This is a genomic window from Oscillospiraceae bacterium (assembly GCA_035380125.1).
GTDB lineage: Bacteria > Bacillota > Clostridia > Oscillospirales > JAKOTC01 > DAOPZJ01.
Map to the genome: position 1 here is coordinate 20121 of DAOSWV010000020.1, position 41958 is coordinate 62078.

Genomic DNA, 41958 nt, shown 5'->3' on the forward strand with positions numbered 1-41958 from the left:
AGCGCACGAAGCCGAAGAATCTCGGACTCATCCAAGCCACCGGAAACATCACTTTGTCATTCTGAGCGAAGCACACAACCGTGCGCATGAAGAATTTTTCTTCTGAAAAATTCTTTTAGGGAACAATCTGCAGATTGTTCCTTAAAGTCTGAAGGATCTCGGCCTAATCAAGCCACCGGAAATTGCAACGAAAGGAACATCACTATGAAACTGCTGGTCATCAATGGCCCGAATCTGAATCTACTAGGTGTCCGCGAACCGGACATCTACGGCAGCCAAACCCTGTCCGACCTCGAGACATTGGTTAGAGATTACTGTGCCGAAAAAGGCGTCGAGGTTGATTTTTTTCAAAGCAACCATGAGGGTGCGATTGTCGACCGGATTCAGGCGGCTTTCCGTGTCTATGACGGTCTGATCATCAATCCGGCGGCCTACACCCACACCAGCATCGCGATTCCCGACGCCATCAAAGCGGTCGGCATTCCGGCGGTCGAGGTACACCTTTCCGACATTTCCAAGCGCGAGACCTATCGTCAACACTCCTACACCTCCGGGGCCTGCCTCGCCACCATCGCCGGTAAGCATTTTCAAGGATACCTCGATGCGGTAGATATCTTAATAAAACCGTAGGGGCGGATATTATCCGCCCGCTGATCTTAAAGAATATCCCGGAACGAAAAAATATCAACGTAAAATGGAAATTCATAATAAATCCATTTCATTGGTTACGGGCGGATGATATCCGCCCCTACGGTATGCCGACCCCGAGGGGTCGGCACTTGTTTTATTCGGCGGTCATGATATAATAGAGCAAAATTAACCATTCAACCGAAAGGGGACGCACCATGCCCACCGACAGAGAGATTTTAAGAACCCTTGCCAACGAATACGCCGAGGCCGCAGGCCATCCGCGCAACGCCGAAAACGCCAAACTCTACCGCGCCGTCAACGGCCTGCGCATGATCCGCCCGGTCGTTTTGATCAATGAGGAGCCGTGGTGCGAGCTGAACACCGGCGGCGAATTGACTTTATATTGCACCGACCCCGATTTTCGCAGAGCCGAGCAGCACATGCGCCGTATGCTTTATAAATGGCGCCATTACCCCTGCGATATGATTGTGCCGCCCTATATCCCCGTCGACAAGATCATCGGCGGCGAGAGCGGCTGGCTGTCCGTGATCGAAGACACCATCGAGACCGGAGACGGCAATAATATCAAATCGCATGAATATACCGATCAGTTGGCCAATCCCGAAGATATCGACAAGCTGAAAATGCCCAAATTCACCTACGAGGAAAAAGCCACCCTCGCCATTCAGCAAAAACTCGACGAAGCTGTCGGCGACATCATCCCGATTCGGCTCATCGGGCAGGGTGCTTACATCACCCCGTGGGACAAAATCTCGACCTATCGCGGTGTGACCAATCTGTTAATCGACCTGGTCGACCGCCCCGAACACTCCCATGCGATCATGGAAAAGATGACCCGGATGTTTATCGAGCAGTACCGCCAATTCGAAGAACTCGGGCTTTTGGACCGCGACCCGCTCATCCTCCACTGCACCGCCGGACTCTGCGATGAACTGGTAACCGAACCCGATCAACCCGTGCTGCGTAAAAATGTCTGGGGCCGGGGCACGGCGCAGATTTTTGCCAGCGTCTCCAAAGAGATGCACGAGGAGTTCGAAATCGAGTATGAAAAGCGTTTGATGGAGCCGTTCGGATTGGTCTATTACGGCTGCTGCGAACCGCTCGACAAAAAGATCGATATCGTCAAAAAGATTCCCCGCCTGCGCAAAATCTCAATCACCCCGTGGGCCAACGCGGATATCGCCGCCGAAGCCATCGGCAAAGATTACGTCGTCGCCCTGAAGCCGAACCCCGCCAATGTCGGCGCGGCTTTTGACCGCGAGGTCATCCGCAATGAAGTTAAGCACCTGCTCGACGCCTGTGCCCGCAACAACTGCACCTGCGAGCTCACCCTCAAGGACATCAGCACCGTCGCCCATAACCCCAACCACCTCGAAATCTGGGAACAAACCGTGATGGAACTGGTCAGAGCATATTAACAAATTGTAGGGGCGCACCTGTGTGTGCGCCCGCCGCCCTTAACAAGTGCAAAGTGTAAAACGTAAAGTTTAAAGTGACATATCCGTAAAATTGTAGGGAATGGTCTTGACCATTCCGAAATATATCTTTCTCAAATTTATAGTAGGGCGAGATGAACTGCGTTCGCCCGTCTTTTTGTAGGGGTTGGCGCATCCAAAATCCGTAAATCCCCCTACTGTAGAGGGATGATTAATTTTTTGATTTAAACGCTTGACATATGTTAAATTATGCTATATTATGTTGTTATAGGTAAATTGTAAAAAATAGGAGGGTTATTATGAGTAGTCAAAATGATTGGGCAAAAATCCGCGAGGCATTAATAGAAATTCTAAAATCTGTTGATCATTATCGTTCAGAGAACAAAGATGAAACGTGCTTTTTAACAGCATATCAGCTTGCAGTCTTATTAAACAAAGAAAGTTCAACTCTTGTTAAAAACTCTAAATGCCATAAAAATATTGGAGGAAAAAGCGAAGGTAAAAATTATTCTTTATCTCAATACATAGCAATTCAATTATCACAAGACATTAAGGATGAGAATATTGATAACGTCGAAATGAGATTTTTTAATATCGATGGCCTTGAGCAGTTTTCTTTTCTTGATGAGAAAAAAACTATAAGCCAACCCTCAAACACTTGTTTCTCAATGTTCCGCTATATTGGACAATAATCAATGACCTTTATCTACTTCTTGATATCCATTTTTTCCACCATATCATTTGCATACACCATAAAACTAACTGACAAATTTGAAATTAAATTCGATTTGAAAGGAATGATTATGATGATTATTACAATGATTGTGGGCATCCTGGGGTATTCTACGGGCTGGAGTGGGCATTGTAGCAGATGTTTAAGCGAAAAAGTGTAATCCGGAAGTATATTTAGAGGTACTCTAGTCTTGGGGTTCGAATCCTCAAATGCCCACAACAAATAACCACCATAACCCGTTGGGCTATGGTGGTTCCCCGTTTTTGTCATTCTGAGCGCAAGTCGAAGAATCTCGGTCTTATGGTGGCTATTGTAAAACATTCCCCGTAAACTTGAAATTAACGAGATCCTTCGACTACACAAAAAGCGGCCATATCACATGATATGGCCGCTTTTGTTCCGCTCAGGATGACAACTTTTACATGATATAACCAATTAAATAAACAAATTCACATTCGATTCTTCCGCATCGCCGAGGTAAGCGCCCACGCCGCCGAGTTCGACGCCTTCGATCAATTCTTCTTCCTTGATGCCCATGACGTCCATGCTCATCGTGCAGGCCACAATCTTAACGCCGGCCTTCATGGCCTTGCGGATCAGTTCTTCCAGCGAATCGACGTTCTTGTCGCCCATGATCTTTTTCATCATCGCGGTGCCCATGCCGGCCATATTCATCCGTGACAGCTTGAGCTTCTTGCTGCCGCGCGGCAGCATCGCCCCGAACATGGATTCCATAAACGACTTCTTGACCTTTTGCTTCTTGGGTTTGCGCAGTACGGTCAGCCCCCAGAAGGTGAAGAACATCGTCACCGGCCTGCCCATGGCCGCCGCGCCGTTCGCGATGATAAAACTGGCCAGTACCTTGTCGAGATCGCCCGAGAAGACGATGATCGTCTTGCCTTCGGTATTGTCTTTTACGACGGGAGCCGCAGTAGTGGCACTGCCTTTTTTCACGAGCGCTATATAATCGTCGCCGCGCCGATCGTTGGCAACCAGCGTATTACCGGTACGACGGGTCCAGGCCACGATGTCACGCGCAAAGCCCGGGTCAGAAGCCGAAACCTCGACGACATCGCCGTCGCGCATGCTCTTCATGGTCTCGAATACCGTCATGATCGGGCCGGGGCACTGCATGCCGCTGCAATCCAGCCGCATCGACGCCTTCGGAACGTCCTTGGTGTCCATATGGCCGCTGTCGGAAATACTCGCCTGTGCAATCGGGGTGATGTCGGGCTGATAGTGTGTGGACTGGTAAAACCGGGCGCCGCCGGGATAAATCGTCACATGTTTAAAGCCCTCGTTCATCAAAACCCGCGCGGCGTTGTAAGCCCGCACGCCGATGGCGCAGAAAACGACGATATCTTTGGATTTATCCAACTCATTGATGCGGCCGCGCACCTGTCCCAGCGGGATGTGCTTTGCGTTCGGCAGAGCAAACGCCAGCAGCTCGGCGTCCTCACGGACGTCCAGCGCGACCGCCTCAGGTTTTTTTTCGAGTACGTCCCACGGGGAGTACGCCACTTTGCCCGCCAGCACGTTTCCGGCCATATATCCGGCCATGTTCACCGGGTCTTTTGCCGAAGAATACGGCGGCGCATAGGCAAATTCGAGGTCCTGCAGGTCGTGGACGGTTGCGCCCAGACGAATCGCGGTCGAGAGCGTGTCGATGCGTTTGTCAACGCCGTCCTTGCCCACGATCTGCGCGCCGAAAATCTTTTTGCCGTCCATCGAGAACAGCATTTTTAAAGTCAGCGGAACCGCGCCCGGATAATATCCGGCATGCGAGTTCTGCGTAATGGTGATGCTCTCATAGTCCTTGCCCTTGACCATGCCGCGCTTGATCAAAACCTTCTCGTTCGCACCGGTCGATGCGGCAGTCAGATCGAATATCTTCGCCACCGAGGTGCCCTGCGTACCCGCATAGGCCTCGTTGGCGCCGTTGATGTTGTTTGCGGCGATACGGCCCTGCTTGTTCGCGGGTCCGGCCAGCGGAATCATCGTCGGCTCTTTCCAAGTGAAGTCCTCGACCTCGATCACATCGCCCACGGCGTAGATGTTGGGGTCGGAGGTCTTGAGATTCTTGTCGACGACCACGCCGCCGCGCGGATTCATGGCCAGTCCGGCCGACTTGGCGAGTTCGCCGTTCGGGCGCACGCCGATGGATAAAATCACGAGTTCGGCGTTCACGGTTTTGCCGCTCTTGAGAGTGACCGTCACGTCATGTTCGTTATCGGTAAAAGAACTCACGCCGTCGCCCAAAAAGAGCTTGACGCCGTTTTGCAGGAGGTTTTCATGCAGAAGCTGCGCCATCTCGAAATCGATCGGCGACATCACCTGATCCAGCGCCTCGATCAAATTGACCTCGACGCCGGCGTGTTTCAGGTTTTCGGCCATCTCGAGTCCGATAAAGCCGCCGCCGATGACCGCTGCGGTCCTGACGCCCTGATCCTGCACCAGCGCGCGGACGCGGTCGGTGTCGGGCACGGTCCAAAGGGTCTGGATGCGCGAGGAGTCGATGCCCGGAATTGGCGGACGCACTGGAGAAGAGCCGGTCGAAATGACCAGCGTGTCATAGGGTTCGGTATAGGTCTCGCCGCTGTCCACCCGCTTGACGGTGACTTCCTTTTTCTCGCGGTCGATGGAAACGACCTCGTTTTTCACGCGCACGTCGATGTTATATTTTTTCTTCATGGCCTCCGGGGTCTGCAGCAGCAGCGAAGCGCGGTTCTTGATCACGTCGCCGACATAATAGGGCAGGCCGCAGTTGGCGTAGGAAATGTATTCCCCACGCTCCATAATGACAATATTTGCGCTTTCATCCAATCTGCGCAGACGCGCCGCGCAGGTTGCGCCGCCGGCCACACCGCCGATAATGACTACTTTCTTCATATGTTTGATACCGACCTTTCCGAAAATTTAAACCTGTTCCGAATCAGTGCAAATCGGGAAATGTAAAGCTGTCTTCGCGCTCTTTCTCTCTATTATACACCATTTCGTAAAAATTCGTATCCTTGACCGAATTTTTTTCATAAAGCCGCTTCCTCACCGGCATTTATGGATTATCTGTAATTATAACCATCCCGCCGTTTTCATTCTGTAACTATATCACAATGCGGGCGGCGAGACGCCGCTCTCAAACGCGAAGCAGAATCTACAAATTCTATCGCTTCGTAGCCGCGTTTCCGACCTCGCATAAATTCCCCTCTGTGGAGGGGTGGCGCATAGCGCCGGGGTGGTCTGATACCGTCTTTGCGAGGAGTGCCGCGCGCGACGAAGCAATCCAGAAAACAAGCGTCTGGATTGCCACGGGGCTAAAGCCCCTCGCAATGACGATTGAACTGCGAAAACGAACACCGGCGCGGCTCAATCGAGCCGCGCCGGTGTCATATCTGTTTTCCTCATTTTTCACGCTTTTCGTGAATTTATCTCTTTATATCTGTTAATGGATTCTATTTTCCGCTTGCGCCGTAGTTGGAGAGTACGCGTGCCGACGGGTCGTTGACCGCACAGTTGGGCCAGGTCTTGTTGGGCATCCAGAAATCGACGACCATCTCGGCCTGTCCGGGATAGAATCGCTCAAACAACTCGCGGTACAGCAGCGACTCCTTGGTAAACGGTCTTGCGTGGGTATACTTGGCCGAAAGCCGTTCAAATTGCTCGTCGGTATAACGCTGTTCGGCATAGGCCTTGAGCACATCGACCATCGAATGACCCACCGCGTCGGAGAAAGCGGCTTTCTGGCGCATCAGAATCGATTCCGGCAGCCAGTCGCCCTCGAACGCATGGCGCAGCAGATATTTGCCGATGCCGTAGGTGTTCATCTTGGTCTTGGGGTCGAGTTCCATGACGTATTTGACGAGATCGAGATCGCCGAACGGAACGCGCGCCTCCATCGAATGAGAGGAGATGCAGCGGTCGGCGCGCAGCACGTCGTACATGTACAGTTCGCGGATGCGCTTTTCGGCCTCGGTCTGGAACGCCTCGGGACTCGGCGCGAAATCGGTGTATTTATAACCGAACATCTCGTCCGAGATTTCACCGGTCAGCAGCACGCGCACATCGGTATGCTCGCGGATCTGCTTGCACAGCAGATACATGCCGATCGAGGCGCGGATGGTCGTGATGTCATAGGTGGCCAGCGAACGCACCAACTCGGGCAGAACCGCAAGCACGTCTTCGTCGTTCATATAGAACTCGGTATGGTCGCTGCCGATGTATTCGGCGACTTCCTTGGCGTACTTCAAGTCGATGGCGTCGGTTGTCATGCCGATGGCATAGGTCTTGATGGGTTTTTTGAGTTCACGGGCCGCGATGGAGCAGACCAGCGAACTGTCCAGACCACCGCTGAGCAAGAAGCCCAGCGGTGCGTCGGAGTCCAATCGCTTGCTCACGCCCGCGATTAATTTATCATGGATGTTTTTGCAGACGGTTTCGACGTCTGATGTGATGACCTTCTCCGGTTTCGCGATATCGCAGTATTGGGTGAATTGACCGTCTGCGTAATAGCAGCCCGGCGGGAACGGATAAATCCGATCACACACGCCGACGAGGTTATTCGCCTCGCTGGAAAACACCAATCCCGAACCGCGTTTCCCGTAGAACAACGGCCGAATGCCGATAGGGTCACGGGCAGCGATGAACTCATCTTTTTCCCCGTCATAGAGGATCAGGGCGAACTCTGCGTCGAGCATCGAAAACATCTTCAGACCGTATTCGCGGTACATCGGCAGCAGAATCTCACAGTCGCTGTCGCTTTTGAAGGTGTATTTCTTCGCCAACTGTTCCTTGATGGGGCGGAATCCGTAGATCTCGCCGTTACAGACCGCTTTGCTGGATCCCAGCGAAAACGGCTGCATACCCTCGGGTGTAAGGCCCATGATTGACAGCCGCTGGAATCCCAACAGACCTTTTCCGGCGTCCTCAATCCGTTCTCCGTCCGGTCCGCGTCTCCCAGTGCATTCAAGGCAGCGGGAAACCTCGCCTTTAGAGATGTTGTTTTCGGTAAAACCGATGATGGTGCACAAACTCAAAAACCCCCGATCAATTTTAGATCATTAACATTCTGTATCCTGAAGAGCTGCATAGCCCTCTTCACCTGTACGTACTTTGATGACATTTTCAACATCATAGACAAAGATCTTACCGTCACCGATATGTCCCGTATACAATGCTTTCTTGGCCGCCTCGACCACATCCCGAACGGGAACTTTCGAAACCACGACTTCAACACAGACCTTCGGCAGCAGATTGACTTCGCGTTTGACACCGCGATAATATTCCGTGTGTCCGCCCTGGACGCCGCAGCCGAGCACGTTGGTGACGGTCATACCGGTCACGCCCAGTTCGCCGAGAGCCTCTTTGAGGATCGGGAAACGCTCCTGCTTGCAGACGATATCGAGCTTGGTCAGTTTTGCACCCGGATTGACAACCTTGGTAACCGGAACGGCCGCCTCAACTGGCACCGCAGGGGCTTCCACAGCTGCGATAATCGGTGCAATCGCCGCCATGTCGCTTTCGACCATCGGCATGAAGTCGGCATACGCGCTGGCCAAACCGTGTTCGGGCAGATCCAAACCGCTGATTTCTTCAGCGGCACTGACACGCAGACCGGTTGTCTTTTTCAAGGTGACAAACAGAATGGTCGCGGTAATTCCGCACCAAGCGGCGACGGCGAGAACACCGAGGGCCTGTGTGCCGATGGACTGGAGCCGTGTCATGCCCCATGCATCCAGCGAATCCTGTGTCGCAAGCACACCGGTCATAATTGTGCCGAATGCGCCGCTCAAACCGTGGACGCCGACCGCGCCGACCGGATCGTCGACCTTGAGCACTTTGTCAACGAACTCAATACCGAAGACAACCACGAAACCTGCCAGAACGCCGATGATGGCTGCTCCCATAGGAGAAACGGCGTCGCAGCCCGCAGTGATAGCGACCAGACCGGCCAAAGAGCCGTTCAGGGTCATCGAGACGTCCGGTTTCTTATAACGGATCCAAGTGATCAGCATGACCGCGACTGTCGCGCAGGCCGCTGCGAGGTTGGTGTTGACGAAAACCAAACCGGCCACTTCCGCGGCGCCGTTTGTCATGGACACGGTGGAGCCGCCGTTGAATCCGAACCAGCAGAACCACAGAATGAACACGCCGAGTGCGCCCAAGGTGATGCTGTGGCCGGGGATAGCTCTGGATTTGCCGTCTTTGTCATATTTGCCGATACGGGGTCCGAGTACGATGGCACCGACGAGTGCGGCAACACCACCGAGCATATGGACCGCTGTGGAACCGGCGAAATCATGGAAGCCGAGACCGGCCAACCAGCCGCCGCCCCAGATCCAGTGTCCGGAAATCGGATAGATGAGCAAGCTGATCATCGCGCTGTAGATGCAGTAAGAACTGAACTTTGTGCGCTCTGCCATAGCGCCGGAGACGATGGTCGCCGCCGTGGCGCAGAAAACGGTCTGGAAGATCAGGAATGCGGGTAAACTGACGCCCGCGGGAAGAACCGCAGAGTAATCGCCCCGTGTGAACAGATCGATTCCCCCGAAGATCGCGCTCTGGGTTCCGAACATGATGCCGAATCCGGCCAGCCAGTAAAGCGGTGTGCCGATCGAGAAGTCCATCAAGTTCTTCATGATGATGTTACCTGCGTTTTTGGAACGGGTAAATCCGGTCTCAACCATTGCGAATCCGGCTTGCATAAAGAAGACCAGCGCCGCAGCGATCAGTACCCATAGATTGTCGACGTCCGAAAACAGTACCGTGATGTTGTCCATAGTGTTGCCTTCCTTTCATTTGGGGAGCGGTCGTTTCGGGGGTCGCAAAGCAAACTTCAACTACGGCTTTGGCGATTAATCCAAAACTTCCTTCTCCTGTTTATATGATGTGTATGGTTGCGTTTCCTCTTTTTTCGAGCTGCTTTTTCTCTTTTATCTGTCTTTTATATATTTATCTGACGCCGAACAGCATCTCGCCGTAACTCGGCAGCGGCCAAGCGTCTGTAGCAGTCAGACCTTCGGCCTCATCGCACACGGTGCGCAGTTTTTCCATGGTGGGGATGACGGTATCTTTGCAGAACTCGGATGCTTCAAGCGATTCTGAAATTTCTTTGAGTTCAAAGAGACCCGTTTTGAGCGCCTCGCAGCTTTCGAGGATCGAATCGCTGAGTTCGGAGAGCTTGACGGCGGTCTTTGCTTCGTAACCGGCCGCACATTTCAGGCCCTTCTTCAGCTCGGCTGTTTTGCACAGACCGCTGACATAGCCGCTGATTGCGGGGAGAATGTCCTTGTCGGTCATATCGATCATCGTGAGTGCCTCGATGGTGATGATCTTGACGTAGTTTTCAAGGATGATCTCGTAGCGTGACTTGATCTCGGCCTCGGTGTAGATCTTGTGCTGTTTGAAGAGTTTGACGTTCTCGTCGGAGATCAGCAGCGGCAGGCAGTCGGGCGTTGTACGCAGGTCGAGCAGTCCGCGTTTTTCGGCCTCTTCGATCCAGGCGTCGTCATAACCGTTGCCGTTGAAGACAATGCGTTTGTGGGCTTTGATCTCGGACTGAATCAACTCGTGCAGCGCACCGGTAAAGTCCTTTGCGCCTTCGAGTTTATCCGCGTAGATACGGAAAGCCTCGGCGACGGCCGTGTTCAGCATGATGTTGGCGCAGGCGATGGAGTTGGCCGAGCCGAGCATGCGGAATTCGAACTTGTTGCCCGTGAAGGCAAACGGCGAGGTGCGGTTGCGGTCGGTGGTGTCCTTGGGGAAATGCGGCAGCACGTTGACGCCGATTTCAAACTTGGTCTGGCCCTTGCCGTCATAGGCCTTATCTTTTTCAATGGCATCCAAAATACCGGTCAGCTCATCGCCGAGGAAAATCGAGACGATGGCGGGAGGCGCTTCGTTTGCACCGAGACGGTGATCGTTGCCGGCGCTGGCGACCGAGATGCGCAGCAGATCCTGATGCTCGTCAACGGCCTTGATGACCGCGCAGAGAATCAGCAGGAACTGGGCGTTTTCGAACGGGGTATCGCCCGGTTCGAGGAGGTTTTGCCCTTCGGCAGTGGAAATCGACCAGTTGTTGTGCTTGCCGCTGCCGTTGACGCCCGCGAAGGGTTTCTCGTGCAGTAAGCAGACCATGCCGTGGCGTTTGGCGATTTTCTGCATCAGTTCCATCGTGAGCTGGTTGTGGTCGGTGGCGACGTTGGTAGTCGCAAAGACCGGGGCCAGTTCGTGCTGGGCGGGAGCCACTTCGTTATGTTCGGTCTTGGCCGAGATGCCGAGTTTCCAAAGCTCCTCGTTCAAATCCTGCATATACTCCATAACCTTTTGCTTGATGGAGCCGAAATAGTGATCTTCGAGTTCCTGACCCTTAGGGGACATTGCGCCAAACAGGGTGCGTCCGGTGAAAATCAGATCCTTGCGGCGGTCATAGAGTTCTTTGGGTACCAAAAAGTATTCCTGTTCGGGGCCGACGGTGGTCTTGATCGAAGCCGTCTCGTTGCCGAAGAGCTTTAAAATGCGCTGGGTCTGGATGTCGATGGCTTCCATCGAACGCAGCAGAGGGGTCTTTTTATCGAGCGCCTCGCCCGCATAGGAGCAGAACGCCGTCGGAATGCAGAGGATGCCCTCTTTAATAAACGCAAAAGACGTGGGGTCCCAGGCGGTATAGCCGCGGGCTTCAAAGGTGGCACGCAGGCCGCCGGAGGGGAAGCTCGAAGCGTCAGGTTCACCCTTGACAAGTTCTTTGCCCGAAAATTCCAAGATCACGCCGCCGTCACCGTCGGGCGAGATAAAGCTGTCGTGTTTTTCGGCGGTGATGCCGGTCATCGGCTGGAACCAGTGGGTATAATGGGTTGCACCTCTTTCGAGCGCCCAGTTCTTCATCGCGTTTGCAACGACGTTTGCCACTGAAAGATCCAGCGTTTTCCCCTCTTTGATCGTCTGTTTAAGCGATCGGTAGGTCTCTTTGGGGAGCCGTGCCTTCATGACTGAGTCGTTGAACACCATGCTTCCGAAGATCTCGGGAATATTTGTCATAACCATGTCTCCTTTGTAAAAAATGATCGATCATTTTATATAGTAAAAGGAAAAGACGCCACAGAAATTAATCTGCGGCGCCTTTGCCGTAATATGGTAGTACTATACACCATTTTTGAAATAATGTCAATACCCTTTTTAAAAAAATTCGAGTGTGCGCGAAGCAAACGCAAGCAACCCCTGTGATCGGAGGGAACGCAGCCCGTTCGCACACCTGATTTCGTCATTGCGGCATAACCACCGCACCCCTATCATATGCAAGGACATCATCCGTTGTTCTCGAAATTCACGGTGCAGGAGAAACGATTTTAACTGGACATACTTATTATAAATATGTTAAAATAGCCGTAACCCTTGATTCCTGTATCCACCGGATTTGCGGTTTTTAAATCTTTAACTGTTATTTTCTTAAACGTATTTTTTATTCCCGAGCCTGTTATTTAGAACCGTTTACAGGAATATTTGCGGTTTTTATGCTATTATAACGAAATATTTCCTGCGCGGGAGGGCCGTTTTTCATCCAAAAGTGAAAAACTGTTGACAATCCGGAATTCGCATTATATACTATGGTTGTGGACAAAGGCGTTCACCGCGCGATGAGTAAGTCTGCGCGGCGGCGCTTTTTTGCTATCTGTTTTTGTCCCGATTAAACTGTGAGGTACTGTTATGATTCGTGAAGGAGAAGTCCGCATCCCTTCGGGGTGCGCGATCTCAGGAGTATTCGCCAAAGACGGCACGCCCATCAACGGCGGAAAGATCGTTAAATCGATGACCGTGATGCACGAGCGTTCCAATGGCTTGGGCGGCGGTTTTGCCGGTTACGGCATCTATCCGCAATATGCCGACTTGTATGCTCTGCACCTGTTTTATAATGACGCGGCGGCCAGAGAAGAGTGTGAAACCTATCTCGACAAGATGTTCGAGGTGGTCAACCTTTCTCGTATTCCGATCCGAAAATCATCTAAAATCACCGATATCCCGCTGATCTGGCGGTATTTTGTCGCGCCTAACCACAACCGTTTGACAGACAGCGGCATTGACGAGCGCGAATACGTCGCCCGTGCGGTCATTAATATCAACACCAATTTCAAAGGCAGTTATGTCTTTTCAAGCGGCAAGAATATGGGCGTGTTCAAAGCGGTCGGCTTCCCCGAAGACGTCGGCGAATTTTACCGCCTCGACGAATACGAGGGCTACTGCTGGACCGGTCACGGCCGCTATCCGACCAACACCCCGGGCTGGTGGGGCGGCGCACATCCGTTTGCGATGCTCGATTACTCGGTCGTACATAACGGAGAGATTTCCTCCTACGACGCCAACCGCCGTTATATCGAGATGTTCGGTTATAAATGTACGCTTCTGACCGATACCGAGGTCATCACCTATATGACCGACTATCTGATGCGCCGCAAAGGTCTGACGCCCAAAGAGGTCGCGAACGTCTTCTCGGCGTCGTTCTGGACCACGATCTCACGCATGCCCGAAGAGGAACGCGACCGCTGCACCCGTCTGCGTAAGGCGTTCGGCAGCTTGTTGATTACCGGCCCGTTCTCGATTCTGCTCGGCTATGAGGGCGGCATGATGGCGCTCAACGACCGACTGAAACTGCGCTCGATGGTGGCCGCCGAAAAGGGCAAAATCGCCTATGTGGCCAGCGAGGAATGCGCCATCCGCCAGATGGAACCCGACGCAGAAAACCTCTATTCACCGGCAGGCGGCGAACCGATCATCTTCACCCTCGAAAAAAAGCCCGCCAAGGCCAAAGGGTAAGCCTGCGTTTATTAGCGGAAAGGAATTGCTGTAATTATGTCGATTGATTTCAAATATCCCGATTTCGAAGTACTCCGCGACGACACGCGCTGCATCCGCTGCCGTGTCTGCGAGCGACAGTGTGCCAACGAGGTACACTCTTATTTGGCTGAGGCGGATCGGATGATAGCGGATGAATCAAAGTGCGTCGATTGTCACCGGTGCGTCTCTCTTTGTCCCACGAAAGCGTTAAAGATCATCAAGAACAAAAACGAGTTTCGTGAAAACGCAAACTGGCAGTCGAGCCTGATCAAAGAGATTTACAAACAGGCCGAAAGCGGCGGCGTTCTGCTGTCTTCAATGGGCAATCCACAGAATCTCCCCGTTTATTGGGATAAGATTTTAATGAACGCCTCCCAGGTCACCAACCCGTCCATCGACCCGCTGCGCGAGCCGATGGAGACCCGCGTGTTCTTGGGCAAAAAGACCGCCGAACTCAAGCGCGACAAAAACGGCACGTTGCTGCCCGAACTGCCGCTCCAACTCGAACTGTCGATGCCGGTCATGTTCTCGGCGATGTCCTACGGTTCCATCAGTTACAACGCGCATGAATGTCTGGCACGCGCCTCCAAGGAACTGGGCATCTTCTATAACACCGGCGAGGGCGGCCTGCATAAGGACTTTTACGAATACGGACCCAACACCATCGTCCAGGTGGCCTCGGGCCGTTTCGGCGTCTATAAAGATTACCTCGAGGCCGGCGCGGCCATCGAGATCAAGATGGGTCAGGGCGCAAAACCCGGCATCGGCGGACATCTGCCCGGCACGAAAATCGTCGGCGATGTCTCGGCCACCCGTATGATTCCGGTCGGTTCCGACGCCATCTCCCCCGCGCCTCATCATGATATCTATTCCATTGAGGACCTGCGTCAGCTGGTCTATTCCCTCAAAGAGGCCTCGGCTTATCAAAAACCAGTCATCGTAAAAGTGGCCGCAGTGCATAACATTGCGGCGATTGCAAGCGGCATCGCCCGCAGTGGTGCAGACGTAATCGCCATCGACGGCTTCAGAGGCGGCACCGGTGCAGCGCCGACCCGCATCCGCGACAACACGGGCATTCCGATCGAACTGGCGCTTGCCAGCGTCGATTCCCGTCTGCGTCAGGAGGGTATCCGCGACAACGTCTCGCTGGTGGTTGGCGGTTCCATCCGCTCCAGCGCCGACGTGGTCAAAGCCGTCGCACTGGGTGCAGACGCGGTCTATATCGCAACCGCCGCTCTGATCGCACTCGGCTGCCACCTGTGCCGCAGCTGCCAGACCGGTAAATGCAACTGGGGCATCGCGACCCAGCGCCCCGAACTGGTACGCCGCCTGAACCCCGATCTCGGCTATAAGCGTCTGATCAATCTGATGACCGCCTGGAACCACGAGATCAAGGAATTTATGGGCAGTATGGGCATCAACTCCATCGAAGCGCTCAGAGGCAACCGCGCCATGCTGCGCGGCGTCGGCCTGAACGAAAAAGAGCTTGAGATTCTGGGCATCGCCCACGCAGGAGAATGAGCATGAAACGAGTATATGTAAATGAAAAATGGTGCTTAGGGTGCCATCTGTGCGAATATAACTGCGCATTTGCCAACAGCGGCAAAAAGAACATGGCCTTTGCCCTGCGCGACCTGCGGGTCATCCGCCCGCGCATCCGCGTGGAAGAGGGTGAGGAGATCAGTTATGCGGTCTCCTGCCGCCACTGCGACGAACCGCTGTGCGTCAAAAGCTGCATCACCGGCGCGCTGACCCGCAAGGACGGTTTGATCTCCATCGACCGCAACAAATGCGTCGGCTGCCTGACCTGCATGCTGGTCTGCCCCTACGGCGCGGTTTCGCGCGACGACGAGGGCGCGGTGCAGAAGTGCGAACTCTGCATCAAGAACGGCGGAACGCCGGCCTGCGTCACGGGCTGCCCGAACGGCGCAATCGTGTTTGAGGAGAGATAGCCATGAATTATGTTATTATCGGAAATTCGGCTGCGGCAGTCGGCTGCATCGAGGGCATCCGCTCGGTCAGTTCAAAGGGGAAGATCACGGTCATCTCCAAGGAACATTTCCATACCTATTCCCGCCCGCTGATCTCCTATTATCTCTGCGGCAAGACTGACGGTGAGCGCATCAAATACCGCCCCGACAGTTTCTATGCCGACAACGGCTGCGAACTCGTCTACGGCGAGGTAACGGCCATCAACGAAAAAGCGGTCACGCTTTCCGACGGCAAAAAAGTCCCCTACGACAAATTATTGGTCGCAACCGGCTCCCGAGCATTCGTGCCGCCGTTTTCGGGGCTCGACACGGTGCCGGAGAAATTCACCTTTATGTCGTTCGACGACGCGCTGAACCTCGAAAAGGTTCTCGATAAAGATAAGAGCGTCCTGATCGTCGGCGGTGGCTTGATCGGCCTTAAATGCGCCGAGGGCATCTACGGACGGGTCAAAAAGATCACCGTGGCCGATATGGCACCCCGGGTGCTCTCGAGCATTCTCGACGACGATTCTGCGGCTCCCGTGCAGGAGATGCTGACCGAAAAGGGTATCGCCCTGCGGCTCGGCTGCGCCATCAAGGGCTTTGAGGGCAATGTCGCTAAAACAGATGGCGACGACATCCCCTTTGATATTCTGGTTCTCGCGGTCGGCGTGCGTCCCAACACCGAACTGATCAAAGACGCGGGTGGTAATGTCGGGCGCGGCATCCTGACCGACCACAAACAGCGCACTTCGCTGCCGAATGTCTGGGCGGCGGGCGACTGCACCGAGAGCGACGACATCACCTGCTGCCAGAGCCGGATCCTGGCGCTGCTGCCGAACGCTTACCGGCAGGGCGAAACCGCAGGCATCGATATGGCGGGCGGCGAGGCGTCGTTTGACTGCGCCATGCCGATGAACGCGATGGGACTGCTCGGCATGCACATCATGACCGCAGGCAGCCCGGTCGGCGAATGCTATATCGACCGTTCCAACGGCCTGAAAAAGCTGTATTACTGCGACGACCATCTGAACGGCTTCATTCTGGTGGACGACATCGACAAAGCGGGCATCTATACCGCGTTGATCCGCGAGCGAAAACCGCTTTCCTCCATCGATTTCGATCTGGTCTGCAAACAGCCGTCTCTGCTGTGCTTCTCGAAAAAATACCGCGATGAGACCCTTGCGGGTAAAGCCAAATAATATAATAGTAGGGGCGGATCGTATCCGCCCGAGAGATAACCGCATAACTGCCCGCGGGCGGATGATATCCGCCCCTACATGATATATCCGGGAGGATGGAAACAATATGACAATCGACGCTCAAAATTTAACTTATACCGAACTCAACGAACTGGTGCGCAAAGCCGGTAAAAAGTTCGAGATTAAAAACGCCCTCGGACAGCGCTTTATCGCGGCGGGTCTCGGCAAAGCCACCGTCGACATCTACGGCGTACCCGGCAACGCGCTGGGCGCCTATATGGACGGTGCCGAACTCACGGTACACGGCAACGCGCAGGACGCGGTCGGCGACACCATGAACAGCGGCAAAATCGTCGTTCACGGCCTCTGCGGCGACACGGTGGGATATGCCATGCGCGGCGGGGAAATCTATATTAAAGGCAACACCGGCTACCGTTCCGGCGTGCATATGAAGCAATACATGGACAAAAAACCGGTGCTGGTCATCGGCGGAAAAACCGGCAGCTTTTTAGGCGAATATCTGGCCGGCGGCCTGATCATCGTATTGGGTCTCTGTGATCAGGAACGCATCGTCGGCAATTTCTGCGGCACGGGTATGCACGGCGGCAAGATCATTCTGCGCAAAACCTCCTATGAGCTCTCTTTCCCGCCGCAGGTGCACGTCGAACCCGCCGATCTGTCCGATGCAAAATCCTACATCGAAAAATACTGCGCCTATTTCGGCGTCGACCCGGCGCCGGTTCTGGCACGGGAATATATCCAACTCACCCCGAACTCCTCCAATCCCTATAAAGAATTGTACGTTGCAAACTGAAAGGAGCCCCCGCTATGTCATACACAAAACAGGAGGTCATGGATTTCATCCGCCAGGAAGATGTAAAATTTATCCGACTGGCATTCTGCGATGTCTACGGCGTTCAGAAAAACGTCTCCATCATGCCCTCGGAAATCGAACGCGCCTTCTCCGATGGCATCTCGTTTGACGGCTCTGCCATCGACGGTTTTGCCGAGGGTGAGAAGTCCGATCTGATTCTCAAGCCGGACCCCTCGACGCTGGCGGTTTTGCCGTGGCGTCCGACCCACGGGCGGGTCATCCGGATGTTTTGCGATGTCGTAGGCCCCAACGGTGCGGCGATCGAATGCGACTGCCGTTCTCTGCTGCAAAAAACGATCAAAACCGCCCACGAAAAAGGCGTCGACTGCCTGTTCGGCACCGAGATCGAATTTTATCTGTTCAAAACCGGTGAGGACGGCGAGAAAACCTTAATCCCGTTCGACAACGCCGCTTATATGGATATCGCGCCCGACGACCGCGGTGAGAATGTGCGCCGCGAGATCTGTCTTGCGCTCGAGGAGATGGGCATCATCCCCGAGAGCTCCCGGCACGAAGACGGTCCCGGTCAAAACGAGATCGATTTCCGCTGCGCCGACCCCCTCACAGCGGCCGACAACGCGGTCACTTTTAAATTCGCGGTCCGCACCATTGCCGCGGGAAACGGTCTCTGGGCCTCGTTTGACCCCAAACCCCTGCCCGGTAAAAGCGGCAGCGGTATGCATATCAATATCTCCTTACAGAAAAACCGCGACGCCTTTATGGCGGGTGTGATGGCGCATATCTCGGAGATGTCGGCGTTTTTGAATCCGACCGACAAATCCTATGCCCGCCTCGGTGACCGCAAAGCCCCGCGCTATATCTCTTGGGCGCACGGCAACCGTTCGCAGCTGATCCGCATCCCCGAGGAGACCACCCCGGGCCGTTCGCGTTTTGAGCTGCGCTCGCCCGACCCGACCGTCAATCCCTATCTGGCGATCGCGCTGCTGATTCAGGCCGGCCTCGACGGCATCGAGAAAAACATGGCCTTGACCGGTCCGGTGGAACTCGATCTTACCGCCGCCCTGAAAGAATTCACCGACAAACTCGATAAATTGCCGGAGACGCTTGAAAAAGCCAAGAAAATCGCAGCAGAGAGCGAATTTATCCGTAATATTCTGCCCAAACGGCTGCTCAAGGCCTATACAGAATAGTATCTCTGTTGAATCATTCTGTATCAAAACCCCGTTGATTCCCGAGGGAGGTGAGGTCTATGCCCGAAAAGCAGCCGCTGAGCGTGTTAATTGTCACAGGGTCGTCGTCGACGGCCTCCCTTTTGAGCGGCCTTCTGCCCGGAGATGCCTATTCCCCGATCATCTCCTGCTCCAACGCCGGACAATGCCGCCGTCTGCTGTGTTCGCAGCAGTTCGACATGATCCTCATAGATGCACCGCTCTCCGACGAATTCGGAACCCAACTCGCTTTGGAATTAGTCGAAAACCGTTTTTGCAGCGTAATCATCCTCGTCAAAAACACCTCGTTTGACGAAGTCACCTGCCAAGTCGAGGACAGCGGTGTTCTGACCGTGCTCAAACCAACCACCCGCGACGAGCTCTACCGCTCCGTCAAATTGGCTGCCGCGACCCGTTCCCGCTTGATTTCCGCCGAACGGCAGACGGTCTCACTCAAAGAGAAGATGGACGAGATCCGCCTGATTAACCGTGCCAAATGGGTCTTGATCTCCAAGATGAACATGAGTGAACCGGACGCCCACCGCTATATCGAAAAACAAGCCATGGACACCCGCACGCCGCGCGTTGCGATTGCCCAAATGGTGTTAAAAAAGTTCAATCTAAGCTGATTTTATAATTTTTTGTGAAATTGCTTGACAGCACAAATAAGATATGTTACAATACCCAAGCAAATCGTGAAGCAGAGTGTGAAAATGCTCTCACCTTTTCGACAGACGCCGAAAGGTCCCATAACGGGGTAACAAGAACCCCGTTGCCACTTACCGATTGTGGCACACAGGCATGCGGACGATTTTTGTATTGTCCGTATATTTTTTTCTAATAAAGGGTTTGGAGGTGCATATACCATCGCAGCGAAAGAATTGCAAATCAACGAAGCCATCAACGACCGACAGATCCGCGTGATCGGTGCGGACGGTGCCCAGCTGGGCGTCATGAACGCCGCTGCCGCCCGTGAAATCGCCTATGAACAGGATCTCGATCTGGTCAAGATCTCACCCAATGCCAATCCGCCCGTGTGCAAGATCATGGACTACGGCAAATATCGCTTTGAACAGACAAAGCGCGAAAAAGAGATCAAGAAAAACCAACACATCATCGAAGTCAAAGGTATGAGCCTGAGTTTAAAAATCGACGTACACGACTTCAATACCAAAGCCAAACAGGTATGTAAGTTCCTCGACGGCGGCGACCGGGTCAAGGTCTCCATCCGTCTGCGCGGCCGGGAAATGACGCACACCGACATCGGCTACGACGTCATGAACCGCTTTGCCGAGGCGTGTGCCGAATCGGGTACCATCGACAAACCGCCCAAGCTCGAGGGTCGTTTCATATACATGTTCCTCTCGCCCAAAGCGGCGAAATAATCATCCCCGTTGGGATGAAACAAAACGGCTTATGCCGTAAAAAATTCGGAGGGTTTAAAATGCCAAAGCTGAAAACACATTCCGGCGCTTCCAAGCGTTTCAAGATGACCAAAAACGGTCTGGTCAAGCGCTCGCACGCCAACCGCAGACACATCCTCAACAAGAAGACCACCAAACTCAAGAGAGGTCTTCGCAAAGCGGAATACGTCGACAAGACCAACGCCGGAGCGGTCAAGAAACTGCTGCCGTACTCATAATGAATTCGGAGGAAGAAAATCATGGCTAGAGTTAAAGGCGGTCTGATCTCCCGCAAAAAAAGGAACAAGATCATCCATTCCGCGAAAGGGTATTTCGGCAGCAAACATTCCAAGTTCCACACCGCAAAACAGGCGGTCATGAAATCCGGGCAGTATGCCTATGTCGGCCGCCGTCTGAAAAAGCGCGATTTCCGCAAGCTCTGGATCGCCCGTATCAACGCCGGATGCCGCGCCAACGGAATGAATTATTCCACGTTCATGAACGGCCTGAAGAAAGCCGGCATCGAACTCAACCGCAAGATGCTCGCCGAGCTCGCCGTCAACGACGCCAAGGCGTTCGTAGGACTGGTCGAGACCGCCAAGAGCGGAACCGTCAAAGAGGTTGCGCTGGAGAATAAATCCGTCGAAAAGAAAGCGGCTCCCGCCAAGAAAGCCCCGGCGAAAAAAGAGACCGCCGCCGAAGAGACCACGGAAGCCCCTGCAAAACCCGCGGCCAAGAAACCGGCCGCAAAGCCCGCCGCTAAACCGGAAACCTCTGAAAAAGCGGAAACAGCGAAAAAACCCGCCGCAAAAAAGACCACGACCGGGACAACGGCAAAGAAACCCGCAGCTGATAAACCGGCAGCAACCGCGTCAACAGAAAAGAAACCCGCAGCCGCCAAGAAGCCCGCAGCTGCCAAGCCGAAGACCGAAACCGCATCCAAGTAACCGAATAAAAGCTGTGCACGCCTCGCGCGTGCGCAGCTCTTTTGTTTTTGCAGTATGATTATAACATCGACAAAAAACGACAAAATCAAATTTGCGCTAACGTTAAAAACCGACGTTAAAACGCGTGCACAAAACGGCCTCTGCTTTACGGAAGGTCTGCGTCTGTGTGCTGAAGCAGTTGCTTCGAACCGCGCAAAAACGCTGTTTTTCACCCGGGATTTTTCCGAAAAACATCCGGATTTCTTCCTGACCGAAGAGACCGTTTTCGAACGGATCGAAATCAGCGATAATGTAGCAAAAACGCTCTCGGACGTTCAAAACCCGCAGGGGATCTTTTGTCTGTGCGATACAAACGACCTCAAACGCCCCACCTCTCAGCTTTCAGGCGGTAAAATCCTGGCGCTTGAACACATTGCCGACCCCGGTAATCTGGGTACGATCCTGCGCACTGCGGAAGCATTCGACGCAAACGGCATTCTGCTCTCAGCCGACTGCACCGACGTGTTTTCGCCAAAAGTGCTGCGTGCCGGAATGGGCTGTTCGTTCCGTCTGCCGATTTACGAGAGCGCCGATTTTCCTTCAGACCTTAAAGCGCTCTCTGAAAAAGGCTTTACGGTATATGGAGCCATGCTGTCCGAAAACGCCGTTGCAATCACGAAGCTCTCCGTTCCCGAAAATTTCATCCTCGTCGTCGGCAACGAGGCCAACGGCATCACACCCGAAACAGCAGCGGTTGTCACGCCGGTTATCATTCCGATGAAAGGGCGGGCCGAGTCGCTGAACGCCGCATCTGCGGCTTCGATTTTGTTGTGGGAGTTGTTCGGGAAATGACGCGGGAACAGATTTGCGCGGTCTGGACGGCGCTCAGCTGCGGCATTCCGTCAACCCGTGCGGTAAAGCTTTACAACGAATACGGCAGCTTTGAAGAAATTTATAAAAACCGCGAACAAATCTCAAAACCGGTGAATTTCGCGGAAAAATATGCTATAATGGCTGCCGAGGACATCGCCGCAACCTGCGACCGGCACGGCTTCGGCATCCTCCCTTACGGGGATCCCTTGTTTCCCAAACGGCTGTCCCACCTCAAAAATCCCCCGGCCCTGTTTTTTTATCGTGGAAATGCACAATACTTTCAACGCCTGAACGACGCACCGTCTCTCGCCGTGGTCGGCACCCGCAGCATGACCCCCTTCGGCCAAAAAATCACCGCCGAAATATCGGGTGAACTCGCATCGGCGGGTGTAACGATCATCAGCGGTATGGCGGCGGGCATTGACACGGTTGCCCACGAGAGCACACTCAAAGCGGGCGGGTTCACGGTTGCAGTCTGGGGTGGCGGGCTTTTAAAACTGTTCCCGGTTGAAAATGCCCGATTGGCTGAAATCATCGCCGACAGAGGCCTGATTTTAACCGAATATCCACCCGAAACCCACGCGACCAAGTACACCTTCCCCACCCGAAACCGGTTGGTCTCGGGGTTATCGGACGGGGTATTCGTCGCCGAGGCCAGAGAAAAGAGCGGCGCATTGATCACCGCAAACTGTGCTCTAAAACAAAGACACCCCATTTTTGTGACCATGACCGATTACAGCCGCACCGGCGCGGCAGAGATCTGTGACCTGATCGCCGAAGGCGCAATCCCGGTCACCAACGCAAGGCAAATCTTGAAAGCGCTCAACACGTCTTTGAAAACCAAATTAAAACTCCCCGAGCCGATTCAACAACTGAAATTGAATCTGAAGCCCGAGCCGGAGCCCGAGATCACCGATCCGGTGCTTTTGCAGCTCAAAGACGGCGCGCTCACGGTCGACGAACTGGCCGACCGCACGGAAATGGACGCGCGCAAATTGATCGCACGGCTTGCGCAGCTGGAGATGGACGGCCTTGTAACCGCCCTCCCCGGCCGAAAATATCTGCGCACATAGAGAATTTCACCCACAGCGAAAGGAAGGTTAAAAGAATTGGCAAAACTCATCATCGTCGAGAGCCCGGAAAAGGGCCGAACGATCCAAGGATTTTTAGGCAGTGGCTATCAGGTCATTGCCTCGAAAGGGCACATCCGCGACCTGCCGAAAGGCAAACTCGCAGTCGATCTGGAAAACGGTTTCAAACCCGACTATATCGAAATGCCCGATAAAAAAACCGTCATCAAAACTCTCAAAGACGCCGCCAAAGAAAGCGATTTCGTCTTTCTCGCGACCGACCCGGATCGCGAGGGCGAGGCCATCTCGTGGCATTTGGCCAAGGTTTTAAAGCTTGACGAAAAAGCCGCAATCAGGGTCTGTTTCAATGAAATCACCCGCCACGGTGTCAAAGAGGGCATGGAACACCCCCGCACCATCGACGCCGACCTCGTCGACGCCCAGCAGACCCGCCGCATTTTGGATCGCATCGTCGGCTACAAGCTCAGCCCGTTTTTGTGGCAAAAAGTCAAACCGGGACTTTCCGCAGGCCGCGTGCAGTCGGTCGTCGTCCGATTGGTCGTCGAACGCGAGCGTGAGATCCGCGCGTTTGTCCCGGAAGAATATTGGGTTATCGAGGCACTGCTGTCCGAAAAAGGCGCTAAATTCAAAGCAAAATTTTACGGCGACAAAAACGGTGAACTGAAACTCTCCGATAAAGCCGCGGCCGACAAAGTGATCGAAGCCTGCAAAAACGCCCCCTTTGCCGTCACCGGCGTTAAACTGACTAAGCGCACCAGACGCCCCGCCCCGCCCTTTACGACCTCAACGCTGCAGCAAGACGCATCCAGACGGTTGGGCATGCGTTCCGAGCGCACCATGCAGATCGCGCAGAAACTCTATGAGGGCATCAATGTCGAAGGCATCGGTGAAACCGGTCTGATCACCTATATGAGAACCGACTCCCTGCGCGTCGCCGACGAAGCGGCCAAGGCAGCGGAAGATTATATCACAAGCGCTTACGGCAAAAATTATCTGCCCGAAAAGCGCAATATCTATAAAGCGAAAAACGCGCAGGACGCACACGAGGCCATCCGTCCGACCACACCCGAACTGGCTCCCGACAAGATCAAAAGTTCGCTCACGCCCGAACAGCATAAACTCTATAAGCTCATCTGGGAGCGCTTTATGGCCAGCCAGATGGCGCCCTGCATTCAAAATCTCGTCGCGGTCGAACTCGAGAGCGCCGGATATCTCTTCAAAGCCAACGGCGTCAGCGTCGTCTTCGACGGCTTTACCGCGCTTTATGATAATTCCAACGAAGAAAAAGAGGAGAATGCGGCGCTGCTTGCAACCTTGTCCGAGGGCGACAAACCGCTCTGCGAAGACATCACCGGCGATCAGAAATTCACCCAGCCGCCGTCCCGCTACAACGAGGCTTCTCTGATTGCGGTCATGGAGGAAAAGGGGATCGGCCGCCCGAGCACCTATGCGCCGATCATCTCAACGATTTTAAAACGGGAATACGTCGAACGCGAAGCCAAGAACTTCAAACCCACCTTACTGGGCGAGGCGGTCACGCAGCTGCTCGAGGATAAATTCCCGAAAATCGTCGACGCCGGTTTCACCGCAGGCATGGAAGAACAGCTTGACGAAATCGAGTCCGGCGATATGGAAATGGTTCCGACGCTTGACAAGTTCTACGGTGAATTTTCAACCACACTCACCGAAGCCGCCGAAAGCATGAAGGGCCAGCGCATCAAACTGCCCGACCCCGAGAGCGAGGAGGTCTGCGAACTCTGCGGCCGCAAAATGGTCATCAAGACCGGCCGGTTCGGAAAATTCCTGGCCTGTCCGGGTTATCCCGAATGTAAAAACACCAAGCCCTATCAGAAGAAGACCGACGGCACCTGCCCGTTGTGCGGTAAACCGCTGATTGAACGCGAGAGCAAAAAGGGTGCGAAATATTACGGCTGCACGGGTTATCCCGAGTGTAAGTTCATGACTTGGGACGAGCCGATTGCAGACAAATGCCCGCAGTGCGGCACGCCGATGTTTCGCAAAAAGGGCAAGGGCGCCAAAACCTATTGCGCCAAAGAGGGCTGCGGTTATGAAAAAGCGGCCTATACTAAAAAGGCGAAAGAGGAAACCGAATAACCGTAGGGGCGCACTGTGTGCGCCCGTCGGTATGATACCCGATAAATTGCGAAGTTCGATTTAAGCACGGGCGCACACACAGGTGCGTCCCTACATGAGGGGGTGCACGCATGAAACTGACCGTGATCGGCGGCGGACTGGCCGGCTGCGAAGCGGCCAACGCCGCGGCGAACCTCGGCGTTTCGGTCGACCTCTTTGAGATGAAACCCGTCTCTTTTTCTCCGGCACATAAAACCCCCGATCTGGCTGAACTGATCTGCTCCAACTCCCTCAAAGCCGAGCGGATTGACAGCGCGGCGGGCCTTTTAAAAGAGGAAATGCGCCGCATGGGCTCGGTCATGATGCAGGCTGCGCAGACCTGTCGGGTTGAGGCGGGCGGCGCATTGGCGGTCGACCGCGATTTGTTTTCGCGCGAGGTCACCCGGTTAATCGAACAAAACCCGAACATCACGGTTCATCGGGAACGTGTCGACCAAATCCCGGACGGCATGTGCGTGATCGCGGCGGGACCGCTGTGTGACGGCAAACTCGCCGAGGCGATCCAAACGCTCTGCGGTGACGGACTCTCGTTTTTCGATGCAGTCGCCCCGATCGTATCCGCCGACAGCGTAGACCTTTCAAAGGCGTTTTTCGCCTCCCGGTACGGCAAGGGGGGCGACGACTACCTCAACTGCCCAATGAATAAAGAACAGTACGAAGCTTTTTTGGACGCACTCGTTCACGCCGAGACCGCCCCGCTGCACGAATTCGACCAAAGCCCTAAAGTCTACGAGGGTTGTATGCCGGTTGAAGTGCTGGCCAAACGCGGCAAAGACGCCATCCGATTCGGTCCCTTAAAACCCGTCGGTCTCGTAAACCCCAACACCGGTCACCGCCCTTGGGCGGCCGTCCAACTGAGGGCCGAAAACCGCGAAAAGACGCTCTTTAATCTCGTCGGTTTCCAGACTAATCTCAAATTCCCCGAACAAAAACGGGTTTTTTCGATGATCCCGGGGCTGGAACACGCCGAATTCATGCGATACGGCGTGATGCACCGCAACACTTTTATCGACTCCCCCCGACTGCTCTCTCCCGACTTGTCATTAAAAAGCAATTCCAATATCTTTTTCGCCGGACAGATCAGCGGTGTCGAGGGTTACACCGAATCGGCCATGTGCGGTATCTTAGCAGGACATAATGCCGCCGCAAAACTACTAGGGAAGTCTCCGCGCATTCTGCCGAACACCACGATGAGCGGCGCATTAATCCGCTATATTACCGACCCTTCGGTCGCCAATTTTCAGCCCATGGGGGCGAATTTCGGAATTCTGCCGGGTCTCGACACGGAGATTCGCGACAAACGCCTGCGTTATGCGGCGTTTTCGGACCGGGCACTCAAGGAGGATTTCACATGAGAATTTTACTGGACTGTTTCGGCGGCGACAACGCGCCCGACGAGGTCATCAAAGGCGCACGCGCGGCCTGCGATGAATTCGGCTCGAAAGTAATTCTGATCGGCGATAAAAACGCGATTGCGGAATCCGCCGAAAGGTTGCAAATTTCATTGAATGGCCTCGATATCGCCCATGCCTCCGAAATTTTCGATATGGACGAAGACCCCCGTAACATCGTCAAAGCCAAGCCCGACAGTTCGATGGCGGTCGGACTGAAAATGCTCGCCGCAGGTGAGGGCGATGCCTTTCTCTCCGCAGGCAGTACCGGCGGCCTCGTCATGGGCGCTTCGCTGCTCGTCGGGCGTATCGAAGGGGTTAAACGTCCGGCGCTGGCGGTGGCGATTCCGCATCCGCAAGGTTGCTATCTGCTGCTCGACGCGGGCGCGAATCTCGAATGCCGCCCCGAGCACCTGCGCCAATTCGCGGTGATGGGCGCAGCTTATCAGAAAAAGGTCTTTTCGGTACCGAACCCGCGTGTCTGCCTGGTCAACGTCGGCAAAGAGGATACCAAGGGTACGCCGGTCGTGCGCGAGGCCTACGGAATGCTGAAAGAACTGAAAAACATCAATTTCTGCGGCAATGTCGAAGCGCGCGAACTTCCGGTCGGCGGCTGCGATGTCGCAGTGGCCGACGGCTTCACCGGCAATATGATTTTAAAACTCTCCGAGGGACTTGCCGGAATGCTGTTTAAAGAGGTTAAAAAAGTCTTTGTGGCGACCTCGCGCACCAAGATTGCCGCCGCACTCGTCACCAAACAGTTCCGTGATATGGCCAACCGTTTCGACTACTCCGAATATGGCGGAACCCCTCTGCTCGGGATCGCCAAGCCGGTCATTAAAGCACACGGCAGTTCCAAATGGGACGCCTTTAAAAACGCAATCAAAAAAGCCGAAATTTACGCCGGAACCGGCGTCATTGAGGACATTGCGTCTAAAATCATTTAGATGCAATGTAGGGGCGAACTTTGTTCGCCCGCTCGGAATTGCTCTAAAAACGCAACCGCAGATATTATCAGTAGCTTATAAAGCGGGCGAACACAGTTCGCCCCTACACCATAGATTATAAATTGAAAGGATCTCAAAATGGATTTTTACCCCGAGGATTTTGAACAGAAGCTCGCTCACCGCTTCAAAGACCGATCCCTGTTGATCACGGCGCTCACCCATTCGTCATGCGCCTACGAGAGCAGCAAGGATACGGTCTGCAACGAACGCCTCGAATTTTTGGGCGATGCGATTCTGGATTTTGTGGTCGGGGAGGCCATTTACCGCCGTTTTCCCGACATGGACGAGGGCGGCATGACTGAGATGCGCGCCGCCGCCGTCTGTGAAAAAGCCTTGGCGGACTATGCCCGACAGCTTGATCTCGGGCAGTTTATCATGCTCGGCAGAGGCGAAGAAGCCGCCCACGGCGAGCGCAGGCCGTCGATTCTCTCCGACGCCTTTGAAGCCATCGTCGCGGCCATCTATCTCGACGCGGGTTTGGAATCCGCCTCGAACTTCATACTGCCGTTCGTCGGTAAATATTTAGTCAAAAGCAAACGCAACGCACTGCACGATTATAAAACGGCTCTGCAGGAAATCGTCCAGCGCAATAAAGGCGAGGTATTGTCCTATGAACTCGTGACCGAGGAGGGCCCGTCCCACGACAAGACCTTCACCATGTCGGTGCTGCTCAATTCCAACGTCATCGGCACCGGCGTCGGCAAGACCAAAAAGGAGGCGGCGCAGAACGCAGCGAAAGAAGCGCTCGGGCTGATGGGCGTCCTGTGAAACGCGGCACCGTCGCCATTTTCGTTCCGAACGCCGGCTGTGCGCACCGCTGCAGTTTCTGCGACCAAAAGGCCATCACTTCGGTAAAAGCCCTCCCGACCGCCGAAAGCATAAAAGAGACGTTAGCCGGTGTTTCGGGAGAAGGGTATGAGATCGCATTTTTCGGGGGCAGTTTTACGGCTGTCCCCCGCGCTTATATGCTTGAACTCCTGACTGCCGCCCAACTCTTTTTGGATGGCAAAAAATTCACCCGCATCCGCATCTCCACCCGACCGGACGCCATTGACACCGAGGTTTTGGGGATTTTGAAAGAATACCGCGTCGGCGTGATTGAACTCGGCGCCCAAAGCACCGACGACGAGGTGTTGAAGGCCAACCTGCGCGGCCATAACGCACGGGATATTTTCAAATCTGCCGAAAAAATTAAACAATCCGGTTTCGAACTCGGGCTTCAGATGATGACCGGCCTGTATCGTTCCGACGCGCAGAAAGATTTAAAGACCGCCGACGACCTACTTGCCGCAAATTCCGACTGTATGCGCGTCTACCCAACGGCGGTGTTTGCAAACACTCTGCTCGAAAAACTGTGGAAAAGCGGCGAATATGACCCGCAGACCGTGGATGAAGCGGTTGAAGTCTGTGTTCAAATCTTTGAAAAAGCGCTTTATAAAAACATCCCGATCATCCGTATGGGTCTGCACGCCGATTTCGCGCCGGAAGCCAACCCGCTTGCGGGCGCATTTCATCCGGCGTTCGGCGAACTCGTCATCGGGGAATATTTCTATCGCAATCTGTTGAAAACACTGGAAAAAAGGCCCGCGATGCGCTATAATGTTTTTATTGCGAGAGGAATGCACTCGGCGGCCGCCGGGCAGCACCGCAAAAACCTGCTGCGGTTGGCGCAACTCGGATACAATGTCATTTTCACCGAGGTTGACGGTCTGCCGCGGTATGATTTTATGGTTGAAGGAATTTCATAACCGTCTTTGCGAGAAGCATAGCGACGAAGCAATCCAGAAACGAAGTGTCCGAATAATCCTGCGTTTTAATAAAGCCCGCGATCTGGATTGCCACGGGGCTAAAGCCCTTCGCAATGACGAAAAACCATCTTTGCAGAGAAAAAGCGCGAGGTAAAGCCTCACGCCTGGACGAGCGATCCAGAAAACAGAGTCCGGATTACCAAACAACCCGGTCACCGCAAAATCCGGATTGTCACGGGGCTAAAGTCCCGGGCGAATACGATTCGCCCCTACACGGTAATCATCTAAATTCAAACCCATCGAAAGGACGTTCAAAGCATGTTCTTAAAATCCGTCGAGATGTTCGGCTTCAAGTCGTTTCCCGAGCGCACGCGCCTCAATTTCCGCCGAGGCGTAACCGTTGTGGTCGGGCCGAACGGCTGTGGTAAGAGCAACATCAGCGACGCGATTCGGTGGGTATTCGGCGAACGTTCCTCAAAGGCGCTGCGCAGCAAGAAGATGGAGGACGTCATTTTTCTCGGCACTTCCGACCGTCCCGCCTCGGGCCTCGCGGAGGTCTCTCTAATCCTCGACAACGCCGACCGCTCGCTTGATCTCGATGAGGACGAGGTCTGCGTCACCCGCCGCATCTACCGCAGCGGCGAAACCGAATACCTGATCAACAAAAAAACCGTTCGCCTTGCCGATTTATTGGAGATGTTCATGGACACCGGCCTCGGACGCGACGGTTATTCGCTGATCGGTCAGGGTAAGATCGCCGAAATCGTCTCTGCACACAGCGAAGAGCGCCGCGAGATTTTTGAAGAGGCAGCCGGTATTTCCAAACACCGTTATCGCCGCGAGGAGGCCGAAAAAAACCTCGAAAAAGCCGGGGAAAACCTCGTACGTCTCACCGACATCGCCGGTGTCTTGGAAGCCCGCATCGAACCCTTGCGCCTTGAGTCCGAAAAAGCCAAAGAATATCTGGCGCTGTCCGCCGAAAAAACCGGACTCGAACTCGGCGTCTGGCTGAACACGATTCAAAAAAGCGAAGCCGCCGTCAAAAAATGTGAAGCTGACGAGGAGACCGCCAAAGCGCAGGCCGCCGAGAGCGAGATTGCAAGCCGAAAAGCCGAACAGGCGATTCAGGACGTTTTCAACGACTCTCAAACCTACATATTAAAAATCGATTCTCTGCGCCGCGAGGCCGATACCCACAGCGCCGAGATTGCCGACTGCCGTTCTAAAATCGAAATTACAAAAGGCGACAGCATGCATCGCCAATCCGATATCACCCGTATCGCCGAACAGCAAAAACAACTCGAACAGTCCATCGGCGACAGCGGTACATTCAAAGCCGAGAGCAAAAAACAGATCGCCGAAAAAGAGGCCGAATGTAAAGCACTTGAAAACCGCATCGCCGACACCGAGGCGGCATTAGCTAAATTAAACGCCGAGACCGGTGGCGCGGAAAAGCGCTTCACCGAACTGTTCACCGAGATCGAGACCGCGTCCCAGAAAGTCAACGAACTCAAGATCTCGCAGGTGCAGTTGAATGCCAACATCGAACAGGCCGAACAGCGGCTCTCCGAACACCGCGAGGCGCTGGATACGCGCACGCCGCAGCTGGCTGAAGCCCGTGAGGAAGCCAAATTTTTGGCTGAAGACAGCGCCCGCATCACCGCCGACATCACAAAATGCCGCAACAGCCGGGAAGGTCTTGTATTAAAGCTCGAAAACCTGCGTGCCAAACAAGACGGTACCCGCGAAAACATCGGCCGTCTGGAAGTCGAAATCGGGCAGGCCCTGCACAAAGCCCAAACCCTCGAGGACATGGAACGTCAGATGGAGGGCTACGGCGGCAGCGTCAAAGCGGTGCTCGAAAACCACACCCTCAAAGGCATCTGCGGCGTTGTGGGGCGGCTGATCACCGTGCCCGACCAGTATGTCACCGCAGTCGAAGTCGCTCTCGGCGGCGCATTGCAGCACATTGTCACCGACGACGAGCAGCAGGCCAAATACGCCATCAACTTTTTAAAACAAAACAATTTAGGCCGCGCCACATTTCTGCCGGTCAGCGCCGTCAACGGCGACCTGCTGCCCGAACGCGAGTTTTCGGGCAAAAACGGCTATGTGGGCATCGGTGCGGAATTAATTCAATATGACATAAAATACAGCGGCATTATGCGCCGCCTGCTCGGACGCACCGCAGTCTTTGAAGACCTCGACAGCGCCCTTGCCGCCGCCAAACAAAACGGTTATAAATACCGCATCGTCACGCTGGACGGGCAGGTCGTCAACTCCGGCGGCTCTCTGACCGGCGGATCGTTGGGCAGAGGCAGCGGCACCCTCTCACGCAGCAACCAGATTAAATCCCTGCGCGACAACGCCGCCAAGCTTAAAAAGCAGAGCGATGCGCTAAAAGCCAATCTCGAACAACTTGCACCCGAACTTGCTTCCGCCCAGCGTACGGTTGATACGCAGGCCGAGACCATCACGGGTCTCTCCGAGGAAAAAGTACGCATCGATTTATCGCTCACCTCGGCGCAGCGCCAGCAGGACGAACTCTCCGAACTGATCGCCAACAGCAAAGTTGCCGTCAAAAATCTGACCAAGCAGCTCGAAGCCGATAAAAAAGCGCTTTCGGTCTCCGTTGCCGCACTCGAAAAAGCGTCTAAAGTCCTCGACGCGAAAAATGTCGAAAGCCGTGCGCTTTCCGAGGGCAGAACCGACTTTTTCACCCGCCGCGAGACGCTTTTGGCCGAGATCGCCGATCAAAAACTCAAAATTGCCGAAAACCGCAAGGACATCGGCATTCTCGAAAACGGCATCGCCCTGTCCGGGGAAGACGCCAAAACCAAAGCCGAACAGATCACCGCGCTTGAAAGCGAAAAAAGCGCCATTTCGGAGGCCGAACAAAAAGGCACCGAGACGATCTCTTCCCTCGAACAGAGAATTTCGGAACTGACTGAAAAGGTCAATGAGACCACCGAAAAAATCAACGCCACCATTGCCCTGCGCGAAAACACCGAACGGCGCATGAAAGAGGCGCGCGACGCCGAACGCGAGATCATGACTCGGCGCGAAGCCCTCGTCGCCGAACAGGCCCGCCTGCAGGAACGCCGCGCGGCAGCCCAGCGCGATTTCGACAACACTGTCGCCCGCCTGATGGATGAATACGGCCTGACCCGTTCCGAAGCCGCCAAAAAGGCCAGCCCGATCGAGAATCTGACCGAAGCCAACAAGACACTCTCCAAACTGCGCGAAAAAATCCGTGCTTTGGGCAGCGTCAACACCGGCGCGGAACAGGAATACGCCGAGGTCAGCAAACAATATAACGACTTAAAAACCCAAATCGACGATGTGGAAAAATCGCGTGAAAAGCTGCGCAATCTGATTGATGAACTCAACGCCACGATGACCGATATGTTCGAAAAAACCTTCAACGAAATCAACAAAGAATTCTCAATCGTTTTCACCCGGCTGTTCGGCGGCGGACATGCGGAACTGCTGCTCGAAGACCCTGAAAACATTTTGGACTGCGGTATCGAGATTAAAGCACAGCCGCCGGGCAAGAGCATCAAAAACCTTGAACAGCTCTCGGGCGGTGAGCAGTCGTTTTTGGCCATCGCCATCTACTTTGCGATTTTAAAAGTCAAACCGTCGCCGTTTTGCCTGCTCGACGAGATCGAAGCGGCGCTTGACGAAGTCAATGTCCGTCGGTTCTCGGAATATTTGACGGTCATGTGCGACAATACTCAGTTTATCGTCATCACTCACCGCCGCGGGACGATGGAGATCGCCAACACCCTCTACGGCGTCACGATGCGCCAAGCGGGGCAGACCGGCGGCATTTCCAAAGTCATCGAACTCAACATCACCGAGGTCGAGCAGAAACTCGGTATTAAAATTTGATTGTATTGTAGGGAACGGTCTTGACCGTTCCGCAGTACGGAACCCAAACGCGAATTATATACCGTTTGTCATCCTGAGCCGCTCGTTGTTTACAACGAGCGCAGCGAAGGATCTCGGTGCCCACAAGCCGTCGGAAACATTATCCGAAAACCTTCATCAGTCCGAGATTCCTCGACTGCGCGCTCTGCGCTTCGCTCGGAATGACATTTATCCTATACACGAAAGGATCACCATGGGACTCTTCTCCAACATGAAAAAAACGCGAGAGAGCTTCGCACAAAAACTCGCGGCAGTATTCGGCGCAAAGGCCGAGATCAACGACGACTTATACGAAGAACTCGAGGACGCCCTGATCACCGCCGACGTCGGTGCGGTCTGCGCCGCTCAAATCACCGACGAACTCAGCCAAAAAGTACGCAAAGACCACCTGAAAACACCCGATGAGGCCAAAGCCGCCCTGCGTGACATCATTGCGGGGATGCTCTCGGGCGACAACGGAATGAAACTGACCACCAAACCGTCGGTCATCATGGTCATCGGCGTCAACGGTGCGGGTAAAACCACGACCATCGGCAAACTGGCCGCCAAATACCATGCACAGGGCAAAAAAGTCATCGTCGCAGCGGCGGATACCTTCCGTGCGGCAGCCATCGAACAGCTGGAAGTCTGGACGCAACGCGCCGGCGTGGCCATCGTCAAGCAACAGCAGGGCAGCGACCCGGCGGCGGTTCTGTACGATGCCATCACGGCTGCGACCGCTCGTGAAGCCGACATTCTGATTTGTGACACCGCAGGCCGCCTGCACAATAAAAAAGACTTGATGGATGAACTCGAAAAGATGGGCCGCATCTTAAAAACCCGCCTGCCGGATGCTGATGTAGAGACTTTACTTGTGCTCGACGGCGTGACCGGCCAAAACGCGGTCAATCAGGCGCGTGAATTTTCCAAGACCAACGAAATCACCGGTATCGTGCTAACCAAACTCGACGGCACGGCCAAAGGCGGCATCGTAATTCCGATCCGTGCCGAACTGGGACTTCCGGTCAAATACATCGGCGTGGGTGAAAAAATCGAGGACCTGCGCGAATTCGACCCCGCCGAGTTCGCCGAAGCCCTGTTATGAAAATTATTTTAGCCACCGGCAACCCAGGCAAAGCCCGTGAATTCGCCGACCTGTTTGGGGCATATGATATCGAAATCACACTTCCCGTATCCATGCCCGATGTCGATGAAAACGGCGAAACTTTCGCCGAAAACGCCCGTATCAAAGCAAAGGCGCTCTATGACATCTGCGGTGAAACTGTTTTAGCCGACGACAGCGGACTCTGCGTCGATGCGTTGGACGGCAGACCGGGCATTTATTCCGCCCGCTACGCCCAACCCGGCAAGCGCCGAATGAAGGTACTTGGCGAACTAAAAGATGTTGCACCCAAACACCGCACGGCGCGTTTTGTCTGCACTCTGTGCCTGATTGAAAAAGGCGGAAAAATCACCGAATGCGCAGGCACCTGCGAAGGGCATATCACCGACCGTTCGCGCGGCACCAGCGGCTTCGGATACGATCCGATTTTTCAACCGGACGGTTACAGCGAGACCTTTGCCGAACTGACCCAAAATGTAAAAAACCAAATCAGCCACCGTGCCGACGCCGTCAGAAAACTGATGAAACTGCTCGGTGCGCAACAATGAAGGGGATATCTATGAATTCCAAAGAACGGGCGCGGCTGCGTGCCGCGGCAAACACCATCGAGACCATCCTGCAAATCGGCAAGGGCGGCATCGTCGAAAACGTCGTCACCCAAGCCAACGACGCACTCGAAGCCAGAGAACTCATCAAGGGCTGCGTACTCGAGACCGGTCCGGTCACGGCTACCGAAGCGGCGGCGATCTTAGCGGAAAAGACGAATTCGGAAGTCGTTCAGGTCATCGGTCGCCGGTTTGTGCTGTACCGCAAAAATAAGGACAAATAGACATGGCGGGCACTGGTATTTTCGGCGGCAGCTTTGACCCGATTCACGAAGGCCACCGCAAACTCGCGCTCGAAGCGGTCAGACAACTCGGTCTCGACCGCCTGATCGTGATTCCGGCTGCCAACTCACCGTTTAAAGTCGGCCAAAAACGCGCATCGGATACCGACCGCCTGGCGATGTGCAGGCTGGCCTTCACCGACTGCCCCGTAATCGAAGTCAGTGACCTCGAGATCAGGCGCGGCGGCGTCAGTTATACCTATCTGACGCTGAAAGAACTCGCCGAACCAAACGAAAAATTATACTTATTGACGGGTGCAGACATGTTCCTGACCGTTCAGAACTGGAAATACGCCCCCTTGATTGCGCAGGACGTCTTTATCGTCGGCGTATGCAGGGCGTCCGGCGGACACCTTGAGGGCACCGAGTATGAAGCGTTAAAAAAACACGCCGACCATTTGCAGGCGCTGGGTTTTTCGGTTCAGCTGCTGCCGTTCGAACCGCTCCCGGTCAGCTCCACCGAAATCCGCAGCCGTTTGAAAAACAACCTTTCCACGGAGGGTTTTTTATCGCCCCCTGTGCGAGATTATATCTTTGCCCATGGACTTTACGGCGTTAAATAAGATTACATAACAAAGCGATATTTTTTTCGCAGCATCCATCCACTTTCTTCCACACCATTTTTGAAAGGAGACTCCCTCTATGACCGCTTACCCGAACGACTGCCCCATCTGCGGCGGCAGAACCGAACTGACGCACGCCTATGATGACCGTGTCTCGCACGCTGCCCGCGACGCCTGGTACTGCCAATGCCCAGAATGCGGGAAATCCACCGATGAATTTCTCACAGAAGAAGAAGCTGTGGTCGCTTGGAATCAAAGCCATGCGGCAGACCTCAAAGACATTGACACCCGCATACTCCGATCGGTGGTCGTTAAACCCGTCAGAACCTGGCTTCAAACCTTGGGCTACATCCTTTTACTCCTGATCGGACCGGTGCTGGTGATTACACTGGCGCTCTCATCCAGATATGAACTTGTCATGCTGCAGAAAGTGATCTATTGGATTGTCGGAGTCGTTTGGCTGGGCATCGGGATCCCTCTGTATATAAAGTCCTCCCGGAAGCGCACTCATCTGCTCAGGCACATCCCCAAAGAAACCCGCATCGCCAACTATATTGCGGTATTTCTGGGCGATCTCACCGCCGTAGCCCTGCTCGAGTTACTTTTCATCTATGTATTCATTCCGATGATTGTCTCTGGGCGCACCTATGTACCGCCAACCAATTAAAACAACACGCCCGCACGGGTTCCCGTGCGGGCGTGTTTCTGTCATTCTTAGCGCGCTAATGCAATCGCAGAGCTGATGAATCGGGGTGCGGAAATCTCTGCCTCACTTAATAATTTCGCCGTAGACCTCGCCGAACGCGCAGGCCGCATTGGACTCGTCGGTGTCGATGTGCATCGCCGGGGCAAAAGTATCGCGCACGCGGATGACCACGTCGCCAAAAGTCAGCGAGCGGCCTTTGCTCTCAATTTTGACCGAGACAATCTGCTGATTGACAACACCGGCTTCGTTGGCATCTTTGGTGGTCAGATGGATGTGGCGCTTGGCGGCGATCACGCCCTCGGGAATCTCAAGCTCGCCGGCAGGTCCGACCAGTTTGCAGCCCGGTGTTCCGGCAGTATCGCCCGATTCACGCACGGGAGCGGCAATGCCGACGGTTCTGGCGTCGGTCAGCGAAAGTTCCACCTGAGTGGCCTTGCGGCAGGGTCCGAGAATCGAGATGCCCTTAATAGTGTTTTTCGGGCCGATGACATCGACTCGCTCTTCACAGGCAAACTCGCCCGGCTGGGAGAGCATTTTCTTTATGGTGAGCTCATGGCCCTTTCCGAACAGGGTTTCGAGCGCTTCTTTGGTGACGTGTACATGGCGTGCGGAAGTTTCGACGAGGACTTTCATAATAAAAACGACCTTTCAGCGTAAATTCTTTTGTTTGTTTATTATACCATGTTCCATTGAAAAGTGCAACGATAAAGCATCTGTTTCACTTGACATTGCCTGTCTGTTTGGCTAAAATATTGCTATCTGACCTGAAGGAGTTACCATCTATGAAAATTATGCGTACCGAATATCCGAGACCGCAGTTTTGCCGGTCTGCCTGGCGAAACCTGAACGGGGAGTGGGACTTTGAGTTTGACTTCGGCGACAGCGGCGAAGCCAGAGGCCTGCTCGAGAAAAAGTATTCCCAAAAAATCAACGTGCCTTTCTGCCCCGAGTCCAAACTCTCGGGCATTGCATATACCGACTTTATGAACGCGGTCTGGTACCGGCGCACCTTAAAGCTTTCCAAGGACGAGCTTTCGGGTCGCGTTCTGCTGCACTTCGGCGCGGTGGACTACGAAGCCACGGTATGGCTCAACGGCGCGCTTGTCGGCACACACAAAGGCGGTTATGCCTCCTTTGCGCTCGAAATCACCAAGTTTGCCAAAGAAGGCGAAAACACCCTCGTCTTGCGTGCACGGGACGACAACCGCAACGCAAAACAGCCGCGTGGTAAGCAGAGTGCACTTTATGCCTCCCACGGCTGCGACTATACCCGCACGACCGGCATCTGGCAGACCGTCTGGCTGGAATTTTTGCCCGACACTTATATGTCCGGCGTTCGGGTCTTCACCAATTATAAAAACGGGGCGGTCGGCATCGAGCTTTCGATCGACGGCTGCAAAAAAGACCTGGTCGCCCGCGCTACGGCTTCCCTCGAAGGCAAAACCGTCGCAACCGCCGAACAGCCCTGCATCAACGGCGTCACCCGCCTTGATTTTACGGTCGAGAACCCCAAGCTCTGGGCACCCGGCAGCCCGACGCTGTATGACGTCAAATACGAACTGATCCGCGCCGGCAAAGTCATCGACACCGCTGACGGTTATTTCGGTATCCGCACGGTCGAAACCCGCGGCCACGGCCTGTATCTCAACGGCAAGCCGCTGTTCATGCGCACGGTGCTTGACCAGGGCTTCTGGCCGGACGGCATCTACACCGCCCCGACCGACGAAGCGCTCAAACGCGACATCGAACTCTCACAGGCCATCGGCTTCAACGGCGCCCGCCTGCACCAGCGCGTGTTTGAGGAACGCTGGCTGTATTGGGCGGACAAGATGGGCTATATCGTTTGGGGCGAACATGCCAACTGGGGTATGGATCACAATGCCGACGGCATCGGTATCTTTTTACCCGAATGGCTCGAAATCATCCGTCGTGACTTTTCGCATCCGGCCATCATCGGCTGGTGTCCGTTTAACGAGACCTGGGATCGCAGAGGCAAACAGCAGGACGACAATCTGCTGCGCATCGTCTATCTGGCCACCAAGGCCTATGACCCGACCCGACCCTGCATCGACACCAGCGGCAACTACCATGTCGTCACCGACCTGTATGATATCCATGACTACGAACAGAAAAAAGAGGTCTATGACGCGCGTTACCGCGGCACGGCATATGACGACCTCTACGAAAATTTCCCCAAACGCCAGCAAAAAAACGGCACGCCGTTCTGGATCAGCGAATTCGGCGGCGCACGTTGGGCGCCGGGACGCAACGATGGCTGGGGATACGGCGACGCCCCCAAATCCGACATGGAAGTGGCCGAGCGATTTGACTATCTGACCGCAGCGCTCCAGTCCAATCCGGAAATCGTGGGCTATTGCTACACCCAAATGACCGATATCGAACAGGAGCAAAACGGCCTGTACGCCTACGACCGCTCGAAAAAATTCTCTGACGAGGCCTATGAGATCATCCGCAAGGCCAACCTGAGAATCTCGGAGTTTGAGAAATGTTAGTTTACTACATCAACCTGATCCTGATCGTCGGTCTGGGCATCGCGCTGACATATAAAAAGCCGACCAAGCTCAAGAACGGCATCTACCTGACGGTCACGTTCGGGTATATGTGGCTGCTCTCGTACTTCCGGTTCGGCATCGGCTTCGACTACGACAGCTATGCCACCCTGCTTGATCTTCAAAAATCCCGAATTGACGGCGGCATGAGCATTTTCAACCTTACCGGCGAGGGGCAGGAGGCCGGCTATGTGCTGATCGAGAACATCTGCGCCAAGTTAAACATCGGTTATGTCACACTGTACGGTATACTGGCGGCATTCATGTTGTTGTCGGCGGCGGTATTCATTTACCGGTTTTCCAAAAACGTCTGGATCTCGACGTTTATCTATGTCACGCTGACGTTCTTCTACTCTACGCTCAACTACATGCGCCAGAGCTTGGCCTTGGCAATCGCTTTCTGGGCATTCGGATTCCTGTATAAAAAGAAGGATTCAATCAAAGCGTGGATTTTAAATTTCATCCCGTATGCGTTGATTATTCTCCTTGCGGCGACGATGCATAAGGCCGCGTTGTTAATGCTGCCGGTCTATTTCTTCGTCTGGCTCCGCCCGAAAAAGTGGGTTTTGCTCGCATATGCGGTGTTCTTCGGACTGGTTCACATTTTCTACAATCAGTTGTTGGAACTCGGCTATACCTATATCTACCCGCAGTACCGCGACACCTACTACATGAATCCGCTGGGCGCGCATTTTCTAATCATCCCGATCCTGTTCTGCGTATTGGCGCTGTCTTTGCAAAATATTCTCTACAAAAAAGACGAGCGCAGCGTGGTGCTGGTCAATCTGGTCACCTATGGTTTCCTGTTCTGGAGTTTCGTTGTCCGCTCAATGCTGTTGGAGCGCTTTTCCGCCTTCCTGTATTTCGCCGTCATCCTGTTGGCAGCCGAGATTTACAGCGCCTTTGCACCCGCGCCCGGCGAACTTGAGACCTGCAATGCGGAACTCAAGACATTGCGCGCGCAGGGAGCTGCCAAAAACAAACTTAAACAGGCCACCGAGAAACTCGAAGAACTCAAACTCGCGCGGGTGCTCTCGGCAGCGGGGCTGGTCATCGTTTTAACTGCGGTGTTCGTCTATCACCAGTTCGGAACAACCGACGGCAACACCGGATTTCACGGTGTCTTCCCGTATAAATCCAACGTCGCCTGGATCGAAAAGTTCAACGGCCAGCTTGATAAAGACCCCGTCTGGTGGGGTGACTGGGAGAAGGAAAATTACAATCCGCAGTAAACGGCGATGGCACCAACGAAAACCCCATACGATTTTCAAAACCAATACGGGAGAAATATCCGCTTTCACTTCGTTTCGCAATCGCATTTCCGGCTTCGATCTTATTTTTTGTAAATACAAAATCATGATTAAAAGCACCCGCAGAATTTGCGAGTGCTTATTCTTTGGGAGAATAATATGCGTTGAATAAAAAGTACCCTCTCTTCGTTTCCGATTGATACATAAACACACTGTGCATTAAACGTTTGTCGGGTTGACATAATCTATAATGTGAATATTGCGGATCATGCTTATTTTACGAATAACGGAGGCGATAAAAATTCTAATATTGTTAATTTTCTGCATTGCGCAATATTGACATAGAATTGGTTTGCGTTTTTGTCATTCTTCGCAATATATTCCAACTCCTTAATATATTTAGCAGGGAGTAAATGATATTGCAGGCTCCAGTTATATCGAAAACCAAAGTCATTCCCAGGGAACATACTTAAATCAAGCAGACCTAAAGTTAAACACTTCAAGCCGTTTGCGTTTATTTCCTTTGTTGCGTTATCAATAGCAAATACTTCTTTATTCTTTCTGATAGAATCCCGTATATCTATCAGATTTAATAATTCATTGTATGTATTTACAAAATAATTGTTGAAAGACGGGTCCAAAGCAACCCAACAGTTCCTCTCTGAAAAATATAAATGCACAACAACATGGCAATGTGCCGACAAATAATCCTCGTATTTTGGATCGGTTCCATAATTCAATAGAAAAACAGGGATGGCGCAAATTCCCAGCGTCATAAGCGCATCGCATAATAAAACTGCCCGATTTGTGCAATTGATCGGATGTTCCTGTTGTTTACCGAATGAGTATTCAATGAGTTTATCAGGTAAAGACGGCCCTAACGGACTCGCCCCATCATAAGCTGTGTTACCGCAAATCCATTGCATCACATGAATTGCTTTTGTAAAGGTATCGCCTTCTCCGGCAATCTCGCTGATATAAAACGGGCTAAATGTTTTTTCGACTTCAGGAATTATTTTAAACGTATATATGCCAGACGAATATATTCCCTGATCATATTCGCCTGCATCTGTGACGTTTTTTGTTAATTTTTCAATGAAATCCATGTTAACTCTTCTTTCGCCTTATATAAATAATCTCTGTTAACATTCTATTTTGGTAATAATAGCATAAACTCGGACTTTTTTCAACAAATAAACTAAAAAATGAATACTTTCGTTCAAATCCACTTTGTTTTCGTTTGATGGGTGAATATCCTATGAGTTCCTGTTTGTCGAGTGCAGTGCAGAATAGGGTTCTATACCTTGTAAACGAAATTTTTCATTATACTGCGTAAACGGAAGATATAAAATAATCCACTAAAAATCTTAGAATTAAAACCTTTTGACGGCTGGTATGTGCAAAAGAAAAACGCAGGTATTGTATGAATGCCTGCGTTTTTATTTGGTGGACCTGAAGGGATTCGAACCCACGACCTCTCGGATGCGAACCGAACGCTC

The 41958-nt window shown here is 53.6% G+C and carries 33 protein-coding genes and 1 pseudogene; 28 read left to right on the forward strand and 6 right to left on the reverse strand.

What is annotated here, in order from left to right; all coding sequences use genetic code 11:
• The first annotated feature begins 204 nt into the window (after positions 1 to 204).
• The 3 genes from aroQ to PK629_09145 all read left to right on the forward strand — a co-directional run bounded on the left by aroQ (position 205) and on the right by PK629_09145 (position 2779).
• Positions 205 to 630: a type II 3-dehydroquinate dehydratase gene (aroQ, locus tag PK629_09135; GenBank protein ID HOP11638.1), complete on the forward strand. Its 426-nt coding sequence runs from the start codon at positions 205 to 207 to the stop codon at positions 628 to 630.
• Between the two features lie 215 nt (positions 631 to 845).
• Positions 846 to 2069, forward strand: coding sequence for a hypothetical protein (locus PK629_09140; GenBank protein ID HOP11639.1), 1224 nt, complete (start codon positions 846 to 848; stop codon positions 2067 to 2069).
• A gap of 317 nt (positions 2070 to 2386) precedes the next feature.
• Complete coding sequence (locus tag PK629_09145; GenBank protein ID HOP11640.1) at positions 2387 to 2779, forward strand: hypothetical protein; 393 nt, start codon at positions 2387 to 2389, stop codon at positions 2777 to 2779.
• A 476-nt stretch (positions 2780 to 3255) separates the two neighbouring features.
• Here PK629_09145 and PK629_09150 read toward each other — a convergent pair whose 3' ends face one another.
• The 4 genes from PK629_09150 to PK629_09165 form a co-directional block, all read right to left on the reverse strand.
• Positions 3256 to 5709 carry an FAD-dependent oxidoreductase gene (locus PK629_09150; GenBank protein ID HOP11641.1) on the reverse strand — a complete coding sequence of 818 codons (2454 nt, stop codon included), beginning with the start codon at positions 5707 to 5709 and terminating at the stop codon, positions 3256 to 3258.
• Between the two features lie 560 nt (positions 5710 to 6269).
• Positions 6270 to 7844: an asparagine synthase B gene (gene asnB / locus PK629_09155; GenBank protein ID HOP11642.1), complete on the reverse strand. Its 1575-nt coding sequence runs from the start codon at positions 7842 to 7844 to the stop codon at positions 6270 to 6272.
• A gap of 30 nt (positions 7845 to 7874) precedes the next feature.
• The gene (locus PK629_09160; GenBank protein HOP11643.1) at positions 7875 to 9593 is read right to left on the reverse strand and encodes an ammonium transporter; all 1719 of its coding nucleotides are present in this window, start codon (positions 9591 to 9593) and stop codon (positions 7875 to 7877) included.
• 172 nt (positions 9594 to 9765) lie between these two features.
• The gene (locus PK629_09165; protein HOP11644.1) at positions 9766 to 11850 is read right to left on the reverse strand and encodes a glutamine synthetase III; all 2085 of its coding nucleotides are present in this window, start codon (positions 11848 to 11850) and stop codon (positions 9766 to 9768) included.
• A gap of 666 nt (positions 11851 to 12516) precedes the next feature.
• Here PK629_09165 and PK629_09170 point away from each other — a divergent pair.
• The 23 genes and pseudogenes from PK629_09170 (at position 12517) to PK629_09280 (ending at position 36600) form a co-directional block, all read left to right on the forward strand.
• Positions 12517 to 13620, forward strand: a complete 1104-nt coding sequence (locus PK629_09170; protein HOP11645.1) for a hypothetical protein — start codon at positions 12517 to 12519, stop codon at positions 13618 to 13620.
• 36 nt (positions 13621 to 13656) lie between these two features.
• Positions 13657 to 15162 (forward strand): glutamate synthase-related protein, encoded by a 1506-nt coding sequence (locus PK629_09175; protein HOP11646.1) that lies wholly within the window; start codon positions 13657 to 13659, stop codon positions 15160 to 15162.
• A gap of 2 nt (positions 15163 to 15164) precedes the next feature.
• Positions 15165 to 15593, forward strand: a complete 429-nt coding sequence (locus PK629_09180; GenBank protein ID HOP11647.1) for a 4Fe-4S binding protein — start codon at positions 15165 to 15167, stop codon at positions 15591 to 15593.
• A 2-nt stretch (positions 15594 to 15595) separates the two neighbouring features.
• Positions 15596 to 16813: an FAD-dependent oxidoreductase gene (locus PK629_09185; GenBank protein HOP11648.1), complete on the forward strand. Its 1218-nt coding sequence runs from the start codon at positions 15596 to 15598 to the stop codon at positions 16811 to 16813.
• A 106-nt stretch (positions 16814 to 16919) separates the two neighbouring features.
• Entirely contained in the window at positions 16920 to 17627 is a 708-nt protein-coding gene (locus PK629_09190) for a glutamate synthase (protein HOP11649.1), read from the forward strand.
• Between the two features lie 14 nt (positions 17628 to 17641).
• Complete coding sequence (locus tag PK629_09195) at positions 17642 to 18838, forward strand: glutamine synthetase family protein (GenBank protein ID HOP11650.1); 1197 nt, start codon at positions 17642 to 17644, stop codon at positions 18836 to 18838.
• Positions 18839 to 18897: 59 nt separating this feature from the next.
• Positions 18898 to 19485, forward strand: a complete 588-nt coding sequence (locus PK629_09200) for an ANTAR domain-containing protein (protein ID HOP11651.1) — start codon at positions 18898 to 18900, stop codon at positions 19483 to 19485.
• Positions 19486 to 19737: 252 nt separating this feature from the next.
• On the forward strand, positions 19738 to 20241 hold the full coding sequence (gene infC, locus PK629_09205) for a translation initiation factor IF-3 (protein ID HOP11652.1): 504 nt from the start codon (positions 19738 to 19740) through the stop codon (positions 20239 to 20241).
• Between the two features lie 59 nt (positions 20242 to 20300).
• The gene (rpmI, locus tag PK629_09210; GenBank protein HOP11653.1) at positions 20301 to 20498 is read left to right on the forward strand and encodes a 50S ribosomal protein L35; all 198 of its coding nucleotides are present in this window, start codon (positions 20301 to 20303) and stop codon (positions 20496 to 20498) included.
• A gap of 21 nt (positions 20499 to 20519) precedes the next feature.
• A pseudogene (gene rplT / locus PK629_09215) lies at positions 20520 to 20864 on the forward strand (50S ribosomal protein L20).
• Between the two features lie 396 nt (positions 20865 to 21260).
• Positions 21261 to 22037: an RNA methyltransferase gene (locus tag PK629_09220; protein HOP11654.1), complete on the forward strand. Its 777-nt coding sequence runs from the start codon at positions 21261 to 21263 to the stop codon at positions 22035 to 22037.
• Positions 22034 to 23131, forward strand: coding sequence for a DNA-processing protein DprA (gene dprA / locus PK629_09225; protein HOP11655.1), 1098 nt, complete (start codon positions 22034 to 22036; stop codon positions 23129 to 23131). Before PK629_09220 ends, dprA begins: the two co-directional genes overlap by 4 nt.
• A gap of 36 nt (positions 23132 to 23167) precedes the next feature.
• Positions 23168 to 25264: a type I DNA topoisomerase gene (topA, locus tag PK629_09230; protein ID HOP11656.1), complete on the forward strand. Its 2097-nt coding sequence runs from the start codon at positions 23168 to 23170 to the stop codon at positions 25262 to 25264.
• 110 nt (positions 25265 to 25374) lie between these two features.
• Positions 25375 to 26658 (forward strand): methylenetetrahydrofolate--tRNA-(uracil(54)-C(5))-methyltransferase (FADH(2)-oxidizing) TrmFO, encoded by a 1284-nt coding sequence (gene trmFO / locus PK629_09235; GenBank protein ID HOP11657.1) that lies wholly within the window; start codon positions 25375 to 25377, stop codon positions 26656 to 26658.
• Complete coding sequence (gene plsX / locus PK629_09240) at positions 26655 to 27641, forward strand: phosphate acyltransferase PlsX (GenBank protein HOP11658.1); 987 nt, start codon at positions 26655 to 26657, stop codon at positions 27639 to 27641. Before trmFO ends, plsX begins: the two co-directional genes overlap by 4 nt.
• A 138-nt stretch (positions 27642 to 27779) precedes the next feature.
• Positions 27780 to 28469, forward strand: coding sequence for a ribonuclease III (gene rnc, locus PK629_09245; GenBank protein ID HOP11659.1), 690 nt, complete (start codon positions 27780 to 27782; stop codon positions 28467 to 28469).
• The gene (locus tag PK629_09250) at positions 28466 to 29449 is read left to right on the forward strand and encodes a radical SAM protein (GenBank protein ID HOP11660.1); all 984 of its coding nucleotides are present in this window, start codon (positions 28466 to 28468) and stop codon (positions 29447 to 29449) included. Before rnc ends, PK629_09250 begins: the two co-directional genes overlap by 4 nt.
• A gap of 318 nt (positions 29450 to 29767) precedes the next feature.
• Positions 29768 to 33343, forward strand: a complete 3576-nt coding sequence (smc, locus tag PK629_09255) for a chromosome segregation protein SMC (GenBank protein HOP11661.1) — start codon at positions 29768 to 29770, stop codon at positions 33341 to 33343.
• 232 nt (positions 33344 to 33575) lie between these two features.
• Positions 33576 to 34466, forward strand: a complete 891-nt coding sequence (gene ftsY / locus PK629_09260) for a signal recognition particle-docking protein FtsY (protein HOP11662.1) — start codon at positions 33576 to 33578, stop codon at positions 34464 to 34466.
• Complete coding sequence (gene rdgB / locus PK629_09265) at positions 34463 to 35032, forward strand: RdgB/HAM1 family non-canonical purine NTP pyrophosphatase (GenBank protein ID HOP11663.1); 570 nt, start codon at positions 34463 to 34465, stop codon at positions 35030 to 35032. The genes ftsY and rdgB overlap by 4 nt, the downstream gene beginning before the upstream one ends.
• A gap of 11 nt (positions 35033 to 35043) precedes the next feature.
• Positions 35044 to 35313: a YhbY family RNA-binding protein gene (locus PK629_09270; GenBank protein HOP11664.1), complete on the forward strand. Its 270-nt coding sequence runs from the start codon at positions 35044 to 35046 to the stop codon at positions 35311 to 35313.
• Positions 35314 to 35315: 2 nt separating this feature from the next.
• A complete protein-coding gene (gene nadD, locus PK629_09275; protein ID HOP11665.1) occupies positions 35316 to 35933 on the forward strand; it encodes a nicotinate (nicotinamide) nucleotide adenylyltransferase in 618 nt (205 codons plus the stop codon).
• Positions 35934 to 36012: 79 nt separating this feature from the next.
• Complete coding sequence (locus PK629_09280) at positions 36013 to 36600, forward strand: hypothetical protein (GenBank protein HOP11666.1); 588 nt, start codon at positions 36013 to 36015, stop codon at positions 36598 to 36600.
• Positions 36601 to 36702: 102 nt separating this feature from the next.
• On the opposite strand, the gene PK629_09285 is transcribed toward PK629_09280, so the two are convergent.
• Positions 36703 to 37272, reverse strand: a complete 570-nt coding sequence (locus PK629_09285) for a phosphate propanoyltransferase (GenBank protein ID HOP11667.1) — start codon at positions 37270 to 37272, stop codon at positions 36703 to 36705.
• 149 nt (positions 37273 to 37421) lie between these two features.
• On the opposite strand from PK629_09285, the gene PK629_09290 reads away from it, so the two are divergent.
• The gene (locus tag PK629_09290; GenBank protein ID HOP11668.1) at positions 37422 to 39152 is read left to right on the forward strand and encodes a glycoside hydrolase family 2 TIM barrel-domain containing protein; all 1731 of its coding nucleotides are present in this window, start codon (positions 37422 to 37424) and stop codon (positions 39150 to 39152) included.
• Positions 39146 to 40441 (forward strand): EpsG family protein, encoded by a 1296-nt coding sequence (locus tag PK629_09295; GenBank protein HOP11669.1) that lies wholly within the window; start codon positions 39146 to 39148, stop codon positions 40439 to 40441. Before PK629_09290 ends, PK629_09295 begins: the two co-directional genes overlap by 7 nt.
• Positions 40442 to 40731: 290 nt before the next feature.
• Here PK629_09295 and PK629_09300 read toward each other — a convergent pair whose 3' ends face one another.
• Positions 40732 to 41565, reverse strand: coding sequence for a transglutaminase-like domain-containing protein (locus PK629_09300; protein ID HOP11670.1), 834 nt, complete (start codon positions 41563 to 41565; stop codon positions 40732 to 40734).
• Positions 41566 to 41958 lie beyond the last annotated feature (393 nt).

What these genes read in the sequence shown, in the direction of transcription:
- aroQ (HOP11638.1), top strand. Translation starts at nt 205, where the DNA reads ATGAAACTGCTGGTCATCAATGGCCCGAATCTGAATCTACTAGGTGTC.
- PK629_09140 (HOP11639.1), top strand. Translation starts at nt 846, where the DNA reads ATGCCCACCGACAGAGAGATTTTAAGAACCCTTGCCAACGAATACGCC.
- PK629_09145 (HOP11640.1), top strand. Translation starts at nt 2,387, where the DNA reads ATGAGTAGTCAAAATGATTGGGCAAAAATCCGCGAGGCATTAATAGAA.
- PK629_09150 (HOP11641.1), bottom strand. Translation starts at nt 5,709, where the DNA reads ATGAAGAAAGTAGTCATTATCGGCGGTGTGGCCGGCGGCGCAACCTGC.
- PK629_09160 (HOP11643.1), bottom strand. Translation starts at nt 9,593, where the DNA reads ATGGACAACATCACGGTACTGTTTTCGGACGTCGACAATCTATGGGTA.
- PK629_09165 (HOP11644.1), bottom strand. Translation starts at nt 11,850, where the DNA reads ATGACAAATATTCCCGAGATCTTCGGAAGCATGGTGTTCAACGACTCA.
- PK629_09170 (HOP11645.1), top strand. Translation starts at nt 12,517, where the DNA reads ATGATTCGTGAAGGAGAAGTCCGCATCCCTTCGGGGTGCGCGATCTCA.
- PK629_09175 (HOP11646.1), top strand. Translation starts at nt 13,657, where the DNA reads ATGTCGATTGATTTCAAATATCCCGATTTCGAAGTACTCCGCGACGAC.
- PK629_09180 (HOP11647.1), top strand. Translation starts at nt 15,165, where the DNA reads ATGAAACGAGTATATGTAAATGAAAAATGGTGCTTAGGGTGCCATCTG.
- PK629_09185 (HOP11648.1), top strand. Translation starts at nt 15,596, where the DNA reads ATGAATTATGTTATTATCGGAAATTCGGCTGCGGCAGTCGGCTGCATC.
- PK629_09190 (HOP11649.1), top strand. Translation starts at nt 16,920, where the DNA reads ATGACAATCGACGCTCAAAATTTAACTTATACCGAACTCAACGAACTG.
- PK629_09195 (HOP11650.1), top strand. Translation starts at nt 17,642, where the DNA reads ATGTCATACACAAAACAGGAGGTCATGGATTTCATCCGCCAGGAAGAT.
- PK629_09200 (HOP11651.1), top strand. Translation starts at nt 18,898, where the DNA reads ATGCCCGAAAAGCAGCCGCTGAGCGTGTTAATTGTCACAGGGTCGTCG.
- rpmI (HOP11653.1), top strand. Translation starts at nt 20,301, where the DNA reads ATGCCAAAGCTGAAAACACATTCCGGCGCTTCCAAGCGTTTCAAGATG.
- PK629_09220 (HOP11654.1), top strand. Translation starts at nt 21,261, where the DNA reads ATGATTATAACATCGACAAAAAACGACAAAATCAAATTTGCGCTAACG.
- dprA (HOP11655.1), top strand. Translation starts at nt 22,034, where the DNA reads ATGACGCGGGAACAGATTTGCGCGGTCTGGACGGCGCTCAGCTGCGGC.
- trmFO (HOP11657.1), top strand. Translation starts at nt 25,375, where the DNA reads ATGAAACTGACCGTGATCGGCGGCGGACTGGCCGGCTGCGAAGCGGCC.
- plsX (HOP11658.1), top strand. Translation starts at nt 26,655, where the DNA reads ATGAGAATTTTACTGGACTGTTTCGGCGGCGACAACGCGCCCGACGAG.
- rnc (HOP11659.1), top strand. Translation starts at nt 27,780, where the DNA reads ATGGATTTTTACCCCGAGGATTTTGAACAGAAGCTCGCTCACCGCTTC.
- smc (HOP11661.1), top strand. Translation starts at nt 29,768, where the DNA reads ATGTTCTTAAAATCCGTCGAGATGTTCGGCTTCAAGTCGTTTCCCGAG.
- ftsY (HOP11662.1), top strand. Translation starts at nt 33,576, where the DNA reads ATGGGACTCTTCTCCAACATGAAAAAAACGCGAGAGAGCTTCGCACAA.
- rdgB (HOP11663.1), top strand. Translation starts at nt 34,463, where the DNA reads ATGAAAATTATTTTAGCCACCGGCAACCCAGGCAAAGCCCGTGAATTC.
- PK629_09270 (HOP11664.1), top strand. Translation starts at nt 35,044, where the DNA reads ATGAATTCCAAAGAACGGGCGCGGCTGCGTGCCGCGGCAAACACCATC.
- nadD (HOP11665.1), top strand. Translation starts at nt 35,316, where the DNA reads ATGGCGGGCACTGGTATTTTCGGCGGCAGCTTTGACCCGATTCACGAA.
- PK629_09280 (HOP11666.1), top strand. Translation starts at nt 36,013, where the DNA reads ATGACCGCTTACCCGAACGACTGCCCCATCTGCGGCGGCAGAACCGAA.
- PK629_09285 (HOP11667.1), bottom strand. Translation starts at nt 37,272, where the DNA reads ATGAAAGTCCTCGTCGAAACTTCCGCACGCCATGTACACGTCACCAAA.
- PK629_09290 (HOP11668.1), top strand. Translation starts at nt 37,422, where the DNA reads ATGAAAATTATGCGTACCGAATATCCGAGACCGCAGTTTTGCCGGTCT.
- PK629_09295 (HOP11669.1), top strand. Translation starts at nt 39,146, where the DNA reads ATGTTAGTTTACTACATCAACCTGATCCTGATCGTCGGTCTGGGCATC.
- PK629_09300 (HOP11670.1), bottom strand. Translation starts at nt 41,565, where the DNA reads ATGGATTTCATTGAAAAATTAACAAAAAACGTCACAGATGCAGGCGAA.